Source organism: Jiella pacifica (assembly GCF_010500815.1).
GTDB classification, from domain to species: Bacteria; Pseudomonadota; Alphaproteobacteria; order Rhizobiales; family Rhizobiaceae; genus Jiella; species Jiella pacifica.
In genome coordinates this window covers 112,929-169,331 of record NZ_JAAAMG010000008.1, presented here as the reverse complement: position 1 = coordinate 169,331, position 56,403 = coordinate 112,929, and the positions used below count along the sequence as shown (strand labels likewise).

Sequence of the window (56,403 nt, the reverse complement as noted above, 5' to 3'; positions counted from 1 at the left end):
GAATTCATGGACAAGGAGCCGTTCGAGACGGTCTATGTCCACGCCCTCGTCCGCGACAAGGACGGGGCCAAGATGTCGAAGTCGAAGGGCAACGTCATCGATCCGCTCGACCTGATCGACGAATACGGCGCCGATGCCCTGCGCTTCACCCTCGCCATCATGGCGGCGCAGGGCCGCGACGTGAAGCTTGACCCGCAGCGCATCGCCGGCTACCGCAACTTTGGGACCAAGCTTTGGAATGCCACGCGCTTCGCCGAGATGAACGGCGCCGTGCATGGCGGGACGCTCGATCCGGAATCCTTGAGCCTGCCGCTGAACCGCTGGATCGTCACCGAGCTGTCCCGCACCGTCGCCGAAACCGACGAGGCGCTGGCCGGCTATCGCTTCAACGATGCCGCGAGCGCCATCTACCGCTTCGTCTGGAACCTCTTCTGCGACTGGTACGTGGAGCTTTCCAAGCCGACGCTCGGCGGCGAGGACAAGGCCACCGCCGACGAGGTTCGCCTTGTCACCGGCCACGTGCTCGACCGGGTCTTCGCGCTGCTCCACCCGTTCATGCCGTTTATCACCGAGGAGCTCTGGCAGGTGACGGCCGGCGAGGGCGGCCGCGAGACGCTCCTCTGCCACACCGCCTGGCCGCGGCTCGACTTTGCCGATCCGCAGGCGGCGAGCGACATCAACTGGCTGGTCGCGCTGGTTTCGGAGATCCGTTCGGTACGGGCCGAGATGAACGTCCCGCCCGGCGCCGAGGCGGCCCTCGTCGCCGTCGATCCGGACGAGGAGACGGCGGCGCGGCTGAAGCGCAACGACCTGCAACTGCGCCGGCTGGCCCGGCTCGGAGACGTCTCGACGGCCGCCTCCGCCCCGGCCCAGGCGGCGCAGGTGGTCGTCGCGGGTGTCACCTTCGCGCTTCCACTTGCCGGCATGATCGACGTCGCGGCGGAGCGCGCCCGGCTGACCAAGGCGAAGAAAAAGGCCGAGGACGAGATCGCCCGCATCGACAAGAAGCTGTCGAACGAGCGCTTCGTCGCCAATGCGCCGGAGGAGATCGTCGAGCAGGAGCGCGAAAAGCGCGAGGGCTATCGGCAGGAGGCGGAGAAGCTGGGGGCGGCGCTGGCGAGCTTGGGGTGATCGATCGGAGGGGCGCCTCTCGGACGTCGGCGTGTAACGGCGGCTGGTAATTGGCGAACAATGTTTTCGAGGCCGGCGGGGCACCCCCCTCTGCCCTTCGGGCATCTCCCCCACAAGGAGGGAGATCGTTTGGCGCCAGTTTCGACGTCGGGCAGATAGTCCGTCGACGACGCATATAACGGCAGGGAGCGGCAATTCCGGGCGCCCCGGCCGATGACGGCCTGATCTCCCCCCTTGTGGGGGAGATGCCCGGCAGGGCAGAGGGGGGTGCCTCGGCGCGACGCTCTCAGTTGAAGAGTCTAAAGACGGCTTGAGGACGAGCCGATCCAAGAAGGCGCGAAACATTGGTCGCAGATCTTTCCTATCCGACAGCAGTCCTTGGCGGAGCACTGTCCTTCCTCTCCCCCTGCGTCCTGCCGCTCGTGCCGCCCTATCTCTGCTACATGGCGGGGGTTTCGGCCGACGATCTGAAGTCCGGCCCGGCCGTCGCCACCACCGGCTATGCCCGACTGATCGGTTCCTCGGTGATCTTCGTTCTCGGCTTTTCCACCGTCTTCGTGGCGCTCGGCGCCGGGGCGAGTTCGATCGGCCTGTTCCTGAGGCAAAATCTCGACTGGCTGGGCATCGTCGCCGGCATCGCCATCATCGTGATGGGGCTGAACTTTCTCGGCGTCTTCAAGCTGTCGTTTCTCTCCCGCGAGGCGCGGCTGCAGGCGCCGGATCGGCCGAGGAGCCTTCTCGGCGCCTATCTGATGGGGCTCGCCTTCGCCTTCGGCTGGACGCCCTGCATCGGGCCGGTGCTGGGTGCGATCCTCGGCCTTGCCGGCTCCCGGGGCACGGTGGAGGAGGGCGCCGTCATGCTGGCTTTCTATTCCGCCGGCCTCGGCATCCCCTTCATCCTCGCTGCCGCCTTTTCCGGCGTCTTCCTGCGCTGGCTGAGCGGCTTTCGCCGGCATCTCGGCATGGTCGAGAAGGCGACGGGCGGGCTGCTCGTCGTCACCGGCGTGTTGTTTCTCACCGGCGGCATGCAGGACATGTCGTTCTGGCTGCTCGAGACCTTCCCGGCGCTCCAGACCATCGGGTGAAACCATAACGCGCGGCTCTGCTCGCGTTTTCGCCGGATTTCATGCTAGAGCATGATCCCGAGAGGTGGTTGCCGGCTCTCGGAAAAGATCATGCGGAGCAAAGAGTTAGAGTGGGATGGCGATTCGAAGAAAAGCCATCTCGGTCTAAGCGCCGCCGATAATCCTCGGTGAAGTGTTCAGAGGCTGTCCATGGCTAGACGCTGCCTGTCGATCGTTCTCGCCGCGGGCGAGGGGACGCGGATGAAATCCGCCCGCGCCAAGGTGCTGCACGAGGTGGCGGGGCTCGCCATGGTGCGCCATGTCGTCGCCGCGGCGGCGAAGGCCGGCTCCGATCGCATCGCCGTCGTCTCCGGCAAGGACAGCGAGGCGGTGATCGCGGCGGTTCGCAAGGACCGGCAGGATGCCGAGCATTTCGTCCAGGAAGAGCGGTTCGGCACCGCCCATGCGGTCCTCGCCGCCCGCGCCGCGATCGAGGTGGGCACCGACGACATCCTCGTCCTCTTTGCCGACACGCCGCTGATCCGGCCGGAAACGCTCGCCCGCGCCCGCGCCTCGCTGATCGCCGGCACCGACATCTGCGTCATCGGCTTCCGGCCGGAGAATCCATCCGGCTATGGCCGGCTCTTGGAACGCGACGGCGAACTCCTGGCGATCCGCGAGGACAAGGACGCCAGCGAGGCCGAGAAGGCCATCGACTTCTGCAATGCCGGCGTCATGGCGCTGTCCGGCGAGAAGGCCCTGGCGATCCTCGACCAGATCGGCAACGACAACGCCAAGGGCGAATACTACCTCACCGACGCCGTCGAGATCGCCCGGCGCGAGGGCCTCAAGGTCCGCGCCATCGAGGCGGAAGCCTTCGAGGTCGCGGGTGTCAACAACCGCGCCGAACTCGCCGCCGTCGAGGCGACGTGGCAGTCCTTGCGGCGGCGGCGCGCGATGATCGAGGAGGGCGTCACGCTGATCGACCCGGCCTCGGTGACCTTCTCCCACGACACCGTGCTCGGCCGCGACGTCGTCATCGAGCCGAACGTCGTCTTCGGGCCGGGTGTCACCGTCGGCGAGGGCGCCGTCATCCATGCCTTTTCCCATATCGTCGGCGCGAAGATCTCCCCGGAGGTTTCCGTCGGCCCCTTTGCCCGACTGCGCGAAGGCACGGTGCTCGAAGAGGGCTCCAAGGTCGGCAATTTCTGCGAGACCAAGAACGCCCGGCTCGGCGAGGACGCCAAGCTCAATCATCTCAGCTATATCGGCGACGCCGAGATCGGCGCGCGGACGAATGTCGGCGCCGGCACCATCACCTGCAACTATGACGGCGCGCTGAAGCACAGGACGGTCATTGGCGCCGATGCCTTCATCGGCTCGGACACCGCCCTCGTCGCCCCGGTCAGCGTCGGCGACGGCGCCTATGTCGGAACGGGAAGCGTCATCACCGAAGACGTGCCGGCGGGCGCTCTCGCCATCGCCCGCGAGCGCCAGGTCAACAAGGATGGGCGCGGGACCGCGATCGCCGAGCGCAACCGCGCCGCAAAGGCCCAAAAGGCGATCAAGGCGTAACAAGCCGTCACCAATCGTTATCCCGCGCGGGCTTATCTTCGGATAGACGGGAGCCGAGCGGCGGTGTGGCGCGAGGGCCGGTGGCAAGTCGCGCCGTAAAGCGCCATCCTGCCCGCGCCACGCGGAATTTTCGGGTTTTCACGAGGCCGATGCGGTCGGCCGGTCGAGCGGGGTCTCACCATGTGCGGTATCGTCGGGATCATCAGCCGGAAGCCGGTCGCGGACCGCCTGGTCGACGCCCTGAAGCGGCTGGAATATCGCGGCTATGATTCCGCCGGCGTCGCAACGCTGGAAAACGGCCGGCTGACCCGCCGCCGCGCCGAGGGCAAGCTGTCGAACCTTGCGACGCTGGTCGGCGAGCAGCAGCTCGACGGCACCATCGGCATCGGCCACACCCGCTGGGCGACCCACGGCGTGCCGAGCGTCGCCAACGCTCATCCCCATGCGACCAAGCGACTGGCGCTCGTCCACAACGGCATCATCGAGAACTACCGGGAACTGAAGGCCGAACTGGAAACCGAAGGCGCCGTCTTCGAAAGCCAGACCGACACCGAGATCGTCGCCCATCTCGTCACCCGCGAGCTCGAACGGGGACTGCCGCCGAAGGAGGCGGTGCAGGTCGTGCTCGCGAGGCTCGAAGGGGCGTTCTCGCTCGCCTTCCTCTTCGACGGCGAAGAAGAACTCCTGATCGGCGCACGGCGCGGCAGCCCGCTTGCCGTCGGCGAGGGCGAGGGCGAGATGTTCCTTGGCTCCGACGGCATCGCCCTGTCGCCCTTCACCGACACGGTGCGCTATCTCGAAGAGGGCGACCTCGCCGTTCTCGAACATGGCCGCATCACCATCTTCGACCAGCACGGCGCCGAGGTGACGCGGGCGGTGAAACGGGCCGGCGGCAAGGCCTTCTATGTCGACAAGGGCAACCATCGCCACTTCATGCAGAAGGAGATCTACGAGCAGCCGGAGGTCCTCTCCCACACGCTCGGCGCCTTCGTCGACATGACCACCGGCCGGACGCGCCTGCCGAAGGACCAGGCGATCGATTTCTCCAAGGTCCGGCGCATCGCGCTGTCGGCCTGCGGCACCGGTTTCTACGCCGCTTTGGTCGGCCGGTATTATTTCGAGCGCTACGCCCGCATCCCCTGCGATCTCGACGTCGCCTCGGAGTTCCGCTACCGCGAAAGTCCGCTCGCAGACGTCGATCTGGCGCTTTTCGTCTCGCAGTCGGGCGAGACCGCCGATACGCTCGCCTCGCTGCGCTATGCCAAAGGCGAGGGGCTGGCGACGGCGGCGATCGTCAATGTCGAGGAATCGACCATCGCCCGGGAGGCGGATCACGTCTTCCCGACGCTCGCCGGGCCGGAGATCGGCGTCGCTTCCACCAAGGCCTTCACCTGCCAGCTGATGGCGCTGGCGGCCCTCGCCATCAAGGCCGGCGTCGATCGCGGCGTGATCTTGCCGGAGCGCGAGATCGAGTTCACCCGCATCCTCGCCGAAGCGCCGCGGCTCGCCAACGAGGCGATCCGGCTGGAGGGGGCGATCGAGGCGCTGTCGCGCAAGATGGCGACGAAGAAGCACGCGCTCTTCCTCGGCCGCGGCTTCTCCTATCCGCTGGCGCTGGAAGGCGCGCTGAAGCTCAAGGAAATCAGCTATATCCACGCCGAGGGCTATGCCGCCGGCGAATTGAAGCACGGGCCGATCGCGCTGATCGACGAGACCATGCCGGTGGTCGTCATCGCGCCCCATGACCGCAGCTTCGAAAAGACCGCCTCGAACGTCCAGGAGGTCGCCGCGCGGGGCGGCGAGATCGTCCTCTTCACCGACGCCAAGGGCGCTGCCAGCGGCATCGTCGACGGCGCCGAACTGATCGTCCTGCCGGACATGCCGGAGATCCTGACGCCGATCGTCTACGCCATCCCGCTGCAGCTTCTGGCCTATCACACGGCGATCCAGATGGGCACCGACGTCGACCAGCCGCGCAATCTGGCGAAATCCGTCACTGTCGAATGATCGTCATCGCCCGTCGGCTATGCTGCGATTGCGAAAGACGCCTTGCTTTCCCACTTTTGCGGAACGATGATTCGTCTCGACGATTCCCGTCCGGTTGAGATCGCCGCCCTCGGTTCGCGGCGGACCGAGAGGTGACGACGCCCATGATGCGGCTCAGAAACTACTTCCTGACGGGCTTCATCGTCTGCGCGCCGCTGGCGATCACCGCCTGGATCACCTGGTCCTTCATGGGCTGGGTCGACAGCTGGGTGAAGCCCTATATTCCCGCCCGCTACTGGCCGGACGCCTATCTGCCCTTCGCCATCCCCGGCTTCGGCCTGATCGTCGCGCTGATCCTGATCACCCTGATCGGCTTTTTGACCGCCAACATCATCGGCCGCACCGTCATCGGCTGGGGCGAGCGGCTGCTCTCCCGCACGCCGCTGGTGCGCACGGTCTACATGGCGCTGAAGCAGATCTTCGAGACGGTGCTCGCCGACCGGTCCACCTCCTTCAAGACCGCCGCCTTGATGGAATATCCGCGCAAGGGGGTCTGGTGCGTCGTCCTCGTCGCGACCGATGCGCGGGGGGAAATCGCCAAGGTGCTGGCCGACGAATCCGACGACATGATCGCCGTCTTCCTGCCGCCGGCGCCCAATCCGACCTCGGGCTTCCTTCTGTTCGTGCCGCGCAAGGACCTGCGGATCCTCGACATGAGCATCGAGAACGCCCTGAAGCTCGTCGTCTCCTCCGGCCTCGTCAGCCCGGACGAGCCCAGCGGCAAGCTCACGCTCGACGAGGCGGCGAAGATCGTGTCGGCGCGCCAGAGCCGCGAACGGGAGATCGAGGCGGCGGAATGAGTGCCGCTTGCTCGGTCGATTCTGCTGCGCGATAGTGGCCATCGATGCAATTCAGAGTTATGACTGGGTGAGATCACGTTCTGTCCCTTCGGACGCCGCCGATGTTTCGCATCCTGCTCATTGCCGCACTCGCTCTCCTTTCCGCTTTCGCCGTGTCGGAAGCCTTGGCTCGGTCCAAGGCCGCACAATGGCTGGTGAAGCAGCAGATCGCGGACGCCTGCGAGACCGGAGGCGGCTCCATCGACCCGTCGGGTGTCATCGAACGCGACCTGAACGGCGACGGCCGCGCGGATCTCATCATTTCCCATGAGGCGATCAGTTGCGGCCGGGGGCGGAGCGGCTTCTGCGGCATGCAGGTCTGTTCGGTACTGTTCTACATCCGCCGCGGAGACCTTCTCGTGAAGGTCCACGAGATGCTGGGAGCCAATGTAGAAGTCCGGTCCGGACGCATCCCTGCGATCTTCCTCAGTGCCCATGGCGGCGGTGGCGGCACTGTTCGCTGGAACGGGCGAAGTTTCGAATAGCTCAGTCGGCGGGTCATGCGCGGGATTCCCCGACAAGCAAGTCATCCAGTTCCGGCCGGCGCGCCGAAGATCGACCAGCCCATGCGCGTGGTGAGCATTTCCAGCGCGATCCGCCCGAGATGGGAGTTGCCGGCCGCATCCAGCCCCGGCGACCAGACAGCGACGCTGGCCTTGTCCGGAACCACCGCCAGAATGGCGCCGCCGACGCCGCTCTTGCCGGGCAGGCCGACCCGGTAGGCGAACTCCCCCGAGCCGTCATAGTGGCCGCAGGTGAGCATGATGGCGTTGATCCGCCGGGCCCGCTCGGCCGTCACCACCGAATGACCGGTGGCCGGGTTTCGGCCTTGATGGGCGAGGAAGCTGCCGGCCTTCGCCAACTGGCGGGCCGTCATGGCGATGGCGCAGTGGTGGAAATAGACGCCGAGAACGTATTCCACCGTGTTCTCGATGACGCCGAAGCCCTTCATGAAATTCGCCAGCGCCCGGTTGTTGAAGCCGGTGCGCTCCTCCGACGCCGCCACCGCCCGGTCGATGTAGACGCCGTCGTCGTCGGCGAGGAACTGCAGGAAGCGCAGGATCTCGCCGAGCGCCTCGCGGGGCTGGTGGCCGGAAAGGATCATGTCGGTGACGGCGATGGCGCCGGCGTTGATGAAGGGGTTGCGCGGGATGCCGCGCTCCTGCTCCAACTGGACGATCGAGTTGAACCGGCTCCCCGACGGCTCGCGCCCGACCCGGTTCCACAGGCGGTCGCCTGCCAGACCCAGCGCGAGGGTAAGTGTGAAGACCTTCGAAACGCTCTGGATCGAGAAATACTTGCCGCAATCGCCGCCGCAGACGGTGCTGCCGTCCTTCAGCGCCACGGCGATGGCGAACTGGTTCGGATCGATCCGCCCGAGTTCGGGGATATAGGTCGCCACCTGCCCGCGATCGGGGCGCGCGGCCATCTCGGCGGCGATCTCGGCGACGACGGTTTCGAGGTCGGGCATGGGCGATGTCCCTTCGTGTCGGTGCGGGGCGTTGAGTCGACGGCCTTTGTCCGGCGAGGGTGACGCGGCGCTTACCCCCCTCTGCCCTGCCGGGCATCTCCCCCACAAGGGGGGAGATCGACCGGGCGCCGCCGCTGCGGCCAATCGCAGACGTTTCGACATCGTGGTCGACGGCTCGCGCCCCCACTGACGCCGCCTGATCTCCCCCCTTTGTGGAGGAGATGCCCGGCAGGGCAGAGGGGGGTGCCTCGGCGCGGCGCACGACCCAGCGGCACACATCCCGCGCCAAAACCCCCGGCGGCGCGATGCGCCCCGGCTTTTGCCATGCGATGCGCCCCCTCCCGAAGGAGAGGACCGATCCTGTCGCCGTCCACCCGGGGGGCGGACAGCGAAACGCCGGAGGCGAGCCCTCCGAATATTCAATTGTTACGGCCCGCCTCCGGCGTTCCGCGCGGTGTCTTTGCGGGCCCTTCAGCCTCGCGCATCCTGTCCGGCGCTTCGCTCTCACGGGAGCGTCGACCTCGAATGCGTCCGGCCGGCTGCCGACGCTTCACCCGCCGCGCCTTTTCAGCACGGCGACCTCAAGCGGACCGATCCGCACCCGCGCCGTATTACGCGAGGGGTCGGCGGAGCCAGGGCCCGTCCGGGATGCGACGATCCTCCGGAAGGATTTCGCACCGCGGACACCGCCCGCCTTCCCGAACGATCCCGGCGATCATTCGTGTCCCTCGGGAAGACGGCGAGGGGATTGTGTGCGGGGGGATGGGGGGTGGGGATAAGTCGGGCGGTCAAGAGAATGTGATCTGGCGCCAGGGCCTATCAGGGCGGCGTTTTACAAGCCGAGACCGGGCAGACCCGGGCTTCGTCTTCCCCGCTTCGTCATCCTCGTGCGCGAGCACGGGGATCCATGCCGGACCGGGTCCCGCATCGTAGCGGCGCCTGGAGTGCTTTCGCCCGCAACCGGACTGCTCCTGAAGCGGTGAGGCATGGATCCCCGACCCTTCGGGCCGAGGATGACGTGGCGCTGTTGACGGCGCCTGTTCTTCCACGGGACAGTCGAGGCGAAACGTGCGGGACATCGCCGGCAGGCAACCCCTTGGCCGTTTGTCGGGCTGCTTCGTCAACTCGGATCAGGGGGAGGAAGCTCACCGCCTGCGCCTATTCCGTGAGCGCCGGTGGTCTTCGCGTGATCTCGGTCCGCAAGGCGAACGAAGGCGAGGTGAAGCGCTATGGATCATACCGGCGACGACAACCCGGATTGGCTCGACTTCCCCGCCGCGCCGCTCGACACTGCCGCCAAGCTGAAGGCGACGCGCGCCCGGCTTGCTGCCAGCCAGGCCGACTTCGCCGCGCTCCTTCAGGTGTTGTCCGCGACGCTCCACAACTGGGCGCAGCGGCGGAGGAAGCCGGACGCTTGAGGCTGACGATGATTGGTCTCGTTTAGGATGGTCTGGGGGGGGTGACGGCTCGACCCTGAGTAAGGTCTTACACGACGTCGCATCTCTTAACAGCTACTGGATGTAATTCGAGAATCATCCTACAAGTATGCCAGTGGTCAGCTCTAACGGTGAGTCTTAATTTGAATCCCGTCATTCGTGCGCAACTCCGAGAATTTGCCAAGGCGCATTCCATCGAAATTTACTCGCTGGAAAAGCAATTCGAGATATACAGCGTATTCTCTGTGTTAAGCGGCCTCCTAGGCGAGAATATTGATCCCTATGACGTGCATCTTGAGGGTGATGAGTTTGGGGTTGATGGTATTGCTATTTTAATTCAGGGCGAGTCTGTAATAAATCGACAAGAGGCAAAAGAAAAACTTGAGTCTATTAATAATCCTATAATCGAGTTTATATTCTTTCAAGCGAAAACGAGCACTAGCTATGACTACGGAGATATTTCCAAGTTTTTTGATGCAATAACGGGGTTTTTTGACGAGAGTTTAATCGGCGAGAGTGACACCGTCGACGATTTGATAGGCGCGATGCATGAAATATATGAGCGCGGAGTAGGCAAAAGAAACCCAAAGATCAGTTGTTTCTATGTTGCGACTGGGAACTATGAAGAGCCATCGAGGATTGAGAAATTGCGAACGGCCTTCCGGGGTCAATTGGAAGAGCAGAATATTTTCGATACAAATAGCATCGTTATCGAGATGGTGGGAGCTCGCGATCTGCAGCGTTGGTACCGTGCCGCGACCACTGCGGTAGAGGTGGAGATCGATTTCCCGAGGAACGTCGTGATGCCATCGAATGAGCATGTAGAAGAGGCGTATATCGGATATATCGACGCAAAAAACCTTCTAGCACTGTATGTTGTGAAGGATACGGACGATGATACCGTAAAGATTAATAAATCTGTTTTTTTTGATAATATTCGAGATTATGACGCAAAATCAAAAATTAATATCTCTATTAAGGAGAGTGTTCAATCGGGCGGTGGGGCGGAATTTGTGTTCCGAAATAATGGAATCACGGTCGTTTCTAAGAACATCGACCGGACTGGAGATCGATTCAAGCTTGAGGATTTTCAGATAGTAAACGGGTGTCAGACAAGCAATATTATTTTTGATCTAGTTTATGGCAATGAAGCGGGTGATCCAAAAGAAAATCAAGAGTTGACGGGTTCTATTCAAGTTCCATTGCGCTTAATCGGCTCCAAGGACGATGAGTTTGTTTCATCTATTATTGTCGGAGCTAATCGTCAAAATCCGGTGCGCGACGAACAGTTTTGGGCACTCCGCCCATTTATGAAAAACTTTGAGGAATACTGTAGAAGTCTTGATGCGGAAGAAATAATATATTTTGAAAGACGGGATAATCAGTATCGGAATCAAGACATCGAGCGAACAAGGATAATGCAGCCGTCAGTTTTAATGAAGGCTGTTGCTGCTTGTTTATTGTTTCAGCCTCAGAGGGCGGCTCGTGATTATCGAGGTATTCTCTCTGAATACGATAAGGTAATATTTTTGGATGATCAGGATGTTAGGATATATCACGCTGTTGCATATCTTTATTATCGCTTGGAGTTTCTCTGGAGAAATCAACGAATTGATAATGGTTATAAAACCTTTCGATATTACATTTTAGCGGGCATTGGGCTCAAGCTTTCGGAAGGCGAAAACACGCTTACGATGAAGAAAGGAAAGCTTACCACGCTTGCAACGTCTTTTATCTCGTTGTGCAAGGACGAGGATCGGCTAAAGTCGGCTGTGACCTCAGTGGTTGGCGTCGTTCAGGAACGTTTGTTGGAAATGAGTGTGTCTAGCCAAGAAAGAATCCGGGATACGATCCGATCGGAGACCTTCGCAGTCCAATTCAAACAAAATCTAATGTCTAAGCAAAAATAGGAGTTGGCCAACTCCCACTTTCGCAAATGGTTTCCCGTTGCGCGCTAAGACAGTGGGGATGCCGGCGATCTCTAGGAGGATAATGACTTGTCGTTATCGTCCGTCATCACCCCGACCTGAGCAACCGCACCGCCTCGTCCTTCCCGAACAGATAGAGCAGCCCCCGCAGCGCCTCGCCCCGCACGCCCTTCAGTTCCGGGTCCTTCGCCAGCACCAGCCTTGCGTCGTCCCGCGCGACTTCCATCAGGTCGGCGTGGTGCTCGGTGCGGGCGATCCGGAAAAACGGCAGGCCGGATTGCTGGGTGCCGAGGAGGTCGCCTTCGCCGCGCAGCTTCAGGTCTTCCTCGGCTATGCGGAAACCGTCCTCGGTCTCGCGCATGACCTTCAGGCGGGCGGCCGCTGTTTCGCCGAGGGGGCCGCGATAGAGGAGGACGCAGGAGGAGGCCTTGTCGCCACGGCCGACGCGGCCCCTCAGCTGGTGGAGCTGGGAGAGGCCGAAGCGTTCGGCGTGTTCGATGACGATGATGGTGGCTTCGGGAACGTCGACGCCGACCTCGATGACGGTGGTGGCGACGACGAGGCGCTTGTCTCCGCGCTTGAAGGCACCCATCACGGTGTCCTTCTCCTCGGCGTTCATCCGGCCGTGGACGACGCCGACGGTGTCCGGGCCGAACACCTCGGCGAGCTGGCGGCCGCGCTCCTCGGCGGCCATCAGGTCGCTCTTTTCGCTTTCCTCGACCAGCGGGCAGACCCAGTAGACCCTCTGGCCGCCGGCAATGGCGTTGCCGATGCGCTCGACCACCTCGTCGATGCGGTCGGTGGGCAGCGCCACGGTGGCGATGGGTTTTCGGCCCTTCGGCTTTTCGGAAAGGCGGGAGACCTCCATGTCGCCGAAGGCGGAGAGGACGAGGGTGCGCGGGATGGGCGTCGCGGTCATCACCAGGAGATCGGCGCCGCGGCCCTTCTTCGTCAGTGAGAGGCGCTGGTGGACGCCGAAGCGGTGCTGCTCGTCGACGATGACGAGGCCGAGATCGCCATAGGCGACGTCTTCCTGAAAGAGCGCGTGGGTGCCGACGACGATGTCGGTCTCGCCGCTGGCGATCGCATCCAGCTTGGCGGCGCGGGCGCGGCCATTGTCGCGGCCGGTGAGGAGGGTCATCGACAGGCCGGCGGCTTCAGCGAGCTTGCCGAGCCCTGCGAAATGCTGGCGGGCGAGGATTTCCGTCGGGGCGAGCAGGGCCGACTGGCAGCCGGATCCCGCCGCCACCGCCATCGCCATCAGCGCGACGACGGTCTTGCCGGCGCCGACGTCGCCCTGGAGAAGCCGCAGCATGCGTTCGGGGCTCGCCATGTCGGCGGCGATCTCGGCAAAGGCCTGTTCCTGGCCGCCCGTCAGCGCGAAGGGGAGGGCGGCGCGGACCTTGGCGAGGCGGCCCGCCGGGTCGGTCATCGCGCGGCCGGGAACGGCCTTCTGGTTCTGGCGGGAGAGGGCGAGGGCGAGCTGGCTCGCCAGATATTCGTCATAGGCAATGCGGCGCCATGACGGATTTTCCGGCGAAATGTCTGCGGCATCAGCCGGATCGTGCAGGCGTTTCAGCGCGTCGTTGAAGGTCGGGAAACTCTGGTGCTTGACGACCGACGGGTCGATCCATTCGGCAAAGTCCGGCACACGCTCCAAAGCCTGCCCGATCGCCTTCCTCAGCACCTTGCCGGAGAGCCCGGCCGTCATCGGATAGATCGGCTCGACGAGGCTCATGGTCTCGGCCCGCTCGAGGCTGGCGACGAAATCGGGATGCACCATTGACGGCCGCCCGTTGAACCATTCGACCTTGCCGGAGACGATCATCGTCTCGCCGACGGGCAGGAGGTTCTCCATCCAGGCCGGCTGCGCCCGGAAATAGGTCAGCGCGATCTCGCCGGTCTCGTCGGTCGCGAACACCCGGTAAGGCACCGACTTCTGCGCCCGGCCGGGCGGCTGGTGGCGGTCGATGCGGACGGTGAGGGTGACGATCGCGCCTTCCGGCGCAGTGGCAATCTCGGCGCGCTTGCGCCGGTCGACGAGGCCTGTGGGCAGGTGGAAGACCAGGTCGCGGATGCGCAGCGTCTCGCCGGGGCGCACCAGCAGGGTCTGGAGCAGGCCGGCGAGCTTCGGCCCGACGCCTTCCAGCGTGGTGACGGCGGCGAACAGGGGGTCGAGGAGGGAGGGACGCATTGGGCTACCGTTTAACCCTGCAAGCCGCGATGGCAAGAGCGTGAAAGGGCGACGCTCGTCCATCTGCTGACACGCCGCCCCGCTGCCTATATGAGGAGGCATTCCAGACGACGGGTTCATTATGACAGGCATGCAGCGCTCATCGAGCGATCTCGACATTCGTCGCCGCAAGGCGCTCTTTCGCTCGTGGCATCGCGGAATCCGGGAGATGGATCTCGTGCTCGGGCAGTTCGCCGATGCGAAGATCGGGACGTTGAGCGATGACGACCTCGGCGACTACGAGCAGCTGATGGAAGCGCAGGATCGCGACATCTTCATGTGGCTGACCGGCGAGGCGGAGACGCCCGGAAATTTCGACACGCCGGTGTTCCGGCAGATCCGCGACTTCCATGTCGGCGGGGCTGAGGCCGGTGGCCACATGCCCGGTCATATGGCGGTCGGGTCCAAGGATAGCCCGGAGACGACGAAGTGAGCCTGCCAGACAAGCTGAAGAAGGCGCTGGAGAAGGATGGCGCGCTCGATATCGGCGGCGTCGTCGAGGGGGCGGAGGCCTTCGTCCTTGCCGACGTCGCCCGCCACCGGGCCAAGAAGCGGCCGCTGGTCTTCGTTATGCGCGACGGCAGCCGGATGCCGGAGATCGAGGAGGCGCTGAAATTCGTCGCGCCGGAGCTGCCCGTCCTGACGCTGCCGGCCTGGGACTGTCTGCCCTATGACCGCGTCGGCCCGTCCTCGGAAGCCGCCGCGCGGCGGCTGGCGGCCATGGCGGCGCTGACTTCGCTCCGCGATGATCCGCACCGGGCGGTGATCCTGACGACGGCGAACGCGCTTCTCCAGAAGATGCCGCCGGCCGACGTTCTCGGCAAGGAGGCGATCTCGGTCGGCGCCGGCGGCCAGATGCCGATGGAAAAGATCGTCACGGCGCTGACCCATGGCGGCTTCGAGCGGGTGTCGACGGTGCGTGAGCGCGGCGAATATGCGGTGCGCGGCGGCATTCTCGACGTCTTCGCGCCGGGAGCGGAAGAGCCGGTGCGGCTCGATTTCTTCGGCGACACGCTGGAGACGGTGCGCGCCTTCGATCCGGCGAGCCAGCGCACGACGAAGCAGCTGAAGCGCTTCGAACTCTCGCCGGTCTCCGAGATAACCCTGCGCGACGAGACGATCAGCCGTTTCCGGACCAACTACATCAAGCGCTTCGGAGCCGCCCAGAGGGGCGATGCCCTCTACGAATCGATTTCCGAGGGCAAGCGCTTTGCCGGCATGGAGCACTGGCTGCCGCTGTTCTACGAGCGGCTCGACACGATCTTCGACTATGCCCGGGGCTTTGCCTTCGTGCTCGACCATCTGACGATGGAGTCCGTCGCCGAGCGGCGGACGCTGATCGCCGACCACTACGAGGCGCGCAAGCGCGGCGGGACGGAATCCTTCGGTGAAGGGGGCGTGCCCTATCATCCGGTCGAGCCGGACGCGCTCTATCTCAGCGAGGACGAGCTTTCGGGCGGCCTCGCCAGCGTCGAGCCGGTGCGGCTGTCGGCCTACGGCGTGTCGGACGTGATCGGGCGTCAGGCCTTCAATCTCGACTACAGGCGCGGCCGGAACTTCTCCACCGAGCGCACCGCCGAGGGCGTCAACGTCTTCGCCGAGGCGGTGAACCACGTGGCCAAACTCCGGGCGGACGGCCAGCGGGTGCTCCTCGCCGGCTGGACGGAAGGCTCGCGCGAGCGCCTGACCCAGGTGATGGAAGAACACGGTCTCGGCTCGATCAAGACGGTGGAGAGCCTGAAGCAGGTGCGCGAGGCGCCCAAGAACTTCGTCGTTACCGCCGTGCTCGGCCTCGAAGCCGGCTTCGAGAGCGACGATCTGGTCGTCGTCGCCGAGCAGGACATTCTCGGCGATCGCCTCGTCCGGCGCGGGCGGCGGCGGCGCAAGAACTCCGACTTCATCTCGGAGGTCTCGGGCCTCGACGAGGGCGACATCGTCGTCCATGTCGATCACGGCATCGGCCGCTTCGTCGGGCTGAAGACCATCGAGGCGGCGGGCGCGCCGCACGACTGCCTGGAACTCAGATATCAAGGCGACGACCGGCTGTTCCTGCCGGTGGAGAACATCGAGCTTTTGTCGCGCTATGGCGGCGAGGGGACCGAGGCGACCCTCGACCGGCTGGGCGGGGGCGCCTGGCAGGCGCGCAAGGCCAAGCTGAAGAAGAAGCTGCTCGAGATGGCGGGCGGCCTGATCAGGATTGCCGCCGAACGCGAGATGCGCGGCGCGCCGCGGCTCTTGCCGCCCGAGGGCCTGTGGGACGAGTTCGCCGCGCGCTTCCCCTATGAGGAGACCGAGGACCAGCTCGGCGCGATCGATGCCGTCACCGACGATCTCGCCGCCGGCAAGCCGATGGATCGCCTCGTCTGCGGCGACGTCGGCTTCGGCAAGACCGAGGTGGCGCTCAGGGCCGCCTTCGTCGCGGCGATGAACGGGCTGCAGGTCGCCGTCGTCGTGCCGACGACGCTGCTTGCCCGCCAGCACTACAAGACTTTCGTCGAACGGTTCCGCGGCCTGCCGATCCACGTCGGCCAGGCCTCGCGGCTGGTGACGGCGAAGGAACTCGCCGGCGTCAAGAAGGGCATTGCCGACGGCACGCTGGACATCGTCGTCGGCACCCATGCACTGCTCGGCAAGGCGGTGAACTTCAAGTCGCTCGGGCTCCTCATCATCGACGAGGAGCAGCATTTCGGCGTCAAGCACAAGGAGCGGCTGAAGGAGCTGAAGTCGGACGTGCACGTCCTCACCCTCTCCGCCACGCCGATCCCGCGGACGCTGCAGCTGGCTTTGACCGGCGTGCGCGAACTGTCGCTGATCACCACGCCGCCGGTCGACCGCATGGCGGTGCGCACATTCGTCTCGCCCTTCGACGCGATGGTCGTTCGTGAGACGCTGCTGCGCGAAAGATACAGGGGCGGCCAGAGCTTCTATGTCTGCCCGCGCGTGTCCGACCTCGCCTCGGTGAAGGAGTTCCTCGACACCCACGTGCCGGAGCTGAAGGTGGCGGTCGCCCACGGTCAGATGGCGGCGGGCGAGCTCGACGACATCATGAACGCCTTCTACGAGGGCCAGTACGACGTGCTCCTGGCGACGACGATCGTCGAATCCGGCCTCGACATCCCGACCGCCAACACGCTGATCGTCCACCGGGCCGACATGTTCGGTCTCGCCCAGCTCTACCAGATCCGCGGCCGCGTCGGGCGCTCCAAGCAGCGGGCCTATGCGCTGCTGACGCTGCCGGCCAACAAGACGCCGACCAAGGGCGCCGACCGACGGCTGAAGGTGCTGCAGTCGCTGGATACGCTCGGCGCCGGCTTCCAGCTGGCATCCCACGATCTCGACCAGCGCGGCGCCGGCAACCTCCTCGGCGACGAACAGTCCGGCCACATCAAGGAGGTCGGCTTCGAACTCTACCAGCAGATGCTGGAAGAGGCGGTCGCCGAGATGAAGGGCGTCGAGAGCGAGACCAATGGCCAGTGGTCGCCGCAGATCACGCTGGGCACCGCCGTGATGATCCCGGAGCACTACGTGCCGGACCTGCAGCTGCGCATGACGCTCTACCGCCGCCTTGCCGATCTCGGCGACGCCCGCGAGATCGACGGTTTCGGCGCCGAGCTGATCGACCGTTTCGGGCCGCTGCCCACCGAGGTCGAGCATCTGCTGAAGGTCGTGTTCATCAAGGCGCTGTGCCGCAAGGCGAATATCGAGAAGCTCGATGCCGGGCCGAAGGGGATCGTCATCACCTTCCGCGACAAGAACTTCGCCAATCCAGCGGCCCTCGTCCGCTATATCGGCGAGCAGGGCGCTTCGGCGAAGATCCGGCCGGACCAGTCGATCGTCCTCATCCGCGACTGGCCGACGCCGGAAAAGCGCCTCAACGGCGCCGCGACGGTCGCGACCAATCTCGCCCGTTTCGTCGACGAGGGGCAGAAGCAGGCGGCATGAGGCGGGCCCGGACGGTGGGAAACGCGCCAAGGCGGACCGGCGTTGTCCGCCGGGGCAGGCTCCTCTGACTTTTCGGAACACGCCGCAGGTTTTGCCTCCGGGGCTGAAACCCGCATCTGCGCGCCGATGGGACCGCGTCAGCCGAAATTGGCGCGATAGGCGTCCAAGACGGTGCTGAGCTGGCCGTTTGCCGGTGGATGGCCGCCCTCGTGGCTCGTCTTCAACGTCGTCAGATCGAGGGAAGCCTTCGATCCCATGGCGTCGACCAGGCTGCGCGTGCGCAGCGCCCGGCGATTGACCGCCTGTTCCTCGGCCTGGGCCTTGAGCTTTTCGATATAGGCCTGGTTGATCTGCGGCGATCTGAGCGAGCCGGCGAGCGAAGCGCGGAGCTCATCGGGAACGGATCGTTCGGTCCCGGTGCTGCGGTTCTCGTTGAGAACCGTCTGCGTTTCGAACTGCCTCGACGCGAAGGCGCTGTAGACGGACGCCATTTCGATCGACGGTAATGGGTCGCTGTTTGCCATGACGCTGGTTCCCGAATCTCTTGTTCAGGAAAATGGCTGACAGAACTTTCAAGTTGGCTTCTTCAATCGCGAGAATTCAAATCGTATTGTTCCGATTGTCGGCGCAGCGCAGAAGGCAGCCGATTACAACATTGCAGATTGCCCTCCGCCGATATCGCTGCGGCAGCCACTCGCCACTGCAATTCGGCGGTTCGATCCGAACAATACTTGCCATTCCTGCGTTCACGATGAAAATCGTTCGATAAGAGGCAAAATTTAATTTGAAATCACGGCGCGGGCCGCAGGCGGAGTGCCCGCTCTTCGAGAGGCTGACGACCATAAGGGCGGTCGATCGTTCCAAGCTCCGGTGCGCGTGGGGCCGGCGCGCATGGGAGCGGGACGATCGCCTGGACGGTCGCGGAAATCGGCATGACGACCCTGACGGCGCAGGGAGCAGGGCCGCTGACGTCCCGCGGCCTGCGGCTGATCTGGAAATTCTGCCTGCGCCTCTTCGCCGAGAGACCGTGGCGGCATTTGATCTTCACCAAGATCGGCCTCCTGTTTCTCGCCCTCACGACGCTCGGCTGGTATGTCGGTCTGTGGCTCGGCTGGTGGCTGGTGTTTCTCGGCGCGAGCGGGAACATCGTCGATGCTTCCACAAACGAGCCGGCCAACGCGCTCGATACGTTGTATTTCGCCGGCTACACCGTGACGACGTTGGGGATCGGCGATTTCAAGCCATCCGGCGCGCTCTGGCAGATTCTCACGGCAGTCTGCGCCGCCAATGGGTTGCTGGCGTTGACCCTTTCGGTGACCTATCTCGTGCCGATCCTATCGGCCGCCGCGCAGAAGCGCCAACTGGCGCTGACGATCCACGGCATCGGCAGCACCCCCGCCGGCATCCTGCAGACAGCCTGGGACGGCAAGAGCCTGACCAGCTTTGAAGGCGTCATGCCGGATATCGCGACGCAGATCCTGACGCTCGGCGAGCAGCATCTCGCCTATCCCGTCCTGCACTATTTCCTCAGCCGGCATGCAGAATTCGCGCTGCCCGTTCGTCTGGCGGCGTTCAGCGACGCGATTGATGTGATCGCGACGGCGACCCCCTGCGGACGTCCGGCCCAGCCGCCTGTCGCTGATCCAGTGTCAGTCGGCGGTTGCAACGTTTCTGGGCGCAATGGAGTCGGCCCATATCGACATCTCCGAGCGGCAACCAGCTGCGCCTGATCTCAGCGCGGCGGTGGCGAGCGGTGTTCCCGTCGATCCTATCCCGGCCTTCGGGGATGAGACGGGCGGGGCGGACCGCCGCCTGCTCCTGTCGCTGGTCGTCAGCGACGGGTGGAGCTGGCATGACGTCGTCTCGTCGGGGAGCGACCCGAGCCCGTTCTGATTCCGGGGAGCGGGACTGAGGCCGCCGGCATCGAGGCGGACGCGTTCCTGGCCGCTCGGATCAAGCAGCCATGCGCTGGCTGCGTCTCGTCTCCACAGGCCGTTCCGCCACCTCGAACTTCTGCACGATGGCGTCGAGCTTGCCGGCCTCGCTGGCAAGCGATCGGGCTGCCGCGGTCGTCTCTTCGACGATGGCGGCATTCTGCTGGGTCGCCTTGTCCATGGCGTCGGCAGCGCTCGAAAGCTCGCGCAGGCTCGTCGCCTGGCTGCCCGCGGCGCTGGCGATCTGGTTGATCGTCTCGCTCATGGCGGAGACTTCCGCGACGATCTCCTCGAGGCTCTTGCCGGAGGCCGTCACGAGTTCGACGCCGCTTTCCACCTGATCCGACGAGACGGAGATCAACGTCTTGATCTCCTTGGCGGCTTCGGCCGAACGCTGGGCCAGCGCCCGGACTTCCTGGGCGACGACGGCAAAACCCTTGCCGGCCTCGCCGGCCCGCGCTGCCTCCACCCCGGCATTGAGCGCCAGCAGGTTGGTCTGGAAGGCGATCTCGTCGATGACCGAGATGATCTGGTTGATCTGCTGGGACGAGCCCTCGATGCGGTTCATCGCCTCGATCGCCGAAGCGACGACCTCGCCGCCCCGCTCGGCCTTCTGGCGGGCGGCTGAGGCGGTCTTCTGGGCGGCACTCGAACTCTGCGCCGTCTGGTTCACGGCGCGGGAAATCTCGTTCAACGCCGCGACGGTCTCTTCCAGCGTCGCTGCCTGCTGTTCGGTACGTCGGGCGAGATCATCGGCCGTGCCGGCGATCTCGCCGGATGTCGCCGCGACGATCCGGACGGAATCGGTGACTTCGCCCATCGCCGCGCCCAGCGATCCGATCGCCGAATCGAAGTCGTTGCCGATCCGTTCGAAACCCTGCGGCATCTCGGGGCCGACGCGCACCGACAGATCGCCCGAAGCGACTTTCGAAAGACCGGCGGCAAGAAGCGCAAAGGCGTCCGTCTGCTTCTTCGCGGCGGCCTCCTCGGCGATGCGGGCCTTTTCGCCCTGCTCGCGCAAGTCGACCATGATCGTCATGTCGACGAGGAAGGTGATGACTGCCGGGCGGCCGTCGATCTCCGAGGCGATCAGCGTCAGGAAGCCGGGAAAGGTGGTGCCGTCGAGCCGCTTCATCGTCCATTCGAAGCGGGTGACGCCGTCACGGGCGACGTCGGCGAGGATACGCTTCACGAGTTCGCTGGAGCGGGTGCCGCAGGCCTGCTTCTCCGGGGACAGGTCTTCGAAGCGCAGACCGATCAGGCGTTCGCGGGTGGTGGCGAGCATGCGCTCCGTCGACGGGTTGCACTCCGTGAGGACGCCGTCGTCGAGGACGTAATAGCCGTCGGGTGACAGGTGGAAGACGGCTTCTGCCGCATGGTCCTTGAACGTCTTCTTGCCACGCGATCTGCCAAACACTTGCGTCCTCCCAGGAAGCCATATGCCGATCACCCACTATTGATTAAAAATCGTCAAGAATCAGTTATCTCCGTGCCTAAAAAACGGGCACGGGCGGCGAAGGACGAGAGAAGGCGGGGCCGTGACAGGATGGCGCCAATCGCGCTAGAGCGTCGCTCGTCCTTCCAGAGGCGGAGCCCGACGGCGTCCCCCTCCTTCTCCCAGACCGGGTGCGGCGGCGTCGTGCAGCGTTTCGTTTCCTTCTTTCCGACCGTCTTCGTGCTGTTGTGGTCGACCGGCTTCATCGGCGCGCGCTTCGCCATGCCCTATGCGGAGCCGTTCACCTTCCTGTCGCTGCGCTTCGCGCTCGCGCTCCTCCTCCTCGGCGCCATGGCGCTCGCCGCCCGGGCCTCGTGGCCGAACTGGCGCCTCGGCGGCCATTCGATGATCGCCGGCAGCCTGATCCACGGCGTCTATCTCGGCGGCGTCTTCTTCGCGGTCCGGCACGGGCTGAATGCCGGCGTCGTTGCGCTGATCGTCGGGCTGCAGCCGATCATCACGGCGCTGATCGCCGCCCCGGCGCTCGGCGAGACGATCCGCCCGCGCCATGCGCTGGGGCTTCTCCTCGGCCTCGTCGGCGTCGCGCTGGTCATCCTCCCGAAGCTCGGGACGGGCGGCGACTACCACTTCGTCAACGTCGCGCCGGCCTGCCTGTCGGCGCTGGGCATCTCCCTCGGCACGATCTGGCAGAAGCGCTTCGCCACCGGCGTCGACGTCCGGACCGGGACCTTCTTCCAGTATCTCGGCGCGCTGGTGCCGACCTTCGTGCTTGCCGCCCTGACCGAAACGATGGCCGTCGAATGGAACGGCGAGGTGATCTTCGCCCTCGTCTGGCTGACCTTGGTCCTCTCGATCGGCGCGATCTTCCTGATGATGATGCTGATCCGGGAGGGGGCGGTGTCGAAGGTCGCCTCGCTGATGTATCTGACGCCGGGCGTCACCGCCGTGATGGCCTATCTCCTGTTCGGCGAGACGCTGACGCCGATCCAGCTCGGCGGGCTCGTTCTCGCCGGCGTCGGCGTCGCGGCCGCGATGGGGCGCGCGAAGCTCAAAGGGGCCGGATGAGGCGGCAGGGCCTGGCGCTACGATGATGTCTTTCGGGGGCGGTTCGCTGAAACGCCGCGCGCCCTTATATGAACCCGAAACGATCGCTCGTTTCGAAGCCGAAGGGACGGCATGTCCAGTTTCTTGACCTATCTCGCCCTCCTGGTGATGATCGTCACCGCCGGGGTTCTGCTCGCGGGGCTCATCAACATGATGCGCGGCGGCTCGGGCAACGCCTCGCAGAAGCTGATGCGCGCCCGCGTCATGCTGCAGGGGCTGGCGGTGATCCTGATCGTCGGCGTATTGCTGCTCGCCAAGCACTGACGCCGCCATCGGCGGCAGGGAACTTCGAAGGAGGCGGGCTTGGTTCGGCTGAACAGGATCTACACGCGCACCGGCGACAGGGGGGAAACCTCGCTCGGCAACGGCGAACGCCGGTCGAAGGCCGATCTTCGGGTCGAGACCTACGGCACCGTCGACGAGCTCAACGCCGTCCTCGGCCTCGCCCGGCTGCATGCGGACGCGGCGCTGGACGCGATGCTGGCGCGGATCCAGAACGAGCTTTTCGATCTCGGCGCCGAACTCGCCACGCCCGACACCGGCAAGAAGCTGGAATTCGAACCATTGAAGATCGTCGATGCGCAGGTCGAGCGGATCGAGGCCGAGATCGACGCGATGAACGCCCGGCTGTCGCCGCTGAAGTCCTTCGTCCTGCCGGCCGGCTCGCCCGCCGCGACGCATCTCCATCTTGCGCGGACGGTGGCGCGGCGCGCCGAACGGCTGATGATCGCGCTCGCCGCAAAAGCGGGCGAGCCCGTCGCCGATACCGCCATCCGCTACGTCAACCGCCTCTCCGACCACCTCTTCGTCGCGGCACGAATCGCCAATGACGAGGGAAGGGCCGACGTCCTGTGGGTGCCGGGCGGCAGCCGGTGAGAATCGGGCCGGCTTCGAGGGCCGTCGGCCGGTGCTTGCCGGTCACGGCCGTTCTCCGCCGGCCTCACGCTCCGGGCATGTCCGGTGGGCTCGATGGGTGCAATTCCGGCAGCCAGACTTAGATTGCCCGTGCCACAAGGCTCTCGATGACTGCTGCTGGCTTGCCAAGCGGCCCTGCTTTGCGCGAAGAGTGCCGCAACAAAATCGTCGCATGATTGACACCTCGAAGGAGAGAAACCGCCCATGAAAGTTCTCGTCGCAGTCAAGCGGGTGGTCGACTACAACGTGAAGATCCGCGTCAAGTCGGACGGCTCGGGCGTCGAACTCGCCAACGTGAAGATGTCGATGAACCCCTTCGACGAGATCGCCGTCGAGGAGGCGATCCGTCTGAAGGAAGCCGGCACCGCGACCGAAGTGATCGCCGTGTCCGTCGGCCCGCAGCAGGCGCAGGAGACGATCCGCACGGCGCTCGCGATGGGAGCGGACCGCGGCATCCTGGTCAAGACCAACCAGCCCACCGAGCCGCTCGCCGTCGCCAAGATCCTCAAGGGCGTCGTCGAGGCGGAAAGCCCCGACCTCGTCATTCTCGGCAAGCAGGCGATCGACGACGATTGCAACCAGACCGGCCAGATGCTCGCGGCGCTGCTCGGCTGGAGCCAGGGCACCTTCGCCAACAAGGTCGAGCTCGCCGACGGCCGCGCCAAGGTGACGCGTGAGGTCGATGGCGGCCTGCAGACCATCGATCTGAAGATGCCGGCGATCGTCACCACCGATCTGAGGCTGAACGAGCCGCGCTACGCCTCGCTGCCGAACATCATGAAGGCGAAGAAGAAGCCGATCGACGAGAAGAGCCCGGCCGATTTCGGCGTCGACGTCTCGCCGCGTCTCGAGATCGTCAAGACCGAGGAGCCGAAAGGCCGCCAGGCGGGCGTCAAGGTGGCGTCGGTCGATGAGCTCCTCGACAAGCTGAAGAACGAAGCCGGCCTTCTCTGAGCGAACGATCGGGCGACCAGCCCGTCCGCAGCAGCATTGCCCGGCCCCCGGGCGGAGGCTTCGTCCGAACCGGATGGAGCTGAACTGAATGGAGCGCCCGACGAACTCCCAGACGATGGAGAGACCGGGCCAGCCGAGGAAATCGAGATGACCACCCTTCTGATCGCCGAACACGACAATGCCAGCCTGTCCGAGCAGACCGCCAAGGCGCTCGCCGCCGCATCCAAGCTCGGCGGCGACGTGCATGTTCTGGTCGCGGGGCAGGGCGTCGGCGCGGCCGCCGAGGCGGCGGGCAGGCTCGACGGCGTCGCCAAGGTGCTGAGCGCCGACGACGCGGCCTATGCCCACCAGCTCGCCGAGCCGCTCGCCGACCTCGTCGTCAAGCTCGCCGCTGACTACGACGCCATCGTCTTCGCCGCGACGACCACCGGCAAGAACGTCGCTCCGCGCGTCGCGGCCCTCCTCGACGTCATGCAGGTCTCCGACGTCACCGCCGTCGTCTCCTCGGACACCTTCGAGCGGCCGATCTATGCCGGCAACGCCGTCCAGACGGTGAAGTCGAAGGACGCCAAGAAGGTCATCACCGTGCGCACCTCGGCCTTCCAGGCGGTGGGCGAGGGCGGCGCGGCCGAGACGGCGTCCGTCGAGGCGGCTGGCGATCCGGGCCTGTCTGCCTTCGTCGAAGAACGGCTCGCCCATTCGGAGCGGCCGGAACTCTCGGCGGCGAAGATCATCCTCTCCGGCGGCCGGGCGCTCGGCTCGAAGGAGAAGTTCGAGGAGTTCATCCTGCCGCTCGCCGACAAGCTGGGCGCCGCGGTCGGTGCCTCGCGCGCGGCGGTCGATGCCGGCTACGCGCCGAACGACTGGCAGGTCGGCCAGACGGGCAAGGTCGTCGCGCCTGAGCTCTACATCGCCGCCGGCATTTCCGGCGCGATCCAGCATCTCGCCGGCATGAAGGATTCCAAGGTCATCGTCGCCATCAACAAGGACGAGGAGGCGCCGATCTTCCAGGTGGCCGATTACGGCCTCGTCGGCGATCTGTTCCAGATCCTGCCGGAGATGAAGGACAAGCTCTGAGGCGGCGGGATCGCTTGATCCCCAGTCTCGGAAGGCCTATGCTGCAGTGCAATAAAATCGGCGAATGGGAGAGCGCGCGATGACGAGTGAGATCCGGACGATCGGGGTGATCGGCGCGGGCCAGATGGGGGCTGGCATCGCCCATGTCGCCGCGCTGGCCGGCTTCGACGTCAAGCTCTACGACATCGCTGAGGACCGCGTCGCCGCGGGCATGGGGCGCATCGACAAGTCGATGGGCCGGCAGCTCGCCTCGGACAAGATCACCGAGGCCGACAAGGCCGGCGCGCTCTCGCGCATCGCCAGCACCACCAACGTGGCCGATCTCGGCGACCGCGACCTGGTCATCGAGGCGGCGACCGAGGACGAGGCGGTCAAGCGCAAGATCTACCGGGAGGTCTGCCCGCATCTGAAGCCCGAGGCGATGCTGGCGACGAACACCTCGTCGATCTCGATCACCCGGCTCGCCGCCGCGACCGACCGGCCCGAGCGCTTCATGGGGATCCACTTCATGAACCCGGTGCCGGTCATGAAGCTGGTCGAGCTGGTGCGCGGCATCGCCACGGAGGAAGAGACCTTCGAGGCAGCCAAGGTCTTCGTCGGCGCGCTCGACAAGACGATCACCGTGTCGGAGGACTTTCCGGCCTTCATCGTCAACCGCATCCTCCTGCCGATGATCAACGAGGCGATCTACACGCTCTATGAGGGCGTCGGCTCGGTCACCTCGATCGACACGGCGATGAAGCTCGGCGCCAACCACCCGATGGGCCCGCTGCAACTCGCCGACTTCATCGGCCTCGACACCTGCCTGTCGATCATGCAGGTGCTCCATGACGGACTGGCGGATTCGAAATACCGCCCGTGCCCGCTGCTGGTGAAATATGTCGAGGCCGGCTGGCTTGGCCGCAAGGCGGGCCGGGGCTTCTACGACTATCGCGGCGAGGAGCCGGTTCCGACGAGATAACGGCCGGCATCTACGGGGCTGCGGCCAGGAGATCGACGGCGTATCCCTGCGCCGCGAGGAGCGACGCGGCCTTTCGATCGAAGGTCGCGAAGACCTCGCCGCCGAGATTTCGGCCTTCGAAGGCGATGACGCCATCGGCGAAGTCGCCGCCACGATCGATCATGGCGAGGCCGGCATCGACGGCGTCGCGGTCGCACACGACCTTGGGGTCGGATCTCAGCGAGATGATCGCCGCCTTGAGTTCATCGGAGGTCGCCTTGTAGCGTCTGCTCAAGGTCCAGGCGATCTCGCAGAAGGTCGGGAGCGCGATTGCGATCGACGTCGCGCGCCGAAGGAGATCCGAGGCCGATTTCGCTTGGCCCGGATCGTCTCCGACCAAGCTTCGGATGATGACGTTGGTGTCGGCAACGATCTTCACCGCCTGCCGGCCCAGCCGTCGGCAATGACGTCGTTCAGCTCCTCGATCGTCGGCGCCGGTCCATTGGCGAGATGATGGAGCATCCCGAACGTGTCTTCGATGCGACCGCGCAGCCGTTCGTCGTTCCGGCTGCCCTCGGGCCGGGCGGCGCTGAGGCTGATCTTTCCACGCGGATCAAGGTCTACATCGAGAGCCTCGCCTGGCTCGACACCGAGATGTTCGAGCAGTTCGGGGCCGAGTGCCACCGCGCCGTCCTTCGTCACCGTCAGTGTAATGCTCATGACGCTATCTCCGAATGTCTTTGCAAAGATATGCGGTGATCCGCCGTGCGGCAACTTGTCGGACACACAGGAAGGCGCGGCGCCTCGCCAGCCGCCGCGCCTCATCGTCTCGCCCGATTGTCTCCGGGCGGTATCGAGATGCGCGGTCGCCTTTACGCCAGCGTCAGTCCGACATCGACATTGCCTCTGGTCGCGTTGGAATAGGGGCAGACGTCGTGGGCGGCGGCGAGGAGCTTTTCCCCCGCTTCGCGGTCTACGCCCGGAAGGGTGGCGGTGAGGTTTGCGGTGATGCCGTAGCCGCCTTCCGAGCGCGGGCCGAAGCCGACTTCTGCGGTGACGGTCGCATCGGCGGGCACCTTGACGCCAACCTTGCCGGAGACCGCCTTCATGGCGCCGAGGAAGCAGGCGGAATAGCCGGCGGCGAAGAGCTTTTCGGGATTGGCGCCGACGCCGCCGGGGCCGCCCATTTCCTTCGGCACGACGAGCTTCACGTCGACCGAACCGTCGTCGGAGCGGGCGGCGCCGTCGCGGCCCCCGGTGGCAGTGGCGCTGGTCTTGTAGATGACGTCCACGGACATGTCGCAGTCTCCTTGATGCGAGCGATATCATTTATCGCGATAATCAAAAACTAGGAGGATCTTGCGATGACGTCCATAAACATTATCGTGATAAATGATCGGACGGAGTGGGATCGTCCCGGTGCGTTTCCCACATCAACCTCGTGCTGCAGCGGCAGCCCTCTCAGGCTCAGAATGCGAAAACGCCGGCCCATGACCGATCGTACCCTCCACCTCGACCAGCATCTCTGCTTCGCGCTCTACGGCGCCTCGATGGCCATCGGCCGGCTCTACAAACCGGTGCTGGACGAGGCGGGAATCACCTATCCGCAATATCTGGTGCTGAGTACGCTGTGGGAGCAAGATGGCCTGACCATCGGCGCGATCGCCGGGCGGCTGGCATTGGAATCGAGCACGATCACCCCGCTGGTCAAGCGGCTGGAGGCGAGCGGCCTCCTTGTCCGTCGGCGCAATGCCGAGGACGAGCGGCAGGTCCTGGTGACCCTGACCGAGGAGGGACGGGCGATCCGCGCCGTCACCGCACGGATCGGCGAACGGCTCCTCGCCGCCTCTAGGATGTCGCCCGAACGGCTTGCCGCGCTGAACGCCGAGGTCCGGGCGCTGCGGGACGCCGTCGCCGCGGCGGCGGAACAGCCGCCGCCGAAGCGCTAGGTGTCATGCGCCGGCGCTGCCTTCCCGCTTCACCGCATCGATCAGCCGGATCGCATCGGGGCTGGCCCATTCGGCCGGGCCGGTGATGACGCCTTTCGCGCAGCCGTCGGGGCCGACGATGAGCGAGACCGGCAGGCCGAGGGTGACGCCCTTGGATTTGAGGTCGTTGAAGGTCGCAAGCGATCCGTCGTGATAGAGCGGCAGGCTTTGAAGGTTGGTCTCGGCGTAGAACTTTTTCGGCTTGGCGATGTCGCCCATGTCGACACTGATCGGCACGACGGCGAAGTCCGCGCCGCCCTCCTGGCGCTCCAGCGCGTCGAGGGCCGGCATCTCCGCCCGGCAGGGCACGCACCACGTCGCCCAGACGTTGACGAGCAGGTTCTTGCCGGCAAAGTCGGCGATCGAGACCTGTTTGCCGCTCTCGTCCTTGAAGGCGATCGTCGTGGCGTCGAACGGCTCGTCGAGGGCACGGACGGCCGCGACCTCGCCGGTCGCGTTGTCGTTGAGGGCGGCGGCGAAACTTTCGTCCAGCGGGCAGGCGGCGGCGACCGCGTTGCCAGACCCGCGTTCCGTCACGTATAGCACCCCGACACCGGCGACGATGCCCAAGACCAGCGCCAGACCCGCAATGCCGAGAAGGCGCCTGTTGAAGAAGCGCCGCGATTTCTCCACCGTCATTTCACAATCAATCCTTCGTCCAACGGTACCGATGAGCCAGAAAACCAGCAACGAGATGTGGGGCGGACGTTTCGCCTCCGGCCCCGACGCGATCATGGAGGAGATCAACGCCTCGATCGATTTCGACAAGCGGCTCTATCGTGAAGACATCCGCGGTTCCAAGGCCCATGCCGAGATGCTGGGACGGCAAGGCATCGTCTCGGCCGAAGACGCCGAGAAGATCGTCGAGGGTCTGGCCCAGATCGAGGCCGAGATCGAGGCGGGGACGTTCAAATTCTCGCGACGGCTCGAAGACATCCACATGAACGTCGAGGCGCGGCTCGCCGAGCTGATCGGCCCGGCCGCCGGACGGCTGCACACGGCGCGCTCCCGCAACGACCAGGTGGCGGTCGATTTCCGCATGCATGTGCGTGCCGCCTTCGAGGCGCTGGAGGCAAGGCTTACGGCCTTCATCGAAGCCCTGCTCGAAAAGGCCGAAGCCCATGCCGATACGGTCATGCCGGGCTTCACCCATCTGCAGGTCGCCCAGCCGGTCACCTTCGGCCATCACTGCCTCGCCTATGTCGAGATGGCGGCGCGGGACCGCTCGCGCTGCCGCGACGCGCTGAAGCGCCTCGACGAATGCCCGCTCGGCGCGGCGGCTCTGGCCGGCACCGGCTTTGCCATCGATCGGCACGCGACGGCGGCCGCGCTCGGCTTTGCGACGCCGACGCGCAACTCGCTCGATTCGGTCTCGGACCGGGACTTCGCGCTGGAGTTCCTCTCCGTCGCGGCCATCTGCGCCACCCACCTGTCGCGGCTGGCCGAAGAGATCGTCATCTGGTCGACGCCGCAATTCGGCTTCGTCAGGCTGTCGGACGCCTTTTCGACGGGCTCCTCGATCATGCCGCAGAAGCGCAATCCCGACGCGGCCGAACTGGTGCGCGCCAAGCCCGGCCGGATCAACGGCGCGCTGATCTCTCTGCTCACCGTGATGAAGGGCCTGCCGCTGACCTATTCGAAGGACATGCAGGAGGACAAGGAGCAGGTCTTCGACGCGATCGATTCGCTGGCCCTGGCTCTCGCGGCGGCAACGGGCATGATCCGCGACCTCACCGTCGACGGCGAAGCGATGCGCAAGGCCGCCGGCCACGGCTATTCGACGGCGACGGATCTTGCCGACTATCTCGTGCGTGAACTCGGCCTGCCTTTCCGCGACGCCCATCACGTCACCGGACGGGCGGTCTCGCTCGCCGAGGGCGCGGGGCTGAAGCTCGAGGAGCTGCCGCTCGACGTGCTGAAATCCCTCGACGGGCGCATCGGCGAGGGCGTCTATTCGGTGCTCGGCGTCGACGCCTCGGTGCGCAGCCGCACCAGTTTCGGCGGCACCGCGCCGGACAATGTCCGCCAACAAGTGGCATACTGGCGACATCGTCTCGCTCCCGAAGGGCTTTGACGGCAAGGGCGGGTGCTTTTGCCGTCAGAAGCGGTTATCACCGTCGCGGTGATCGAGGTTGCGGGACAGTCGAAATGGGAGATCGAGCGGTGAAGCTGGTGTGGGCGCCCTTTGTTGTCGTCATGGGCCTTCTGGCGGGCTGCGGCGTCAAGAACCTGCCGGTGGGGCCGACCACCGGGGAAGTTCCGCCGGTCGTCGACGGCAACACGAAGTCGAACCGAAGCGGTGACACCGCGGCGGTGCTGAGGCCGACATCCTTGACCGCTTCGAGCCGCAACGTCGCCATCGGCGGCGCCGAAGTCTCGAGAAACAAGACCGCAGATCGCGGCTTCATCCTCGATCCGCTGTTGAACTGACCAGAATTACCGGTACCGGCATCGCCATGAATCATTTCGGATACAGGGACGGCAGGCTGCATGCCGAAGACGTGGCGATCGAGACGATCGCCGCAGAGGTCGGCACGCCGTTCTACTGCTATTCGACGGCGACGCTGATGCGGCACTATCAGGTCTTCGCCAAGGCGTTCTCCGACATCGAAGCGCTCGTCTGCTATGCGGTGAAGGCAAATTCAAACCAGGCGGTGCTGGCCACCCTCGCCGGGCTCGGCGCTGGCGCCGACGTGGTTTCGGGCGGCGAACTGGTCCGGGCGCTGAGAGCCGGCATCCCGGCCGAGAAGATCATGTTCTCCGGGGTCGGCAAGACGGTCGCCGAGATCGACGTCGCGCTCGCCTCGCGGATCTTCTGCTTCAACGTCGAATCGGAACCCGAGCTCGAGGCGATCTCGGCGCGCGCCGTCGAAGCCGGCGTCACCGCCAACGTGTCCTTCCGGATCAATCCGGACGTCGACGCGGGCGGCCACGCCAAGATCTCGACCGGCAAGAAGAACGACAAGTTCGGCATCGCCTTCGACCGCGCCGACGCCGTCTACGAACGGGCCCGCGACCTGCCCGGCATCGCCGTCACCGGCATCGACATGCATATCGGCAGCCAGATCGAGGCGCTGGAGCCCTTCGACAAGGCCTTCGATCGGCTGGCGGGTCTCGTCAGGCACCTGCGCGGTAAGGGACACCGGATCGATCATGTCGATCTCGGCGGCGGGCTCGGCGTTCCCTATCGCCGCGACAACCAGCCACCGCCGGAGCCGCCGGCCTATGCCGAGATCGTCAAGCGGCACGTCCGCGATCTGGACTGCAAGGTGGTGTTCGAGCCGGGCCGTCTGATCGCGGCGAATGCCGGGATCCTGGTCTCCCGTGTGATCTACGTGAAGAAGACCGAGGGCAAGACCTTCGTCGTCCTCGACGCGGCGATGAACGATCTCATCCGCCCGACCCTCTACGACGCCTGGCATGACATCGCGCCGGTCCACGAAGCAGCCGGGCAGGAGCGCTTCGTCGTCGACGTCGTCGGCCCGGTCTGCGAGAGCGGCGACTTCCTCGCCAAGGATCGCGACATGCCGGTGGTCAAGCCGGGGGACCTCGTCCATGTCGCCTCGGCAGGTGCCTATGGGGCAGTGCAGTCCTCGACCTACAATTCCCGGCCGCTCGTCGCCGAGGTTCTGGTCAAGGGCGACGAATTTTCCATCGTGCGGCCACGCCAGACGATCGACGAGCTGATCGGCCTCGACCGCCTGCCCGCCTGGCTCGGCGGCGAGGCCTGACGGCAGGCTGGCGGCGACGGGCGGCTGGCGCCGGGCCCTGCGGCCAACCATCTGACCTCGCAGCATCTTCACAGTCCCGTCAAGCGCCTCCACTTCGCCTCAAATCCTGTTAGGGTCGGACCTCACGAGTGCGAAACGGGGCAGGGCATGGCGGAGAACGACGCGTCGAGGGCATGGCGGCCGTCCCGGCGGCTCGGATGGACGCGCCGGACGACCTTCGCCGCCATGGTGCTGGAGCGGTCCTGGCCGGCGATCCTCGGCCTTGCCGCAACCGCCACGCTGTTCCTCGTCTTCGCCTGGTTCGGCCTGTTCCGGCTGATGCCGGACGTCCTGCGCCTCGTCGTTCTCGCCGTCATCGCGCTCGGCGCCGCCGCCTCGCTCGCCCTTCTCGTGGTCGGACCCCGGCGTTTGCGGCTTCCTTCGGCCGGCGACGTCGACCGGCGGATCGAGGCGACCAGCCGGCTCGTCCATCAGCCGCTGCGCGCCCAGGGGGAGCGCCCATCCAGCGACGATCCCTTCGCGGCGGCCCTGTGGCGCGAGCATCAGCGGCGGATGTCGGCCAATCTGCGCCATCTCACCGGCGGCGCGCCGGCAACGCGCAGCGAACGCATCGACCCGATCGGCCTGCGGGCCGTCCTCGCCCTTCTCCTCGTCACGTCCTTCGCCTTCTCCTTCGGCCCGGACGGCGGACGCATTGCCGACGCCTTCCTGCAGCCGACGGGCATCGAGACGGCTGGCCGGCGCGTCGACGCCTGGGTGACGCCGCCGGCCTATACGCGGCGGGCGCCGATCTTCCTGACGGCAGCGGACACGCAGCCGATCACCATCCCGGAAGGCAGCAAGTTCTCGCTTCGCGTCAGCAATGGCGAAAGCGTCGGCGTGACGTTCGACCCGGCGCGCGAGGACGCGGAGGCGATCACGATCGTCTCGACCGCAGAGGCGAAAGCGGCGGCCGCGGCGGCAGCGGGGAACGGCTCGGCAGCCGGCGAGGGGGAGCCGACCGCCACCGAAGCGTCGAAGCCGGTTGCGGAAGCGGACGGTGAAGAGGCGGGCGGGGCACCGACCGACGGCCCGCGCGACTACGATTACACCGTCGCCGAAAGCGGGTCCGTCGACGTCGGAACCAGCTTTTCCTCGCTCGGACAATGGCGCTTCACCGTCACCCCCGACACCGATCCGACCATCGCCTTCAAGGGCGAGCCCTCCGAGGCCCGCAACGGCGCGCTGCAGCTGACCTACGAGGTCGGCGACGATTATGGGGTGCGCAAGGCGCGCGGCGAAATCGAGGTGGAGGGTGCGAAGGCCGCCGGCGCCCGGCCTCTCTACCCGGCACCGGAGATGCGGCTTGCTCTGCCGCGACGGGGGCAGGGCGTGGCTGAAGGCAAATCCAGCGTCGACCTGACCGAAAGCCCCTATTCCGGCGCAAAGGTCGGGCTGACCCTCGTCGCCGAGGACGATGCCGGCCAGTCGGGGCGTTCGCAGACGAAGACGATGACGCTGCCCGAGCGCCGCTTCCTCAATCCGCTGGCAAAAGCGGTGGTCGAGCAGCGCCGGATCCTCGCCCTCGATGCCAACGAGGCGGGCCGCGTCGTCGACATGCTCGACGCCGTGACCCTGCGGGGCGACGAATTCATCGCCAATCCGACGGACTATCTGGCGCTGAAGGCGGTCAGGACCCGCATCGCCACGGCCCATGACGACGATACGCTGCGGTCGGCCGCGGACTTCATGTGGGAGATTGCCCTCGGCATCGAGGACGGCGATCTGTCGCTCGCCGAGCGCCGGCTCCGGGATGCGCGCGAAGAGCTTGTCGAGGCGCTGGAAAACGGCGCTTCGAGCGAGGAGATCGACAAGCTGATGCAGGAACTGCGCGAGGCGATGCAGGAATACATGCAGGCGCTTGCCGAGCAGATGAAGAACATGCCGCCGATGAGCCAGCAGGAGATGCAGGCGCAGAACTTCCAGGAGATCCGTCCCCAGGACCTGCAGAAGATGCTCGACCGGATCGAGGATCTGGCGAAGTCCGGCTCGAAGGAGGCGGCCCAGCAGATGCTCTCGGAACTGCAGCAGATGATGGACAATCTCCAGGCGATGCGGCCCGGCCAGCAGCGCCAGGGGCAGGGCCAGCAGAACCCGATGCAGGAGCAGATGAACAAGCTCGGCGAAATGCTGCAGCGCCAACAGCAGCTGCGGGACCAGACCTACGATCTCGGCCGCCAGATGTATCGCCAGCAGCAACAGCAGCAGAATCAGCAAGGCCAGCAACAGCAGGGCCAGCAACAGCAGGGGCAGCAGCAGGGCGAGAACCAAGAGGGGCAGCAAGGACAGCAGGGCCAGCAGCCGGGCGGCGAGATGACCGCCGAACAGATGCAGGAGATGATGAAGCAGCTGCAACAGCAGCAGGGCCAGCTGCAGCAGCAGCTCGACGCCATGCGCCAGGAGCTGGAAGGGATGGGCATGCAGCCGTCCGAGGATTTCGGCGAGGCCGGGGAGGAAATGGGCAATGCCGAGGGTTCGCTCGGCGAGGGCCGCGACGGCGAGGCCTTCGGACACCAGGGCAAGGCCCTCGAAGCGCTGAGGCGCGGCGCCCAGAACATGATGCAGCAGATGCAGCAGGCGATGCAGCAGGGCCAGCAGCCGGGCCAGGGCCAGATGGGCCAGGGCTTCGGCGGCCGGCAGATGAATCAGTCGAGCCGCGATCCGCTCGGCCGCCAGCGCAACAGCCAGGGCCCCGATTTCGGCCAGGACGTCGGCATCCCCGACGAGATCGACACCCAGCGGGCCCGCAAAATTCTCGATCAGATCCGCAAGCGGCTCGGCAACCAGCTGTCCCCGCAGCAGGAACGGGAGTATCTGGAGCGTCTGCTGCAGACGCCGTGACGCTCGCCGCAACGACGGCAACGATTTGGAGTGGATCCCGGGTCAAGCCCGGGATGATGAGGCGGTCATGTTTCCGCAGATTCCGCGACGTCGATGCAGCGCGCGAACCGCTGGGGCGGAGAAGCGATGTGTGAACCTCGTGTGGCCCATCTCGAGGATGACGCACGTTCGGTGCTTCAGCGCGTTTCACTCGTCTGTCGGGGCAGAGCCCCGTTGCCAGCCGAATGCTGCTTCCAAGACTGAGTAGACACGGTGGCGATCCCTTCGGCGCGGCCGGAGCGGATGCGGTTCCAGCCGCATCGACCGCACCCATGGCGGAGAGGCTGGCGCGGCCCTATAAGTCGGTTTGGCGGGCTGCCCGTCCGTCCCCCGACTGCGAACCGAGAAAAGGCCGCTCAGCGGCCAGCCGTATCCTCTCCTGGAGTTTCGTCGATGACCCTCAACCCCAACTCGATCGAGGCGCGCGACGTCGCCTATCACCTGCACAGCTACACCAATGCCCGCCGGCACGAAGAGACCGGGCCGATCGTCATGGCAAGCGGCGAGGGCATGTACGTCACCGATACCGACGGCAAACGCTATGTCGAGGCGATGGCGGGGCTGTGGTCGGTGGCCATCGGCTTCGGCGAGAAGCGGCTCGCGGCGGCGGCGGCGCGTCAGATGGAGAAGCTGAATTTTTACCACACCTTCACCCACAAGTCGCACGTTCCGGCGATCGAGCTCGCCGAGAAGCTGATCGCCATGGCGCCGGTGAAGATGTCGAAAGTCTACTTCACCAATTCCGGCTCCGAAGCCAACGATACGATGATCAAGCTGGTGCGCTATCGCTCCAACGCGCTCGGCCAGCCGGAGAAGAAGAAGATCATCAGCCGCATCAAGGGCTATCACGGGGTGACGCTGGCCTCCGCCAGCATGACGGGCCTGCCGAACAACCACCGCGCCTTCGACCTGCCGATGGCGGGGATCCTCCACACCACATGCCCGCATTACTGGCGCGAGGGCCGCGAGGGCGAGAGCGAGGAGGCATTCGCCACCCGCTGTGCGAACGATCTCGAGGCGATGATCCAGGCGGAAGGTCCGGAGACGATCGCCGCCTTCATCGGCGAGCCGGTGATGGGCGCGGGCGGCGTCATCGTGCCGCCGAAGACCTATTGGCAGAAGATCCAGGCGGTCCTGAAGAAATACGACATCCTCTTGGTCGCCGACGAGGTGATCTGCGGCTTCGGCCGGACAGGCCGCACCTTCGGCTGCGAGACCTACGGCATCGAGCCGGACATCATGACGGTGTCGAAGGCGCTGTCATCGTCCTACCTGCCGATTTCGGCGCTTCTGATCAACGATCGCGTCTATCAGCCGGTCGCCGATCAATCCTCGGAGATCGGCACGTTCGGCCATGGCTACACCGCCTCGGGCCATCCCGTCGCCGCCGCCGTGGCGCTGGAAAACCTGGCGATCATCGAGGAGAAGCGGCTGGTCGAGCACGCGGCCGAGATCGCTCCCTATTTCCAGGAGCGGCTGGCGTCGCTGGGGGATCATCCGCTGGTCGGCGAGGTGAGAGGCGTCGGGCTGATCGCCGCGATCGAGCTCGTGACGGACAAGCAGGCGAAGGTTGCCATGCAGCCGCCCGGCTCGATGGCCGCGGCCGCCTTCGCCATGGTCCAGAAGAACGGCGTGATCTCGCGAGCCATCGGCGATGCGCTCGCCTTCTGCCCGCCGCTGATCGTCGAGAAGGATCATATCGACACCATCGTCGACGCGACGCGCGCGGGCCTCGACGAGCTTCAGGCCACAATGTGAGCGATGCCCGCTGCCCCGATTCGGGAAATCGCCCGGACGGGGCTGCGGCGAAGATGTTTCGAAGGGGGCCGGCAGGGGGATATCCCGCCGTTCGCATGTCGCCCGGCTCGGCGCGAAGTCCTACATCGCCGGCCGGCTCTCGACCTCGGCGGTGACCATCGAGGCCGCGCCGGCCGGGCCGGCCTCGGCCACGCCGCCGGCCATGACCTGCTCGGCATCCAGCAGGTCCGAGGATGCGATGAACCGGTAGCCCTGTTCGACCGCCGAGTAGAATGCCGGTCCCGTCCTGTCGCCGATCGTCACGACGCGGACGATCAGGGGCTGATCGTTTCCGGCCGGGACGGCGTAAGCCGCCAAGGCGATCGCTGCGAGCATTCCGAAAAGGAGTGGCCGCGTCATCAAATTGCTCCAACCTGTCGTGGAAGGCTGCCCCGATCCTTCCGCCGGTGCTTCACCTTCCGATACGTCATCTTGCCGTTGTGGCGGCACAATGGCAATAAAACGAAAAAGTGAGGAAGTGGTTTCATCCGCGATGCCGCGCATGACGGCTCGCCAGGATGGATGTCGGATGAGACGGCTCCTCCTGCGGCTGCAGGCTTCGAGCGGCATTCGCCGGTGAACCTTGTGCAAATGCGAAAAAGCCTTTGACACGGTCCGCTCACGGAAACATCATCGCGCCGCCCAGCACGAACCGTCGGCTCCGCCGGCGTGGCCGGGTCATTTCCAATCCGTTCGACGGCTGGGGCGCGACCCAAGTCGGGGCGCCGGTCGACCAACATCGAGGGACAACATGCCGAAACGCACTCTCCTGGCAGCTGCTGCCGTACTCGCGACGCCGCTGCCGGCTCTCGCTCATCTCAATCCGGCCGAGCACGGCTCGCTGCTTGCCGGCGTGTCGCATCCTCTCACCGGTATCGATCACATCGTCGTCATGCTGCTCGTCGGGATCTGGGCGGCGACCTTCAAGGGCGCGGCGCGCTTCGCCATCCCGGCCGCCTTCGTCGGCATGATGCTCGTCGGCTTCGGCCTCGCCATGGCCGGCGTCTCGCTGCCCTTCGTCGAGCCGACGATCATTGCCTCGCTCGTCGCCGTCGGCCTACTGATCGCGCTCGCCGTCCGTATTCCGGCCGTGGCGGCCGCCGCGATCGTCGGCGTCTTTGCGATGTTCCATGGCCATGCGCACGGCTCCGAGCTCGGCGCAGCGGGCGCCTTGTCCTATGCCTGCGGCTTTGCGCTGGCGACGGCGGCGCTTCATGGCGCGGGGCTGTGGCTCGGCTCGGCGGCGGTGCGTCATGCCCAGCCGATGGCGATTCGCGCCGCCGGCTTGTTCGGTGCCGTGGCGGGTCTCGCGCTGTTCGCCGCCTGAGGCTTACGGCCCGTCGCTGTCCCCGTGCCGCAAGCCGGCGCGGGGGCAGTGGCCTTCCGGCTTCGCCGGTGGTCGGATGGCGCTCGGTTTCGAAGATCGTCCCTGGGTGTACGCGCCCGACTTTCGAAAGGCTGTGACAATGATCCCCGGCGAAATCATCACCATGGACGGCGAGCTGACGCTGAACGCCGGCCAGGACGCGCTGACGCTGGAAGTCAGCAATGGCGGCGACCGGCCGGTGCAGGTCGGCAGCCACTATCATTTCGCCGAAACCAACCCGGCGCTTTCCTTCGATCGGGAAGCGGCGCGAGGCATGCGGCTCGACATCGCCGCCGGCACGGCCGTGCGGTTCGAGCCCGGTCAGACGCGCGAGGTCACGCTCGTGCCGCTGCGCGGCAGCCGAAAGGTGTTCGGATTCAACGGCCAGGTAATGGGCAGCCTCTGAAGGCCTGCCTGGTCGGATCAAGCCCAGCCGAGACCACGAGCAAGGCCGAGACGTTCAGTTCCCGGCGGCGTCAGGCGTTGCGCTCGGCGCTGCGGCGAGGCCATGTTGGATCGCCTCGAGATCGATGCCGACCCTCGGCGTGGGCAGGTTGGGCGCCGGCGTCTGGACGGGCGAAAGCTGTGCCGAATAGTTCGAGTTCATCGGGTCGCTCGACGTGCCGAGCGTATCGACCGGCGACGTTCCGATATCTCCCGATCGCGCGAGCGCATCCACGTTGGTGCTGTCGATCGAGGACGAGCCCTGCGTCGCGCGAAGCTGCGTTGCGTCGGAGGAGGAGCCCACTGCGGCGCTGCCGAGACCGCCGCCGGTCGTCGACGTCGTCCCCGACAGCTGACTGGTTTGAACGGACTGCGCGTAGGCCGGAGCCGCGAACCCCACGGCAGCGCCGAACGCCACGGGAACGAGCGCGGCTGAGACGCGGGCGGAGCATGAGATGCGCATAACGGTTCTCCGTTAGAGCCGATCGATCGGAGCCGCCAGAACGCTCCGGCCATCCCTTCGAGCTAACTGGCCCTCGACAGGGAGATTTCCATCCCTGCGAATCGTTTCGGGACCTCGTCCTCGGCAGGGAATTAGCAAGGGTGCAGCCCTGCCGAAATGGGCAGTAGCGTCCGTCAGCGGGGCCGATCGCGCCGGATGATCGCTCGGTGCGAGCCGCTCGAACGGCCGCGGGTCACCGCACTCGAGCCGATGGCGCCGGGTCCTTCCCGGGCGAAGGTTCCGGAATTGATGCCGTCCAGCCGCGAATTGCCCTCGCTCGCCCGGCGCTCGGTCTCGCCGGCGCCGCTCGCGCCGTTCGGGATCTTCGGGCGCAGATAGCTGTCGTCGTAGTCGCGGCCGTAATAGCGCTCCTCGACCGTATCGCCGAAGACCGGGGCGTTCTTGATGCCGACATTCGGCCGCTGCGGCGCGCCGCCGATCTTGGCGCCGGCCATCGAGGATCCCGGCACGCTGATCCCGGGGCCGGGATCGAAGGGCTGGGCCGTCGCGGGGGCGGCCGCGATGACGGCCATGGCGAGGAAGGGGGGCAGGCGTCGCATCGGGTTTCCTTCGGGGGCGCCGCGGGGCACTGGCCGGAGGCCAGGGGGGAAAAGCCGCGCGCATCGTCCGGTTCGAGTGAAGACAAGCTTTCTCGACCGACATATGGTGACCCGATCCCGCGGCGTCACCGCGCCGCGGCGTCACGACCCGATCGACCGTCCGTTCGCACGAGAGACACGTCATGCCAGCCAAGATCACGCGCGCATCCTACGCCGCCATGTTCGGCCCGACCACCGGCGACAAGGTGCGGCTTGCCGATACCGAACTCTTCATCGAGGTCGAGAGCGATCTGACGACCTATGGCGAGGAGGTGAAGTTCGGCGGCGGCAAGGTGATCCGCGACGGCATGGGCCAGTCGCAGCATTCGCGGGCCGACGGGGCGGTGGACACGGTCATCACCAATGCGCTGATCCTCGATCATACCGGCATCTACAAGGCGGACATCGGGCTGAAGGACGGGCGGATCGCGGCGATCGGCAAGGCCGGCAATCCCGACACCCAGCCGGGCGTCACCATCATCGTCGGCCCCGGCACCGAGGCGATCGCCGCCGAGGGCAAGATCGTCACCGCCGGCGGCTTCGACAGCCACATCCACTTCATCTGCCCGCAGCAGATCGACGAGGCACTGTTTTCCGGTGTCACCACGATGCTCGGCGGCGGCACCGGCCCGGCCCACGGGACGCTCGCTACCACGTGCACACCCGGTCCCTGGCATCTTGCCCGCATGCTCCAGGCGACCGACGCCTTTCCGATGAATCTCGGCTTTTCCGGCAAGGGCAACGCTTCCCTGCCTGCGCCGCTGGTCGAGATGATCGAGGGCGGTGCCTGCGCGCTGAAGTTGCACGAGGACTGGGGCACGACGCCGGCGGCGATCGACAACTGCCTGTCGGTGGCCGACGACTACGACGTCCAGGTGATGATCCACACCGACACCTTGAACGAATCGGGATTCGTTGAGAACACCGTCGATGCCTTCAAGGGCCGCACCATCCACGCCTTCCACACCGAGGGCGCCGGCGGCGGCCATGCGCCGGACATCATCAAGGTCTGCGGGCTGGAAAACGTCCTGCCGTCCTCGACCAACCCGACTCGGCCCTACACGGTGAACACCCTCGAAGAGCATCTCGACATGCTGATGGTCTGCCACCATCTCGACGCGTCGATCCCCGAGGACATCGCCTTCGCCGAAAGCCGTATCCGCAAGGAGACGATCGCGGCGGAGGACATCCTCCACGACATCGGCGCCTTCTCGATCATCGCCTCGGACTCGCAGGCGATGGGGCGCGTCGGCGAGGTGATCATCCGCACCTGGCAGACAGCCGACAAGATGAAGCGCCAGCGCGGCCGGCTGCCGGAGGAGCGAGGCGACAACGACAATTTCCGCGCCAAGCGCTACGTCGCGAAATACACGATCAACCCGGCGATCGCCCACGGGATGAGCCGCGAGATCGGCTCGATAGAGGTCGGCAAGCGCGCCGATCTGGTGCTTTGGGATCCGGCCTTCTTCGGGGTGAAGCCGATGATGGTGCTGATCGGCGGAATGATTGCCGCGGCGCCGATGGGCGATCCGAACGCCTCGATCCCGACGCCGCAGCCGGTCCATTACCGGCCGATGTTCGGCGCGTTCGGCAAGGCCGTGGGCGCGACCGGTGTTACCTTCGTCTCGCAAGCTGCGATGGGCAGGGGGCTGCGGGACGCACTCGGCTGCGAGAAGACCTTCCTTGCGGTCGAGAACACCCGCGGCGGTATCGGCAAGTCGGCGATGATCCACAATGCGGCGACACCGACGATCGAGGTGCATCCGGAAACCTACGAGGTGCGGGCCGACGGCGTCCTGCTCACCTGCGAGCCGGCCAAGGAACTGGCGATGGCGCAGCGCTATTTCCTCTTCTGAGGCTGGCCGGCGGCGACCGCGAAAGGGGCGCCGGGGGGATGCGTCATCGCCCCGGGAATGAAGAGTAACGCTTCATGTCGACCGTGCGGGGACGGGGCATCGGCTGCCTGGAACCTTGTCCCGCCAAGCAAGTCTATAGCGGCTCCATCAGTCAGTGGTGGGGACCGAGCCGAGGTCAGCCGCAGGCCAACTGCCGGGGGCGTCCGAAGCTCGCTCCACGGTCCGAAGCGTTCCGGCGGTTGCGCTTGGCGCCGTACATCGCCCCGTCGGCCTGTGTCATCAGCAGTTCGACGTCGGCGCTCGATGCGACCTTTCCGACGGAAATGCCGATCGAGAGCGTGGCGCGGGCAAAATCTGTCGTCCGGCAACAGGCGCGAAAGGCCTCTTCGATCGCCGCACACCGGCTCTCGGCCTGTTTCCAAGCGTCGTTGCCGGTGAAGATCACGACGAATTCGTCGCCGCCGAGCCGCGCCGCCAGCGCGTCCCCGTCGGTATGCTGCCGCAGGACATTGGCGAGGCATCGCAGGAGGTCGTCGCCGGTGGCATGGCCGAGTTCGTCGTTGACCTCCTTGAAGCGGTCGACGTCGATCACTGCGAGCGCGACCGTCATGGGCTTGCCGCCCGCCGGCTTCCAATTGTGGATCGCGGCACGGTTCGGCATGCCGGTCAGAACGTCGGTGACGGCTGCCCGGCGCAATCGCCGCTTCTGGCGGAAGACGACCACGCCGAGGGCGAGGCCGATGCAGCACATCAAGAGGATGGTCGAGCTCAGGCGGACCATTGTCGCGGAAAGAAGATCCTGCTCTCGTTGCGCGACTTCCGATTGACGAACATTGGCGAGCGCGGTCAGCCGGGTGAATTCGTCGGCCGCCCGATCGAGCCGGTTCAGCGCCTTTACCCCGCTGCCCGGGGCGCCGAGCGCGGCAATCAGGGGGGCGATGGCATCGAGCGTCTGGTCCAGATTGTCGCGTGCCGTCGCCGCCTCGGGCACGTCGATCGGACCGTAGGACGTCGGTATCGTCGAGATGCGGCCCTTGACGATCGCCCATCGCAGCTTCGCCGCGCCATCACCTTCGCCATCGCCATCGAGGATCGCATCGCTGATCGCCGCATGCAGCCTGAGGATCTCGATCTGCGTTCGCGCGTAGACGTAGGAAAGGTTGTAGTTCGACAGCTCGACGATCTGGCCTTGATAGCGCTGAATCTGCACGCTCGTCACGGCGGCGAATCCGGCAAGCGCGCAGGTTGCGAGCAGCAACGCGCCGGTGAAGGCGTCGAAATTGCGGATCGTCGTCCACCACCGCCTGATCATGACAGTCTGATCTGCGATATCTGCCAGATACACAGGCCGAAATGCGACTTGTCCTGCAATTCGGGCCTGTCGTCGAAGGGGAAGATCACCAGGACCGGACCCTTCTGCGCCACCGGCATGAAGGCGCCATCCTGCCTGATGGCGAAGATCGCGCCATCGGCAACGAGCCGAGGAACCTCCGCGGCAACCATGTAGTCGTCGAGAGCTCCGATCTCGGCCCGTTCGAACGTCGCCTCGGGCGCGAAAGCCCGCAGCAACGCCGCGACCGAAGGCCCTTCGAAGACGGCGGGCGTGGCGATCCACGGGGCTTTCGTCTCGAACCGCGTCTGCGGCAACGCCGCGAGATCGTTCCGGCTGAAGGTCATCGTCCTGCCGCCGGCTGTAACGGAGACCAGCCTGGCCGCCGGATCGTCGAAGTTCTCGGTGGCATGCGCCACCACCGAAGACAAGGGGTGGGCCACCGCCGCGGAAATTGCGAGAAGAACGGTACGGCGGTTCATGCCTTTCACGACGATGCTTCTTTCTCAGTGTGACGTTATGGAGAGCTTGACGTTGTGGAGCTAAATTTTCGTGAAGCCTCGCATCGAAATCCGTGCCAAATGTCGGCTCGCGGGTCCCGGCGAGCCGAGGTGCTGGCTACCGCCGGCCCCTTCGGCGCATTATCTTCCGCCGGCAAGGCCCGCCTCGGGCCCGGCCAGGACTTCAGGATCGAAAGGGGACCTCATGATCGTCGGAAACAGCGTCCTGCGGCGTGGGGATTGGACGGAGGCCGCGGACACCATCACGCTCGACGAGGGGTTGCGGCATCGCCGCCGCATGGCGATGGTTTCCGACGGCGGCATCGCATTCCTTCTGGATCTTCCGGAAAGCACCCTCTTGCGCGACGGCGACGGCATCCTGCTCGACAACGGGCAGGTCATCTTTGTCAGGGCCAAGCCGGAACTGCTCTATGACGTGCGCGGCCGCGATACGGCCCATCTGGTCGCGCTGGCCTGGCAGATCGGCAACCGCCATCTTGCGGCACAGATCTTCGCCGACCGGCTGACGATCCGCCGCGACCCCGTCATCCGAGACATGCTCCTTGGCCTCGGCGCGCGCGTCGAGGAGATCGAGGCGGCCTTCGATCCCGAAGGCGGCGCCTATCAGGCCCATCACCACGACTGAGATGGAGGCTGGGCGAGGGATGACGAGCGAGATCCGCAGCGCAGACGCCGCCGCGAGCCGCGAATTCGCAGCGGGGGGCGCCATGCCGCATGACCTCGCGACGCTGCTGACGCTGTTCTCGCCGGCCTTTCCGATCGGTGGCTTCGCCTATTCCCACGGCCTGGAGGCGGCGGTTCGCGAGCGCCGCGTAAAAGACGCGCCGGGCGTCGAGGCCTGGGTCGAGGTGCTGATCTCGCGCGGCAGCGGCTGGAACGATCTCGTCTTCGTGGCGCTTGCCCATGGAGCGGCCGCCGGCGAAGATGGCGCGGCGCTGGCCGATCTCGCCGAGCTTGCGAGCGCCCTGTCCGGCAGCGCCGAGCGCCGCGCGGAAACCATCGGCCTCGGCACCGCCTTTCTGGCCGCCGCACGGCCCTGGATCGGGGCGGCGCGCCATCCGGTTCCGGTCCTCGCAGAGGCCGAAGCGATGGCTATGCCCGTTGCGGCAGGTACCGTCGCGGCGCTGGCCGGCCTTCGCCGGGGCGACGTCCTCACCGCCTATGCCCACAACTTCGCCCATTCGCAGGTCTCGGCCGCGGTGCGTCTCGTGCCGCTCGGACAAAGCGAATGGGTGGGGGTGATCCATGCGCTGGCGCCGGCGATCGTCGCGAATGCGGGGCGGGCGGGCGACGCGACGCTGGACGATCTGGGCTCGTCCGCACTAGTCTCGGAGATCGCCGCGATGCGGCACGAAACGCTCCCAACGAGGCTCTTTCGTTCATGACTTCCACCAACGGCCCCTTACGCGTCGGAATCGGCGGTCCGGTCGGCTCGGGTAAGACGACCCTGACCGAAAAGCTCTGCAAGGCGGCCCGGGAAGCCTGGTCGATCGGCGTCGTCACCAACGACATCTACACCCGCGAGGACGCCGAGGCGCTCGTCAGGATGCAGGCGCTCGCCGCCGACCGGATCATCGGCGTCGAGACCGGCGGGTGTCCGCACACGGCGATCCGTGAGGACGCCTCGATCAATCTCGCCGCGATCCGCGAGCTCAATCGGCGCCACGCCGACCTCGACCTCATCCTGGTCGAATCCGGCGGCGACAATCTCGCCGCGACGTTCTCGCCCGATCTCGTCGACCTGTCGATCTACGTCATCTCCGTCTGCCAGGGGGACGACATTCCGCGCAAGGGCGGGCCGGCAATCACGCGGTCGGACCTTCTTGTCGTCAACAAGACCGATCTCGCCCCTTATGTCGGCGCAGACCTGGAGCGGATGCGCCGCGACGCCGAAACGGGCAGGGGCCTCCTGCCGACGGTGTTCACGGATCTTTCCCGCGCGAGAGGACTTGCCGAGATCGTCGATTTCCTGGCCGTCACGGGCGGCCTCGCAAAGATCGAGGCAGCGGCCTGAGCCTCTGCGTTCGCTGCGGACCCTGTCGCCTCACACGAGGTCCGGCAGGTCCGCTCGCGATGTCGCGCTTCACGTCTGCTCAATTGTGGCGCGGCCCTATACACTGCCAGATCTGAATGGATCGGTCGGTGTAACAGGCCGTCTGCCTGTGTCGGGCGATCGTCGGCGGGCTCTCGCTGCCTTCATCACGGCGTCGATCGACGACATTCATGCCGGCTCGGCCGAGTGGTTCATCGCCGCGTTGAGACGGCCTCGACGCCTGGCGACCGCCCGAGTGCCCGGACGATCGCTTCCAGCCGGGCACGATTCGACCCGAAGTCGCCGCGACCGAGTTGCGACCGCGAGTAGAGGATGAGGGAGGTTTCGCCGTCTGGCCTCCCGACCGCCCTCGCGTCAAGCGTATCTGGAAATTCGAACACCCGACTGCGGAAGACGTAGCGGCGATAGGCCGGCTCTGTCCCGTCGTCGACGCGCTCCGCTCTGCCGCTCGACCTTGCTGCGTCGTCCAGCGCTCCCATCAGGGCGATGGGCGATGTCCGGTAGGTCGGCAGGATCAGGTCGACCGGTTGCGTGCTGGCGCCTTTCGAACTGGCGAGAGCGTCGTTCGGCACGGAGCGCCGGCTGAAGGTGGCAAAGTCGACAGGCCCCTGATCGGCCGGGCCGGCTACGAAGCGCCAGAACCGTCGCGGCCCGATTGCGAAGAACCCGGCCGCCGCGACGCCGGCCGCGGCGGCGACCCCGAGCAGGATCCGACGGGTGGGAAAACCGCCTCGCTCCCTCTGCAGGCCGGCCATGGAACACTCCATCGTTTCGAGCTCGTCGTCCATGAACGGCAGTCCGCCGACCCGGTTCCCCCGGCATCAAGCAGGTCCTTCTCCCAATCCCGCTCTTGCCGCCGCCGACCAGATACGATAGGGAACCCTGGCAAACATGTCGTCGCGCTGCGCCGATCTGCACCCGTAGCTCAGCTGGATAGAGTGTCGCCCTCCGAAGGCGAAGGTCACAGGTTCGAATCCTGTCGGGTGCGCCATCCCTTTTTTAGTACCGCAAAAATCCGTTAACACCTTGAACGGCAAACTCATTTGTGCCGTTCTAAACCCTTTTGCGCGGTCGTAGCGAAGCCGGTCTGAGAAGGCCAGTTTGAGCACCGTTCGGCGGTCTTCCAGCCGTCCGCTCGTCCAGAGATTCCAAGGGTTTGCAAGGAAGCCGAGGGCCGTTCTAAGTGCGCCGTCGAAGGTGCTTACAGGCTTTCCAGCTTTCGCCCGCTGCTCATTGAGGACGATCTTGTCCTCTTCGAGCGCCTTCACTTTGCGCTCATACGCCCTGACCACGCTCGGCACGTCCGACGAGACGATGCGGTCGAGATACTGCCCGATCTGCTTTTCGATCTTGAGCAGCTGCGCACCCAGCGCCCTGACATGCACTTCGGCCTGTTCGCTCCGGTGATCCCACAGCTGGCGGAACATGCCCGTCGCGACCTTGAACAGCCGCTCCGTCGGCTGCACAGATTGTAGCAGCGTCTCGAACTCGGCTTCCAGGTGATCGCGCCGGATCGACTTCCCGTAGCTTGGGCATCCTTGCTTGCGGCAAAGGTAGTACGGATAGCGCGCATGCGAGCCCGTCGACCAGGAGGCCGTCAGCGGCGTATCGCAGTCGCAGCAGAGGACGAAGCCGCGCAGCGGAAAGTCCTCGTTGAGGTTCCGGCGCTTTGGCAGCCGGTTGACGCCGTTGAGACGATCCTGAATCTGCTTGTAGGTTTGGAACGAGATCAGCGGCTCGTGCTGGCCTTCGCGCAGGCTGACACCCCACTCCGGCGATTCGACGTACCCGGCATAGAGCGGTTGTTTCAGAATGACGGCTGCGCGCTCGTTGGTCACGCGGCCCGCCGCCGGTTTCGGGAAGAGCGGATTGGCCTGCAGGAAACGCTTGATGTCTGCCTGAGTCTCGAAGCGGCCCGAGGCGTAGCCTTCGAGCGCTTCGGTCACGACCGAGGCGACCGGCTCATCGCGTTTGAGCATCTTGCCGCGTCCGGAAACCCGCTCATAGCGATAGCCGATGGGCGCCGGAAACACCGAATAGCCATTCTGCAGGCGCGCCCGCATCCGGTTCTTGGTCTGCTCGCCATTCTTCTGCCGCTGGTGCTGGGAAACCGAGGCGAGGAGATTTTCGACGAGGATTGAATCCGGATCGTCGCCGAACTCGATGGAAGGCGATTCCAGCTTGCCGCCGGAGGCGTCGATCAGCGTGCGCAGCTGAAGGTGGGCCAGGACATCCCGCGCGAGACGTGACACATCGTCGATGATGACGATGGTGCGCTCACCCGTTCGCTTCTTGATGTAATCCAGCATTGCCGTCATGCCCCGGCGCTCGGTGAGCGAACCGGATACGTCATCGACGAAGACCTGGAGGACCTCGTACCCCTTCATGCGCGCAAAGTCGCGGCACCTTGTCTCCTGACTGCGCAGGCCGTCACCCGCCGTCGTTTGCTTGATGCTCGATACCCGGCAGTAAATGACGGCAAATTGTTTGGTGGCCTTGATCATGGCGGGTCTCCTCGTGGGCAATGGGCGGTGCGTCTATCGCGTCTCCGGTTTGTTGGGGTGGGACGAGTCTACGCCCGTGGAATCGTCTACGGGAAGCAAATAATCTTCACCGAACACAGCGGAACAGACATCGACCTCAAAGCCGAGATCGACGAAGCCGCGCATGATCGACCATAAAGTCTTCAGCAGCTCGCGCTTTTGCGCCTCGGTCATGTCGAAATCATCGAGTTCGCTCATGTAAGCGTCCACGTCGAGATCAAGCGACCGGACGGGCGTCTCAGCTTCTTTGGCAGCATCGCGCGTGGCGAGCGCCAGTTCATCTTCATTCGTCATGGCCTGCCTCCTTTCGCTTACCTGCCATAGCTGGCAAGTGTACAGAACATTACAGGAACATACAAGGATTAAGTTCCTATATCTGAAAGCTCGATAAAGTGAAACGAAGCCGCGAGACGGCTTTCTCTTGCAGGGATATAATCGAACCTAAGCCGCTGAAGACAAGGCATATTCCAGATTGGCGGAAGCAGATTGCCCCATGAGGAGCGATGCTGATGGTTCGGACCTACAAGCCCAAGAATCCGCTATTAAAGGGCGCAAAAATTACGACGGATCAAATGCGGCTCATATGGTCCGGGTATTTTCTTCCTCCGAGCACAGCCGAAACGGCAGAGATCGCGCAGGTAAGCGAGCGTACCGTGCGTGAGATTTTCGCGCAGACCAATACGCGGATCATTTCGGAAGAGCCTCTGCGCACGGCGTTGCTGAAGCACCTGTCGCCAGAACTCGACTTCATGCGCGAGGCATTGGCTAACGAGGATATATCGATGACCTCGAACTTTTGGCAGCGTATGAGCGATTGCTACGCTCGATGCCCTGCCGAAATTCAGCCGACGGAATACATCTCCTACGCGGAGCTATCACGGGTTCGTAAGTATAAACCGATTCACATCCGTAGTTTTTCGAGATCAAAGGGTGTCACATCGATACGAGGTCGGTGTTCATCATGCCCTATTCAGGCTTTTCGCAAGCGTGTCGACATCGTCTTCCTACTCCACATAGGCCTATTCAACAGGCATGCCAATCTTGGAACACCCAAAGGCGTCCGGGATAACTTCTTGCGGTGGGCCTTCTGCGGCGGGGTCGGTATGCGCGTCACCCGAGGCAGGAAGGGGCCTCACCAAAACTTCTCAAAGCATATGTATAATTTACATCGGCGCCATGTTGCGCAGCCGCTTGTCCATATTTTGGACCAGTATTACCGGCTTCACCCCATTTAGCCACTTTGCACCGGGCCCTGATCCCTAACCTCGATTTTCTTGCTATAGGCCCACATTTGTGGGTATAATGATCAGGAGAAGGCAGGTGCGACGATGGACCAAACAATGACGAACACACCGGATAAGGGCGACATGCTCAAGGTGCGCATGGACGCGGTGACGCTGTCCATGATGGACACGGCGCGCGCCTATCTCAAACTCGACAAGAGCAAGTTCATCCGGGAGAGCGTCCGCGAGAAGGCGGAAGCAGTGATCGCCGAGCACCAGAAGACGCGCTTCTCCGCAGAGGACTGGACGGCGTTCTTCGGCGCGCTCGATGCGCCCGCCGCGCCGACGTCGCGCATGAAGAAGGCGGCTGCGAAGTTCCGCGACATTCAAGGCTGAGTGGATAGCAATAAGGTGGAATTCGCCGCGCTCGATCCAAAGGGCCACGACCGCAAATCTTTCGATTGCGGCGTTCCGGCCCTCAACCTCTATCTCCAGCGCTACGCCAACCAGGATTTGAAACGCAGCCTGACGCGCATCTACGTCCTCGCCGACGGTCCCTCAATCATCGGCTATTACTCGATCAGCGCGCATTCGGTCCGCCGCGATCACCTGCCGGATGACGTCCAGGCCGGCCCTTACGGAGACATCCCGTTTCTGCTCCTCGGGCGGCTCGCCGTCGATAGACGCTGGCAGGGCCAGGGCTATGGCGATGCGCTCATCGTCCATGCCTTTGATACGACCCGCAAGGCGGCGAGCCAGATCGGCATCCTCGGCATGATCGTCGAGGCGAAGAACGAGAAGGCCGCCGCCTTCTATGAGGGGTTCGGCTTCCGGCGTCTCGCCGTTACGACGAACCGCCTCGTCCTACCGATTACGGCCATGGATTCCCTATTATAACTATGACTACGTATTAACGGCCGATGGCCGCAAAGTACCTAAATTCTAAACAGGCCGTATTACAAAGAGCGTAATACGCCCGGGCAGTAGGTCATCCCCGGCGCGCAGATTCGATCTTGGCGATGTCGATTTTTCCCATCTCCATCATCGCCTCGAATACGCGTTTGGCCGTGTCTCCGCCGTCCGCGATGGCTTCTGTCAGAACGCGTGGTGTGATCTGCCATGAGATGCCCCAGCGATCCTTACACCAGCCGCAGGCGCTCTCCTCGCCACCATTGCCAACAATCGCATTCCAGTAGCGATCGGTCTCTGCCTGATCCTCGGTCGCGATCTGGAAAAGGCTTCGCTATGCTTGAACGTAGGCCCGCCATTGAGGCCAAGGCAGGGGATGCCGGCAACAATGAATTCGACCGTCAGCACATCACCTGCTTTGCCGGACGGATAATCAGCGGGCGCAAGGTGGACCGCAACGATCCGGCTGTCCGGGAAAATCTCCGCATAGAAGCGGGCAGCAGCCTCGGCGTCCTTGTCGTACCAAATGCAAATCGTGTTCTTGGCCATGATGTCCTCCTCCTTAAGGCTCGACCGGCTACATCCTTGTAGCCATCGATGACGCGAACAACCCAAAATCACGAAAGTTCAAACGGGACCGAACGAAACCCGGTCAGCTGTAGCCGCAGGTAAAGCCGCCGCGGTTTGACTGCCCGGCCTGACCTCCAGCCGTGATGATGCGCTGTGTACCGTCCTCGGGACGGCTCTCCGGGTCAATGGCCTGCCCGCTCCATTCGCCTTCGCTGACGCTCGGCTCCCGTGTTGGCCATGACCCGCGCCGCCCGGTCCGGTCTCCTTTGCGCATCGGCTGGATGGTCCAGCCCGTGCAACCAAACAAGGAGACATCACCATGAGCACGACACACCAAGCAGACCGCCCTCTCTACCGGGTCACCTTTTCCCGCATCACCGGCCAGGACAGGCAAGGGAACGACATCCTCACCCGGCCCAAGGAGATCGGCGCCGTCTGGCCCCGGAAGAACGGCAAGGCCGGCGCGATCCTGAACCTCGACCTCATCCCGGTCGAACTGCCTCAGAGAAAGGGCGTCATCTTCCTCCTGCCCGTCGAAACCGCAAACAACGGGGGCCGGCGATGAGCCCCCGCACCGCGCGCATCGCGGCGTTGAACGATGGCTTGCGCACCACCTTCATCGGTGGGCGCGTCCTCTGGACCCAGGGCATAGCCGCCTTGGCATCCGAGGTGCGGGCCGACATCCTGAACCGGGTGCGGACCTTCGATGCCTTTACCGGCAACAACGATCCGCACGGCGAACGCGATTTCGGTGCGTTTGATCAGGCGGAAGCCGGGAAGGTATTCTGGAAGATCGACTATTACGATCTCGCCTATGAAGGCCACAGCCCGGACGCGTCCGATCCGGCTGTCACCAATCGGGTGCTAACAATCATGCTGGCGTCGGAATATTGATCCGTCCGTCCGCATGTCCGGCAGCCTCAACCAGGCTGCCGGAGTTCCCGCGCTCCTGTAGAACGAGAAAAGTGGCGGCGGAATCGGTGGGCAGCGGGGGAGACGTCGGGCAGCTCTGCTGGACAGCGCGGCGGGAGCGGATAGGATGGGCGGTAGCTGAAACGTCGGGCGGCTGAAATGGGGGAAGGTGGCGGCCAGCGGAGAGGGCGCAAGGCAGCGTCAGGTGGTTCAGCCCAATAGGTCAAATCCCGTCCAGGCGTCACTATCGCAGATCGCAAGATGTGCGGGGTAATACCCCGCAATCTTGGCAAGGGGGGCAAAGCCCCCCGTTGCATCCCCCCGGACTGATTACTTGTTAGAAGGCGTGCTCTTCAAGCTATGTCCCGTTAGCGGCGAGGAAGGGATTTTGATCCATATCGGAAATGAATCTTGCTTAGGACATAAGACGACGTATAATGATCTCAACCTGTAATTGTTATCGCGGAGGGCGCATATGGCACGCAAGACTTTTCTGAGCTTTCACTACAAAAACGACAGCTGGCGCGTTTCCAAGATCAAGCAGATGGGCGTCATTGAAGAGCAACCACTCTTGAGTCATAACAAATGGGAAGAAGTCGAAAACGCTGGCGACGCGGCTATAAAAAAGTGGATCGATGATAACATGTACGGCAAAAGCTGCTTAGTTGTTTTGATAGGCGCTCAAACAGCTGGCCGTAAGTGGGTCAAATACGAAATCAAAAAGGCGTGGGATGACAAAAAAGGGGTTCTAGGCGTTCATATTCATAATTTGTCAGACAGCAGCGGATATCGCTCTCAAAAAGGGAAAAATCCATTCGCTGATTTCAACGTGGGTGGAACGCCAATGACCGATCTCGTCAAAACCTACGATCCCCCCTACACTGATAGCAAGGATGTCTATAACTATATTTACAACAACCTAGCAGACTGGGTCGAGACTGCTATTCAAAATCGGTAGATATCTGCCCGAATTAACTGGCTAGGATCTATGCTGTGATATCATACGAAATTTTGATTCTTGGTAACGTAAAAGACGAACAAGTCGCTGTTCTCTCTGCAACGTTGCGAGAAATTATTTCCGACTTTGGTCTTAGCATTGGATCAGATGTGGAGATTAGAACGAGAGACGCAGTCGAAAATCGAGATAGGCATGTTGCGGCGGCAGCAATATATTTCGGAGGTCCGAATAATCCTGACGAAGATATCGCTCGGACGCTATCTTTTCATAGCATTCCGATCATACCTGTAGTTGATTCAAACAGTGATTTTGGCGTTTCGGTACCCCATTTTCTCCATCAATTTAATGGCTATCGGATGCGTGATGACGATCCGGCGATGATTGAGATATCAACAGCTCTGCTCGAATGCATTGGCTTAGTTCGACCCCTACGTCGCGTCTTCATCAGTTACAAACGCACGGAATCCCGCGTAGCTGCAGCCCAGCTTCATGATTTAATCTCAGCGCGCGGTTATGATGTATTCCTGGATACTCATGATATCCGGCCGGGCGAGCCGTTTCAAGACATCTTGTGGCACAGGCTCTGCGACTCAGATCTTTTGATAATGTTGGATACTCCATTGTACTTTGAATCAAAATGGACACGGCAGGAGATAGGACGAGCGCGCGCTAAAGAAATACATGTACTTCGGCTCGTATGGCCTGAACACAAGCCTAACCGAATGACCGAATTCGCCGAAACGCTTTATTTAGAAAGCCAGGACTTCGGATCTGCAGATGGCTCTATCAACGCGCAGCGTTGCGACGAGATAATTTTAGCGGTTGAACGCTTGCGAAGTAAAAGTATCGCATCAAGATATATTTCGATTACAGGTAAATTGCGAGCGGAAATAGCGAAGATAGGAGCTACTATCGAAAGCGTTGGCGCAAATAGGACCGTCGCGATAAAATTAGAGGACGGAAGGCGGATATGGGCTTATCCTATTGTCGGAATACCTAGCGCCGAAATCCTCAACGAAATCTCCGTCCGAGCTAGAATGGCGTATGCTTCTGGAACTCCTGTTCTTATTTATGACCACGTTGGAATAAGAGATAGATGGAATGAGCATCTAGCGTGGCTTGATGAAAACATACGTTCCGTCAGATCCATTAAAGTTTCGGAAGCTGCTTGGCAGCTCGTAGAACTGGGTGAGGGTTGATATGTCAGGGGCTATATTTCTATCAGCTAGTGTGCCGGACCCACAACGGGCGCCGGAATTCGCCACGACATCCGACTCCGTGGCAATAGCAGCCGCTGTCTCGGCGCTCGTATTTGTAGCCCTGGGACGGCGAAAAATCATATGGGGCGGCCATCCGGCAATCACTCCTATGATCTCATTCGCTGCAAAGGATCTAAATATAAAATACAACGAATGGGTGACATTGTATCAGTCGAACTATTTCAAGGAGGAATTTCCCGAAGACAACTCGAAATTCGATAATGTGGTTTACACTAGTAATGTAGGCGGCGATCTTAAAGACAGTCTGGTTGAAATGCGCACTAAGATGTTTTCTGACAATGTTTTCCAAGCTGGAGTTTTCATAGGCGGCATGGCTGGAATTATTGAAGAGCAGAAATTACTCAAAAGTTTGCAGCCAAACGTTAAGATTATCCCTGTTCTATCGACTGGAGGTGCGGCGCTGCAGGTTGGTGCTGATGAAGGAATCGACGCGGAAGAGTTACGAGACGATATGGACTACGTTAGGTTGCTTCATCATCAGTTGGAAATTCCGTTAGATGAAAAGCGCTATGCCAGTCCTGCAGAACAACCTGAAGACCTTGAATTACGACGATGGAATGTAGGTGATCACTGACATGACAAGTAGCTCACAACTCCGAGCAGAAGCAATACCGAGAGGTACACCGGGAATATAGATTGAGAAAACGCTAGCGACCAAACGCTCGGAACTCTGTCACAGTAAGTGCGCCAATCCATTGAAAAGTCGGATACAATATTATTTGTACGTATTTCGTCATACATATAACGATATGACCGCTCAACAAGTAGAGAGTTAGCTGCCAGCCACCAGAATAATAACATGATAAACATGCTAAGAATGGTAATAGATGTTGAATATGTTTGACTAGTTCCAGCCAATGCGATCACTGCTGCGGCGACGGTTACTGATAAAGTCTTTATATTTTGAGAATCGGAACTAACGCGAGAAATGACACCTTGGATCATTTGCAGGTGTGCTATTCGTTGTTCGGGCGTTGTCATCACGATATCTTAAAGCCTTATTTGTCTTTATCAATCGAATTCCTAAGGCGTTCTCGCATCTCCACTCTCCTCCAGAACTCCGGCGTTTCAACTACAAAGTAGCCCTGATCGCGCGATTCGAGCAAGCCTGTTTCGCCGCCTGTGGCCTCCCGTATGTCCTCGACCTGAAGCAGGGGCCGGGCCTGTTCGACAAGGTTATCCCCCGAACCGCTGACCTGGTTCTGGTTGACGTTGAATCCCCGGATCATGACGGAGGTCTTGCCGGAGCGGTGCTCGATCTCTTTGAGCGTGTCGGTATCGGGCAGGCCGCGATAGAGGGTGTGCGCGACGGCTTTCTTCCAGATGCGGGCGATCTCTTTGCCGTACCGCGCTTCGATCTGCGCCGGCGCATTCTGGAACACGCCGACGAAGTTGATGCCGCCGGCCCGGTAGAGGGTGAGGATTTCATGGAAGTTCGAGACATAGAGCGGCCCCCATTCCTCGCCGATGAGGAGAGCGCGCAACGGCCCAGGCGCGGCGGTGAACCGTTCGACTATCGCCGCCGTCATCGCGCCCACGAATGTGCGGCTCGTCTCCGAGGTGGCGGCGCCCGTGATGAACAGCGCCGTGCGCTCGGTCTTCATGTGCGCTGGATCGAACGAGTTCGAGGACGTGACCTCCCGCGCGGCTGTGCCGGGCTGGAATCCCTGGAGTCGTTCCACCATCATCGAGGAATAAGCATTCCACTGATCCTGGCTGTCGGTCCAGCTGGCCACCAGCCGGCACATGCCGGAATCGTCTTCCAGGCGGGTATCCGCCGCCCAGACGAGGAGATCGTCGGCGATCTCGAACCGGCCTCGTCCGTAGAAGTCCCATAAGCCCCCAGGGGAACAGGACCAGCGGCGGGATGGGTAAAGGGCGGTGATCTTGTTGTAGAGGGCAAAGGCCGTGCGCACGCCCTGACCGATCCAGCGGTTCTTGATGTCGCTATCGACCGGAACGAGATAGCTGGCCGCATCATACGCGGCGTCATTCACCGTGCCCCATAAGACGGGATCGGCCGCCACTTCGAGGAGGCGCGTGTTGATGTTGAAGGATTCGGTCGGATAGCCGTGGATGCGGCGCGGGTTGATGAACCGGACCCGGTAGCCTTCCCGCTCCAACGTCTTCCAGCTGATCCAGGCCAGCTCCGCATCCTTGGGATCGGTGATGATCTTGGTGAAGTGCGCCGTGCGTGGGGAGACGAGATTGACGCCAAGGAACCGCGTCAGCTTGCCCTTGCCGGCCTGGGCATCGATTGCGACGGGCTCGGTCCCGTCATAGATCAGCGGCTGACCAGCGAAGAAGCCAAGCTCGATGCCGCGCCGGATCGTCCGGCGCGGCGCTTCGGCGAGGTCCGCCAGGACGGATGGCGAGAGGTCGGTCCCGGTCATGGCAGGAGACCGGCGCGGCGCAGCGCCTCCTCGTCATCGAGCCGCGCGTGGCCCAGCGATCCGCTGGGGTTGGCGTCGAGCATAGCCTGAAGCTGCTGTGCGGCCAGTCGCTCGCTGCGTATTCGCGCGCGTCTCGCTTCCGCTGCATCGCGCCAACCTAGCCTCTGCTGCGCGTGTGATTCGAGCATCCAGGCGATCTCGTAGAGCTCGAACAGGCGGCGGAAACTCATTTGAACTCCTCCTCGTCATCCCAGCTGGCAAAGCGGAACGGTTCGGCAGAGCGCGCCGGACCTTTCATGCGGACCGGCTCGCGACCCTCTTGGCGGACGCGGGCCGGCGGCTCCAGCGCGCGCGGTGCCGGCATGGGCGGGGCGTCCGCTGCTTTATCTTCATCCTCGCTCGATGCTTCGAGAATGGCGATACCGACCGAGCCCAGCACATAGCCGCCGACCACCATGTAGAAC

Annotated in this window: 55 protein-coding genes, 1 tRNA gene and 2 pseudogenes (2 of these 58 running past the window's edge); 38 read left to right on the top strand and 20 right to left on the bottom strand. The window is 64.0% G+C overall.

From position 1 onward, the window contains the following. The 6 genes from GTK09_RS12045 to GTK09_RS12020 form a co-directional block, all read left to right on the top strand. Positions 1-1,131, top strand: partial view of a valine--tRNA ligase gene (locus GTK09_RS12045; RefSeq protein ID WP_163463404.1) — the 3' portion only. It extends 1,740 nt beyond the left edge of the window; the window shows 1,131 of its 2,871 coding nt (coding positions 1,741-2,871); its start codon lies off the left edge, out of view; its stop codon occupies positions 1,129-1,131. A 422-nt stretch (positions 1,132-1,553) separates the two neighbouring features. Next, on the top strand, positions 1,554-2,216 hold the full coding sequence (locus GTK09_RS12040; protein WP_376767998.1) for a cytochrome c biogenesis CcdA family protein: 663 nt from the start codon (positions 1,554-1,556) through the stop codon (positions 2,214-2,216). 189 nt (positions 2,217-2,405) lie between these two features. Continuing rightward, positions 2,406-3,770 (top strand): bifunctional UDP-N-acetylglucosamine diphosphorylase/glucosamine-1-phosphate N-acetyltransferase GlmU, encoded by a 1,365-nt coding sequence (glmU, locus tag GTK09_RS12035; RefSeq protein WP_163463402.1) that lies wholly within the window; start codon positions 2,406-2,408, stop codon positions 3,768-3,770. A gap of 180 nt (positions 3,771-3,950) precedes the next feature. Beyond that, entirely contained in the window at positions 3,951-5,777 is a 1,827-nt protein-coding gene (gene glmS, locus GTK09_RS12030; RefSeq protein WP_163463401.1) for a glutamine--fructose-6-phosphate transaminase (isomerizing), read from the top strand. Between the two features lie 143 nt (positions 5,778-5,920). Further along, positions 5,921-6,616 (top strand): DUF502 domain-containing protein, encoded by a 696-nt coding sequence (locus GTK09_RS12025; RefSeq protein WP_163463400.1) that lies wholly within the window; start codon positions 5,921-5,923, stop codon positions 6,614-6,616. Between the two features lie 101 nt (positions 6,617-6,717). Further along, entirely contained in the window at positions 6,718-7,140 is a 423-nt protein-coding gene (locus GTK09_RS12020) for a hypothetical protein (protein ID WP_163463399.1), read from the top strand. A 41-nt stretch (positions 7,141-7,181) separates the two neighbouring features. Here GTK09_RS12020 and GTK09_RS12015 read toward each other — a convergent pair whose 3' ends face one another. Then, entirely contained in the window at positions 7,182-8,126 is a 945-nt protein-coding gene (locus tag GTK09_RS12015; protein WP_163463398.1) for a glutaminase, read from the bottom strand. 1,229 nt (positions 8,127-9,355) lie between these two features. On the opposite strand from GTK09_RS12015, the gene GTK09_RS12010 reads away from it, so the two are divergent. Both GTK09_RS12010 and GTK09_RS12005 read left to right on the top strand, forming a co-directional pair. Beyond that, positions 9,356-9,544, top strand: coding sequence for a helix-turn-helix domain-containing protein (locus tag GTK09_RS12010; protein ID WP_163463397.1), 189 nt, complete (start codon positions 9,356-9,358; stop codon positions 9,542-9,544). A gap of 161 nt (positions 9,545-9,705) precedes the next feature. Further along, positions 9,706-11,472 (top strand): AIPR family protein, encoded by a 1,767-nt coding sequence (locus tag GTK09_RS12005; protein ID WP_163463396.1) that lies wholly within the window; start codon positions 9,706-9,708, stop codon positions 11,470-11,472. 106 nt (positions 11,473-11,578) lie between these two features. Here the strand turns inward: GTK09_RS12005 and recG are convergent, their stop codons facing one another. After that, positions 11,579-13,684 carry an ATP-dependent DNA helicase RecG gene (gene recG, locus GTK09_RS12000; protein WP_163463395.1) on the bottom strand — a complete coding sequence of 702 codons (2,106 nt, stop codon included), beginning with the start codon at positions 13,682-13,684 and terminating at the stop codon, positions 11,579-11,581. A 121-nt stretch (positions 13,685-13,805) separates the two neighbouring features. Between recG and GTK09_RS11995 the strand changes: the two genes are divergently transcribed. Beyond that, positions 13,806-14,156 (top strand): FAD assembly factor SdhE, encoded by a 351-nt coding sequence (locus tag GTK09_RS11995; protein WP_163463394.1) that lies wholly within the window; start codon positions 13,806-13,808, stop codon positions 14,154-14,156. Then, a complete protein-coding gene (gene mfd / locus GTK09_RS11990; protein ID WP_163463393.1) occupies positions 14,153-17,665 on the top strand; it encodes a transcription-repair coupling factor in 3,513 nt (1,170 codons plus the stop codon). The genes GTK09_RS11995 and mfd overlap by 4 nt, the downstream gene beginning before the upstream one ends. Before the next feature lie 137 nt (positions 17,666-17,802). Here mfd and GTK09_RS11985 read toward each other — a convergent pair whose 3' ends face one another. Beyond that, on the bottom strand, positions 17,803-18,189 hold the full coding sequence (locus tag GTK09_RS11985; RefSeq protein WP_163463392.1) for a hypothetical protein: 387 nt from the start codon (positions 18,187-18,189) through the stop codon (positions 17,803-17,805). A 513-nt stretch (positions 18,190-18,702) separates the two neighbouring features. Here GTK09_RS11985 and GTK09_RS11980 point away from each other — a divergent pair. Continuing rightward, positions 18,703-19,395, top strand: a complete 693-nt coding sequence (locus GTK09_RS11980; protein ID WP_163463391.1) for a potassium channel family protein — start codon at positions 18,703-18,705, stop codon at positions 19,393-19,395. A 223-nt stretch (positions 19,396-19,618) separates the two neighbouring features. Here GTK09_RS11980 and GTK09_RS11975 read toward each other — a convergent pair whose 3' ends face one another. Next, a complete protein-coding gene (locus tag GTK09_RS11975) occupies positions 19,619-21,016 on the bottom strand; it encodes a methyl-accepting chemotaxis protein (protein ID WP_376767997.1) in 1,398 nt (465 codons plus the stop codon). Between the two features lie 222 nt (positions 21,017-21,238). On the opposite strand from GTK09_RS11975, the gene GTK09_RS11970 reads away from it, so the two are divergent. The 6 genes from GTK09_RS11970 (at position 21,239) to GTK09_RS11945 (ending at position 26,066) form a co-directional block, all read left to right on the top strand. Continuing rightward, complete coding sequence (locus GTK09_RS11970) at positions 21,239-22,120, top strand: DMT family transporter (protein WP_312869810.1); 882 nt, start codon at positions 21,239-21,241, stop codon at positions 22,118-22,120. Between the two features lie 111 nt (positions 22,121-22,231). Next, positions 22,232-22,423, top strand: a complete 192-nt coding sequence (locus tag GTK09_RS11965; protein WP_163463389.1) for a twin transmembrane helix small protein — start codon at positions 22,232-22,234, stop codon at positions 22,421-22,423. Between the two features lie 39 nt (positions 22,424-22,462). Next, complete coding sequence (locus tag GTK09_RS11960) at positions 22,463-23,035, top strand: cob(I)yrinic acid a,c-diamide adenosyltransferase (protein WP_163463388.1); 573 nt, start codon at positions 22,463-22,465, stop codon at positions 23,033-23,035. A 243-nt stretch (positions 23,036-23,278) separates the two neighbouring features. Then, complete coding sequence (locus GTK09_RS11955; protein ID WP_163463387.1) at positions 23,279-24,028, top strand: electron transfer flavoprotein subunit beta/FixA family protein; 750 nt, start codon at positions 23,279-23,281, stop codon at positions 24,026-24,028. Positions 24,029-24,175: 147 nt separating this feature from the next. Beyond that, entirely contained in the window at positions 24,176-25,105 is a 930-nt protein-coding gene (locus GTK09_RS11950) for an electron transfer flavoprotein subunit alpha/FixB family protein (protein ID WP_163463386.1), read from the top strand. Between the two features lie 79 nt (positions 25,106-25,184). Beyond that, positions 25,185-26,066, top strand: coding sequence for a 3-hydroxybutyryl-CoA dehydrogenase (locus GTK09_RS11945; RefSeq protein WP_163463385.1), 882 nt, complete (start codon positions 25,185-25,187; stop codon positions 26,064-26,066). A 10-nt stretch (positions 26,067-26,076) separates the two neighbouring features. Here GTK09_RS11945 and GTK09_RS11940 read toward each other — a convergent pair whose 3' ends face one another. From GTK09_RS11940 to GTK09_RS11930, 3 genes are all read right to left on the bottom strand, one after another. Further along, on the bottom strand, positions 26,077-26,484 hold the full coding sequence (locus GTK09_RS11940; RefSeq protein ID WP_163463384.1) for a type II toxin-antitoxin system VapC family toxin: 408 nt from the start codon (positions 26,482-26,484) through the stop codon (positions 26,077-26,079). Further along, entirely contained in the window at positions 26,481-26,765 is a 285-nt protein-coding gene (locus GTK09_RS11935; protein ID WP_163463383.1) for an AbrB/MazE/SpoVT family DNA-binding domain-containing protein, read from the bottom strand. Before GTK09_RS11935 ends, GTK09_RS11940 begins: the two co-directional genes overlap by 4 nt. A gap of 152 nt (positions 26,766-26,917) precedes the next feature. Further along, the gene (locus GTK09_RS11930; protein ID WP_163463382.1) at positions 26,918-27,343 is read right to left on the bottom strand and encodes an organic hydroperoxide resistance protein; all 426 of its coding nucleotides are present in this window, start codon (positions 27,341-27,343) and stop codon (positions 26,918-26,920) included. Positions 27,344-27,535: 192 nt separating this feature from the next. Between GTK09_RS11930 and GTK09_RS11925 the strand changes: the two genes are divergently transcribed. Beyond that, the gene (locus tag GTK09_RS11925) at positions 27,536-27,994 is read left to right on the top strand and encodes a MarR family winged helix-turn-helix transcriptional regulator (protein ID WP_163463381.1); all 459 of its coding nucleotides are present in this window, start codon (positions 27,536-27,538) and stop codon (positions 27,992-27,994) included. A gap of 3 nt (positions 27,995-27,997) precedes the next feature. On the opposite strand, the gene tlpA is transcribed toward GTK09_RS11925, so the two are convergent. After that, positions 27,998-28,672 carry a thiol:disulfide interchange protein TlpA gene (gene tlpA, locus GTK09_RS11920; RefSeq protein WP_163463380.1) on the bottom strand — a complete coding sequence of 225 codons (675 nt, stop codon included), beginning with the start codon at positions 28,670-28,672 and terminating at the stop codon, positions 27,998-28,000. 31 nt (positions 28,673-28,703) lie between these two features. Here tlpA and argH point away from each other — a divergent pair, with 31 nt between their 5' ends. The 5 genes from argH to GTK09_RS11895 all read left to right on the top strand — a co-directional run bounded on the left by argH (position 28,704) and on the right by GTK09_RS11895 (position 36,441). Then, a complete protein-coding gene (gene argH / locus GTK09_RS11915) occupies positions 28,704-30,107 on the top strand; it encodes an argininosuccinate lyase (protein ID WP_163463379.1) in 1,404 nt (467 codons plus the stop codon). Between the two features lie 89 nt (positions 30,108-30,196). Continuing rightward, positions 30,197-30,463: a hypothetical protein gene (locus tag GTK09_RS11910; protein ID WP_163463378.1), complete on the top strand. Its 267-nt coding sequence runs from the start codon at positions 30,197-30,199 to the stop codon at positions 30,461-30,463. A gap of 26 nt (positions 30,464-30,489) precedes the next feature. Then, positions 30,490-31,764 carry a diaminopimelate decarboxylase gene (gene lysA / locus GTK09_RS11905; RefSeq protein ID WP_163463377.1) on the top strand — a complete coding sequence of 425 codons (1,275 nt, stop codon included), beginning with the start codon at positions 30,490-30,492 and terminating at the stop codon, positions 31,762-31,764. A gap of 147 nt (positions 31,765-31,911) precedes the next feature. After that, a complete protein-coding gene (locus GTK09_RS11900) occupies positions 31,912-34,644 on the top strand; it encodes a TIGR02302 family protein (protein WP_163463376.1) in 2,733 nt (910 codons plus the stop codon). A gap of 432 nt (positions 34,645-35,076) precedes the next feature. After that, positions 35,077-36,441 (top strand): aspartate aminotransferase family protein, encoded by a 1,365-nt coding sequence (locus GTK09_RS11895; protein ID WP_163463375.1) that lies wholly within the window; start codon positions 35,077-35,079, stop codon positions 36,439-36,441. A gap of 120 nt (positions 36,442-36,561) precedes the next feature. Here GTK09_RS11895 and GTK09_RS11890 read toward each other — a convergent pair whose 3' ends face one another. Next, the gene (locus tag GTK09_RS11890; RefSeq protein ID WP_163463374.1) at positions 36,562-36,984 is read right to left on the bottom strand and encodes a hypothetical protein; all 423 of its coding nucleotides are present in this window, start codon (positions 36,982-36,984) and stop codon (positions 36,562-36,564) included. Between the two features lie 247 nt (positions 36,985-37,231). Between GTK09_RS11890 and GTK09_RS11885 the strand changes: the two genes are divergently transcribed. Next, complete coding sequence (locus GTK09_RS11885; protein ID WP_163463373.1) at positions 37,232-37,807, top strand: HupE/UreJ family protein; 576 nt, start codon at positions 37,232-37,234, stop codon at positions 37,805-37,807. Positions 37,808-37,946: 139 nt separating this feature from the next. After that, the gene (locus GTK09_RS11880; RefSeq protein ID WP_163463372.1) at positions 37,947-38,252 is read left to right on the top strand and encodes an urease subunit beta; all 306 of its coding nucleotides are present in this window, start codon (positions 37,947-37,949) and stop codon (positions 38,250-38,252) included. 54 nt (positions 38,253-38,306) lie between these two features. Here the strand turns inward: GTK09_RS11880 and GTK09_RS11875 are convergent, their stop codons facing one another. Both GTK09_RS11875 and GTK09_RS11870 read right to left on the bottom strand, forming a co-directional pair. Next, entirely contained in the window at positions 38,307-38,708 is a 402-nt protein-coding gene (locus GTK09_RS11875) for a hypothetical protein (RefSeq protein WP_163463371.1), read from the bottom strand. Positions 38,709-38,926: 218 nt separating this feature from the next. Beyond that, positions 38,927-39,352 (bottom strand): hypothetical protein, encoded by a 426-nt coding sequence (locus tag GTK09_RS11870; protein ID WP_163463370.1) that lies wholly within the window; start codon positions 39,350-39,352, stop codon positions 38,927-38,929. Between the two features lie 182 nt (positions 39,353-39,534). On the opposite strand from GTK09_RS11870, the gene ureC reads away from it, so the two are divergent. Beyond that, a complete protein-coding gene (gene ureC / locus GTK09_RS11865) occupies positions 39,535-41,247 on the top strand; it encodes an urease subunit alpha (RefSeq protein ID WP_163463369.1) in 1,713 nt (570 codons plus the stop codon). Positions 41,248-41,422: 175 nt separating this feature from the next. On the opposite strand, the gene GTK09_RS11860 is transcribed toward ureC, so the two are convergent. Both GTK09_RS11860 and GTK09_RS11855 read right to left on the bottom strand, forming a co-directional pair. Then, a complete protein-coding gene (locus tag GTK09_RS11860) occupies positions 41,423-42,559 on the bottom strand; it encodes a GGDEF domain-containing protein (RefSeq protein ID WP_163463368.1) in 1,137 nt (378 codons plus the stop codon). After that, the gene (locus tag GTK09_RS11855) at positions 42,556-43,059 is read right to left on the bottom strand and encodes a putative pterin-binding protein (protein ID WP_163463367.1); all 504 of its coding nucleotides are present in this window, start codon (positions 43,057-43,059) and stop codon (positions 42,556-42,558) included. The genes GTK09_RS11860 and GTK09_RS11855 overlap by 4 nt, the downstream gene beginning before the upstream one ends. Positions 43,060-43,282: 223 nt before the next feature. On the opposite strand from GTK09_RS11855, the gene GTK09_RS11850 reads away from it, so the two are divergent. From GTK09_RS11850 to ureG, 3 genes are read left to right on the top strand one after another with little or no spacing between them, the layout of a single operon-like run. Continuing rightward, positions 43,283-43,723 (top strand): urease accessory protein UreE, encoded by a 441-nt coding sequence (locus tag GTK09_RS11850; protein ID WP_163463366.1) that lies wholly within the window; start codon positions 43,283-43,285, stop codon positions 43,721-43,723. A 19-nt stretch (positions 43,724-43,742) separates the two neighbouring features. Continuing rightward, positions 43,743-44,483: an urease accessory protein UreF gene (locus tag GTK09_RS11845; protein ID WP_163463365.1), complete on the top strand. Its 741-nt coding sequence runs from the start codon at positions 43,743-43,745 to the stop codon at positions 44,481-44,483. Beyond that, complete coding sequence (ureG, locus tag GTK09_RS11840) at positions 44,480-45,112, top strand: urease accessory protein UreG (RefSeq protein WP_163463364.1); 633 nt, start codon at positions 44,480-44,482, stop codon at positions 45,110-45,112. Before GTK09_RS11845 ends, ureG begins: the two co-directional genes overlap by 4 nt. Positions 45,113-45,342: 230 nt before the next feature. Here ureG and GTK09_RS11835 read toward each other — a convergent pair whose 3' ends face one another. Then, positions 45,343-45,939, bottom strand: coding sequence for a DUF1499 domain-containing protein (locus GTK09_RS11835; protein WP_163463363.1), 597 nt, complete (start codon positions 45,937-45,939; stop codon positions 45,343-45,345). Positions 45,940-46,065: 126 nt separating this feature from the next. On the opposite strand from GTK09_RS11835, the gene GTK09_RS11830 reads away from it, so the two are divergent. After that, positions 46,066-46,142: transfer RNA gene (locus GTK09_RS11830), tRNA-Arg, on the top strand. Between the two features lie 541 nt (positions 46,143-46,683). On the opposite strand, the pseudogene GTK09_RS28145 reads toward GTK09_RS11830, so the two are convergent. Together GTK09_RS28145 and GTK09_RS11815 are read right to left on the bottom strand one after the other, a co-directional pair. Continuing rightward, positions 46,684-47,655, bottom strand: a pseudogene (locus tag GTK09_RS28145) (recombinase family protein); the annotation flags it as partial. 33 nt (positions 47,656-47,688) lie between these two features. Beyond that, a complete protein-coding gene (locus tag GTK09_RS11815) occupies positions 47,689-47,988 on the bottom strand; it encodes a hypothetical protein (protein ID WP_163463361.1) in 300 nt (99 codons plus the stop codon). 215 nt (positions 47,989-48,203) lie between these two features. Between GTK09_RS11815 and GTK09_RS11810 the strand changes: the two genes are divergently transcribed. From GTK09_RS11810 to GTK09_RS11800, 3 genes are all read left to right on the top strand, one after another. Further along, complete coding sequence (locus tag GTK09_RS11810; protein WP_163463360.1) at positions 48,204-48,929, top strand: hypothetical protein; 726 nt, start codon at positions 48,204-48,206, stop codon at positions 48,927-48,929. A gap of 105 nt (positions 48,930-49,034) precedes the next feature. Continuing rightward, on the top strand, positions 49,035-49,313 hold the full coding sequence (locus GTK09_RS11805; RefSeq protein ID WP_163463359.1) for a type II toxin-antitoxin system TacA family antitoxin: 279 nt from the start codon (positions 49,035-49,037) through the stop codon (positions 49,311-49,313). After that, positions 49,314-49,814 (top strand): GNAT family N-acetyltransferase, encoded by a 501-nt coding sequence (locus tag GTK09_RS11800; RefSeq protein ID WP_312869806.1) that lies wholly within the window; start codon positions 49,314-49,316, stop codon positions 49,812-49,814. It abuts the gene before it with no gap. Positions 49,815-49,905: 91 nt separating this feature from the next. Here the strand turns inward: GTK09_RS11800 and GTK09_RS11795 are convergent. Further along, positions 49,906-50,375, bottom strand: a pseudogene (locus GTK09_RS11795) (VOC family protein). Positions 50,376-50,715: 340 nt separating this feature from the next. Here GTK09_RS11795 and GTK09_RS11790 point away from each other — a divergent pair. The 5 genes from GTK09_RS11790 to thcA all read left to right on the top strand — a co-directional run bounded on the left by GTK09_RS11790 (position 50,716) and on the right by thcA (position 54,120). Then, positions 50,716-50,961: a hypothetical protein gene (locus GTK09_RS11790; protein ID WP_163463358.1), complete on the top strand. Its 246-nt coding sequence runs from the start codon at positions 50,716-50,718 to the stop codon at positions 50,959-50,961. Then, positions 50,958-51,290, top strand: coding sequence for a DUF3768 domain-containing protein (locus GTK09_RS11785; RefSeq protein WP_163463357.1), 333 nt, complete (start codon positions 50,958-50,960; stop codon positions 51,288-51,290). Before GTK09_RS11790 ends, GTK09_RS11785 begins: the two co-directional genes overlap by 4 nt. Before the next feature lie 493 nt (positions 51,291-51,783). Then, complete coding sequence (locus GTK09_RS11780; RefSeq protein ID WP_163463356.1) at positions 51,784-52,266, top strand: TIR domain-containing protein; 483 nt, start codon at positions 51,784-51,786, stop codon at positions 52,264-52,266. A 35-nt stretch (positions 52,267-52,301) separates the two neighbouring features. Next, on the top strand, positions 52,302-53,465 hold the full coding sequence (gene thcB4, locus GTK09_RS11775; protein ID WP_163463355.1) for a Thoeris type III anti-phage system protein ThcB4: 1,164 nt from the start codon (positions 52,302-52,304) through the stop codon (positions 53,463-53,465). Position 53,466: 1 nt separating this feature from the next. Next, the gene (thcA, locus tag GTK09_RS11770) at positions 53,467-54,120 is read left to right on the top strand and encodes a Thoeris type III anti-phage system protein ThcA (RefSeq protein ID WP_163463460.1); all 654 of its coding nucleotides are present in this window, start codon (positions 53,467-53,469) and stop codon (positions 54,118-54,120) included. A 424-nt stretch (positions 54,121-54,544) separates the two neighbouring features. On the opposite strand, the gene GTK09_RS11765 is transcribed toward thcA, so the two are convergent. The 3 genes in view from GTK09_RS11765 to GTK09_RS11755 are tightly spaced (each overlapping or abutting the next) and all read right to left on the bottom strand, a layout consistent with a single transcriptional unit that may run on beyond the window. Then, positions 54,545-55,939: a type IV secretory system conjugative DNA transfer family protein gene (locus GTK09_RS11765; RefSeq protein ID WP_163463354.1), complete on the bottom strand. Its 1,395-nt coding sequence runs from the start codon at positions 55,937-55,939 to the stop codon at positions 54,545-54,547. Next, positions 55,936-56,169, bottom strand: coding sequence for a hypothetical protein (locus tag GTK09_RS11760; RefSeq protein WP_163463353.1), 234 nt, complete (start codon positions 56,167-56,169; stop codon positions 55,936-55,938). Before GTK09_RS11760 ends, GTK09_RS11765 begins: the two co-directional genes overlap by 4 nt. Next, on the bottom strand, positions 56,166-56,403 hold the final stretch of the coding sequence (locus GTK09_RS11755) for a hypothetical protein (protein WP_163463352.1). It continues 293 nt past the right edge of the window; the window shows 238 of its 531 coding nt (coding positions 294-531); its start codon lies off the right edge, out of view; it ends in the stop codon at positions 56,166-56,168. The genes GTK09_RS11760 and GTK09_RS11755 overlap by 4 nt, the downstream gene beginning before the upstream one ends.

Coding starts and splice junctions, on each gene's coding strand:
- glmU (WP_163463402.1), top strand. CDS start 2,406: ATGGCTAGACGCTGCCTGTCGATCGTTCTCGCCGCGGGCGAGGGGACG.
- glmS (WP_163463401.1), top strand. CDS start 3,951: ATGTGCGGTATCGTCGGGATCATCAGCCGGAAGCCGGTCGCGGACCGC.
- GTK09_RS12025 (WP_163463400.1), top strand. CDS start 5,921: ATGATGCGGCTCAGAAACTACTTCCTGACGGGCTTCATCGTCTGCGCG.
- GTK09_RS12020 (WP_163463399.1), top strand. CDS start 6,718: ATGTTTCGCATCCTGCTCATTGCCGCACTCGCTCTCCTTTCCGCTTTC.
- GTK09_RS12015 (WP_163463398.1), bottom strand. CDS start 8,126: ATGCCCGACCTCGAAACCGTCGTCGCCGAGATCGCCGCCGAGATGGCC.
- GTK09_RS12010 (WP_163463397.1), top strand. CDS start 9,356: ATGGATCATACCGGCGACGACAACCCGGATTGGCTCGACTTCCCCGCC.
- recG (WP_163463395.1), bottom strand. CDS start 13,684: ATGCGTCCCTCCCTCCTCGACCCCCTGTTCGCCGCCGTCACCACGCTG.
- GTK09_RS11995 (WP_163463394.1), top strand. CDS start 13,806: ATGACAGGCATGCAGCGCTCATCGAGCGATCTCGACATTCGTCGCCGC.
- GTK09_RS11985 (WP_163463392.1), bottom strand. CDS start 18,189: ATGGCAAACAGCGACCCATTACCGTCGATCGAAATGGCGTCCGTCTAC.
- GTK09_RS11965 (WP_163463389.1), top strand. CDS start 22,232: ATGTCCAGTTTCTTGACCTATCTCGCCCTCCTGGTGATGATCGTCACC.
- GTK09_RS11955 (WP_163463387.1), top strand. CDS start 23,279: ATGAAAGTTCTCGTCGCAGTCAAGCGGGTGGTCGACTACAACGTGAAG.
- GTK09_RS11950 (WP_163463386.1), top strand. CDS start 24,176: ATGACCACCCTTCTGATCGCCGAACACGACAATGCCAGCCTGTCCGAG.
- GTK09_RS11945 (WP_163463385.1), top strand. CDS start 25,185: ATGACGAGTGAGATCCGGACGATCGGGGTGATCGGCGCGGGCCAGATG.
- GTK09_RS11935 (WP_163463383.1), bottom strand. CDS start 26,765: ATGAGCATTACACTGACGGTGACGAAGGACGGCGCGGTGGCACTCGGC.
- GTK09_RS11930 (WP_163463382.1), bottom strand. CDS start 27,343: ATGTCCGTGGACGTCATCTACAAGACCAGCGCCACTGCCACCGGGGGC.
- GTK09_RS11925 (WP_163463381.1), top strand. CDS start 27,536: ATGACCGATCGTACCCTCCACCTCGACCAGCATCTCTGCTTCGCGCTC.
- tlpA (WP_163463380.1), bottom strand. CDS start 28,672: ATGACGGTGGAGAAATCGCGGCGCTTCTTCAACAGGCGCCTTCTCGGC.
- argH (WP_163463379.1), top strand. CDS start 28,704: ATGAGCCAGAAAACCAGCAACGAGATGTGGGGCGGACGTTTCGCCTCC.
- lysA (WP_163463377.1), top strand. CDS start 30,490: ATGAATCATTTCGGATACAGGGACGGCAGGCTGCATGCCGAAGACGTG.
- GTK09_RS11900 (WP_163463376.1), top strand. CDS start 31,912: ATGGCGGAGAACGACGCGTCGAGGGCATGGCGGCCGTCCCGGCGGCTC.
- GTK09_RS11895 (WP_163463375.1), top strand. CDS start 35,077: ATGACCCTCAACCCCAACTCGATCGAGGCGCGCGACGTCGCCTATCAC.
- GTK09_RS11890 (WP_163463374.1), bottom strand. CDS start 36,984: ATGCGCGGCATCGCGGATGAAACCACTTCCTCACTTTTTCGTTTTATT.
- GTK09_RS11885 (WP_163463373.1), top strand. CDS start 37,232: ATGCCGAAACGCACTCTCCTGGCAGCTGCTGCCGTACTCGCGACGCCG.
- GTK09_RS11880 (WP_163463372.1), top strand. CDS start 37,947: ATGATCCCCGGCGAAATCATCACCATGGACGGCGAGCTGACGCTGAAC.
- GTK09_RS11870 (WP_163463370.1), bottom strand. CDS start 39,352: ATGCGACGCCTGCCCCCCTTCCTCGCCATGGCCGTCATCGCGGCCGCC.
- ureC (WP_163463369.1), top strand. CDS start 39,535: ATGCCAGCCAAGATCACGCGCGCATCCTACGCCGCCATGTTCGGCCCG.
- GTK09_RS11860 (WP_163463368.1), bottom strand. CDS start 42,559: ATGATCAGGCGGTGGTGGACGACGATCCGCAATTTCGACGCCTTCACC.
- GTK09_RS11855 (WP_163463367.1), bottom strand. CDS start 43,059: ATGAACCGCCGTACCGTTCTTCTCGCAATTTCCGCGGCGGTGGCCCAC.
- GTK09_RS11850 (WP_163463366.1), top strand. CDS start 43,283: ATGATCGTCGGAAACAGCGTCCTGCGGCGTGGGGATTGGACGGAGGCC.
- GTK09_RS11845 (WP_163463365.1), top strand. CDS start 43,743: ATGACGAGCGAGATCCGCAGCGCAGACGCCGCCGCGAGCCGCGAATTC.
- ureG (WP_163463364.1), top strand. CDS start 44,480: ATGACTTCCACCAACGGCCCCTTACGCGTCGGAATCGGCGGTCCGGTC.
- GTK09_RS11835 (WP_163463363.1), bottom strand. CDS start 45,939: ATGGACGACGAGCTCGAAACGATGGAGTGTTCCATGGCCGGCCTGCAG.
- GTK09_RS11815 (WP_163463361.1), bottom strand. CDS start 47,988: ATGACGAATGAAGATGAACTGGCGCTCGCCACGCGCGATGCTGCCAAA.
- GTK09_RS11810 (WP_163463360.1), top strand. CDS start 48,204: ATGGTTCGGACCTACAAGCCCAAGAATCCGCTATTAAAGGGCGCAAAA.
- GTK09_RS11805 (WP_163463359.1), top strand. CDS start 49,035: ATGACGAACACACCGGATAAGGGCGACATGCTCAAGGTGCGCATGGAC.
- GTK09_RS11790 (WP_163463358.1), top strand. CDS start 50,716: ATGAGCACGACACACCAAGCAGACCGCCCTCTCTACCGGGTCACCTTT.
- GTK09_RS11785 (WP_163463357.1), top strand. CDS start 50,958: ATGAGCCCCCGCACCGCGCGCATCGCGGCGTTGAACGATGGCTTGCGC.
- GTK09_RS11780 (WP_163463356.1), top strand. CDS start 51,784: ATGGCACGCAAGACTTTTCTGAGCTTTCACTACAAAAACGACAGCTGG.
- thcA (WP_163463460.1), top strand. CDS start 53,467: ATGTCAGGGGCTATATTTCTATCAGCTAGTGTGCCGGACCCACAACGG.
- GTK09_RS11765 (WP_163463354.1), bottom strand. CDS start 55,939: ATGACCGGGACCGACCTCTCGCCATCCGTCCTGGCGGACCTCGCCGAA.
- GTK09_RS11760 (WP_163463353.1), bottom strand. CDS start 56,169: ATGAGTTTCCGCCGCCTGTTCGAGCTCTACGAGATCGCCTGGATGCTC.